The sequence below is a fragment of the Planococcus sp. TJ-307 genome, from assembly GCF_058268435.1.
Map to the genome: position 1 here is coordinate 1 of NZ_JBZDOJ010000004.1, position 56573 is coordinate 56573.

Genomic DNA, 56573 nt, shown 5'->3' on the forward strand with positions numbered 1-56573 from the left:
ACCAAATAGTCCAGTGATGATGGCAAAGAGGCCACACCCGTTCCCATCCCGAACACGGCAGTTAAGCTCTTTTGCGCCGATGGTAGTTGGGGGTCTCCCCCTGTGAGAGTAGGACGTCGCTGGGCTATTCTATGTTTATTTTTTTGTCCCTAATGATTCTTTTACCTTGCTTCCATAGCTCAGCAGGTAGAGTGCTTCCATGGTAAGGAAGAGGTCACCGGTTCGAATCCGGTTGGAAGCTTTTGTTTTCTTTTAGGAGTTCTAAGCAGAAAGTTAAACATATTTTAAAATCAAGGCCCCTTGGTCAAGCGGTTAAGACACCGCCCTTTCACGGCGGTAACACGGGTTCGAATCCCGTAGGGGTCACCAATTTATGGAGGATTAGCTCAGCTGGGAGAGCATCTGCCTTACAAGCAGAGGGTCGGCGGTTCGATCCCGTCATCCTCCACCATTTTTTCAATAAATTCATACGGTGGGGTAGCGAAGTGGCTAAACGCGGCGGACTGTAAATCCGCTCCTTCGGGTTCGGCAGTTCGAATCTGCCCCCCACCACCAGTTTTTATTATGTTTGGGGTATAGCCAAGCGGTAAGGCAACGGGTTTTGATCCCGTCATGCCCTGGTTCGAATCCAGGTACCCCAGCCATTTTTTATTATGAGCCATTAGCTCAGCTGGTAGAGCATCTGACTTTTAATCAGAGGGTCGAAGGTTCGAATCCTTCATGGCTCATTTTCAACTTCCTTGCGCCTGTTCAGCGCGGGGCCTTAGCTCAGCTGGGAGAGCGCGTCGCTGGCAGTGACGAGGTCAGGGGTTCGAGCCCCCTAGGCTCCATTGTTCCATGTGTATTTGTACTATCCATGTGTAAAAAAGCCGTATCCATTAACTTGGATACGGCTTTTTTTTAGGTTCCGATGTATTCGGACTGCGGGCGGAACATGACGTTATTCTCCTGTTGCTCTAAAGCATGCGCCGTCCATCCGACAATGCGGGCGATGCTGAATGTCGGCGTAAACAGCGCGGTCGGCATGGCGATCGACCGCATGATGGCAGCTGCATAGAATTCCACATTTGTGTAAAGTGCGCGTCCAGGTTTGTGTGCGTTCAGCTGCTCAATGATACGGGTTTCGGCAACGGTCGCTAAATCCAGCCATGGGTCTTTTCCCTGAAGCTCCAGGCATTTTTTGCGGAGGATAATGGACCGTGGATCTTCTGTCCGGTAAACCCGGTGGCCAAAGCCCATAATCTTTTCTCCGTGGTCCAGTTTTTCTGCAATGACCGAATTGATGCGGTCTTCAGTTTGTATACTGTCCAGCAACTCAATGACACCGGATGGTGCGCCGCCGTGAAGCGGGCCTTTCATGGTGCCCAGAGCCGATGCAACTGCCGCCACAAGGTCAGACTCGGTGGAGATGGTGACGCGTGCTGCAAAGGTCGAAGCGTTCATGCCATGTTCCATGGTCAATTTCAAATAGGTTTCGAGAGCTTGGGTCTGAGCATTGGTCGGCTCTTGTCCGTTAATCATCCATAGATAATTGGCAGTGTGTCCAAAATCAGCTCTTGGATCGATTGGTTCCTGCCCGTTTTGAATCCGGTAAAAAAGAGCGGCCATTACCGGCAGTGCAGCTGTCAGTGCAGTAGCTTGTTCTACGGGAGACAGGGTTTGGAACTTGGCATCTGGATATGCCGATACTAACGTTCGCATCGCATCCATTAAAGAGCTTTCTTTTGGCAGCAGCTTAGCGATCTCCGCAATATGGGGCGGCAGTTGGCGGAACCGGATCAGTTGCTGCTGCAGGTATTCTAGTTGCGCAGCATCGGGCCATTGCCCATGCCAAAGAAAATAAGCAGTTTCTTCGAAAGACTTGCCGTGAATGACCTCTTGCACTAACTGTCCCCGGTAGCGCAGTTCTCCCCTGTCGCCATCTACCGAAGCAATGGCTGTTTGAACCGCTACGACCCCTTTTAATCCTTGCTGAAACATAAAAACGCCTCCTTTTCTTCCAGTTTACTCTTCCCATTTGATAAAAAAAATTAAAGATATATAATTGAAACAATTAAAAATAGTAATTGAGATGGGGGATGTCATGGAAGTCCAGTGGCTAAGAACCTTCGTAGACGCTGCAGAAACCTTAAATTTTAGAATGACTTCCGAACGCCTGCTGATGTCACAGCCAAGCGTAACCGTTCATATTCGGTTGCTGGAAGAAAGTCTGGGCCTTTCTTTGTTTAAACGCAGCCATAACCGGGTGTCGCTGACGGAAGAAGGACGGCATTTTAAAGAGCAGGCTGTACACGTGCTGGAACAGCTCGATAACAGTGTCGAAGAGCTTCATTCGTTCGCACAAGGCTACCGGAAAAAATGGATATTGGCAATTTCTCCGTTGATGGCGGAAACCATTTTGCCTTATGTGCTGAAATCGTTTATAGATGAGCATCCAGAAGTGGAGTTGGTGATCCGTGTGGAAGAATCGGAGCATATCGAGGCATTGGTTGAATCCGAGCAGGTGTCAGCTGGAATTTCGGCCTTGCCTCCAATTGGACGGGGGATCGATCAACAGATTGTCTACGATGATCCGCTGCTGTTCATCTTGCCGAGGGATGCCTATGACGATGAAACCGGCCCGGTTATTTCAATAGAGCAGGCATTGCGGAACTCCGTCCTCTTTACCCATCATCATCCCGTTTTCTGGGAGGAGCTATTGGGCAAGCTGCGGCTCTGTGTGCCGGGTATCCGGACCATGAAAGTGACGCAAGCACATATTGCCAAACGGTTTATCCAAGAGGGTTTAGGGGCATCATTTTTACCGAAGTCGATGGTTCGCCGGGAGCTGGTGGAAGGCAAACTAATGGAGGCACATTTTGACTTATTTTCTTTGCCGGCAGTTTCTACTTATTTTTTGGCGAAAACGATGGGCAGTCTCGAAGAAGATTTTTTGCGGCGCATTCGGTCTGTATACTTTACTTGAAAAGGGGAGATTGGGATGAATATTGAATCAGATGGCATTCGTTTGCGTTTATTGAAGAGAGAGGATTTTGAATCGTTGTGGACCTTGTACACTCCGGAAATCTTCGAGCATATGCTCAATAAAGTCGAGTCTTTTGAAGACATGGTCACGTGGCTGGAAGCGGGGTTGAATCAGTCGAATGTGCTTATCTTTGTAGTGGAAGACCCAGAAACAGCTGAAATTTTGGGTACCACCCGTATATATGCAATTGATGAGGCCAATAAAAGCTGTGAGATCGGCGCCACTTTCTATGCGCAGTCGGCTCAGCGGACGCATGTCAATACGGCAGTCAAGCATGCGCTGCTCAGTTATTGCTTTGAAGAGCGCAACCTGATTCGGGTGCAGTTTAAAACAGATGCCGATAATATCCTCTCGCAGAAGGCGATTGAACGCATTGGTGCAGTTAAAGAAGGCACATTGCGCAATGAACGCATCCGCTCGACCGGTCAGCCGAGAGATGCTGTCGTCTATTCGATTATTGACCAAGACTGGCCAAAAGTGAAGAAAGAGCTCACGAAAAAAATGAATAAATATACTTGATTTTGTACGGTTGAGCCAAAGAGACCTTAGCGGTTACAATGAATCTATCTTGCTAAGGGGGTATAAAATAATGAATAAATTAAACATATCTATTATTGGGGTTCCAATGGACCACGGACAAAATCGCCGCGGCGTCGACATGGGGCCAAGTGCTATCCGCTATGCTGGCGTTGTAGACCGCATTGAAGAATTGGGCCACACGGTTTCGGACGAAGGCGATATTCAAATCGGCCAGGCAGACGGCAGCGTTGATACGTCGACAAACTTGCGCAATTTGAAAGCGATTACGGAAGCGACCGAAGCGCTTGGCGATAAAGTATTTGAAGTGGCAGAAGCCGGTAATTTCCCACTAGTTTTAGGCGGAGACCACAGCATTGCCATCGGTACGCTTTCTGGGATTTCTGAACGCCACGAAAACTTGGGTGTCATCTGGTATGATGCACACGCAGATATGAACACGAGCGATACGTCGCCATCCGGCAACATCCACGGCATGCCGCTTGCTGCAAGCTTTGGGTTGGGCCATGAAAAATTAACGAACATCCGCGGCTATTCGCCAAAAGTGAAACCTGAAAACATCGTCATCATCGGTGCGCGTTCAGTAGATCCAGGCGAACGCCAGCTGATCAAAGAACTAGGCATCCGTGTTTACAGCATGCACGAAATCGACAAATTGGGAATGAACGCTGTGATCAACGATTCGATTCGTTATTTAAAAGAAGAGCGCAAGACGGATGCAGTCCATCTGTCATTGGATCTTGATGGCATCGACCCAATGTACACACCAGGCGTCGGGACTCCGGTTCCAGGCGGCATCAGCTACCGCGAAAGTCATTTAGCGATGGAAATGCTGTTTGATGCAGGCATCATCACTTCTGCAGAGTTTGTGGAAGTCAACCCGATTTTGGACGAAAAGAACCGCACAGCTGATGTAGCTGTTGCGTTGATCGGTTCCTTATTCGGCGAAAAATTATTGTAAGCAGAGACAGGCGAAAGCCTGTTTTTTTTGTGCCGTTTAATAGGAAACTTTTCCCTTTGGAAAACGTCACAAAATTTAGTTGGATTTATTTGGGTATTGTCTGATACGATAGAATAAGAAAAATAATTGAAACCTTTTAAGTTAGTGCACGTATATAAAGTACAGCCGCATAGGCGGAGGGAAATGAGATCATGGATGCGTTAGTCAATAAACGAATAGCTAAGGTACTAAAAGGCGATCAGAACGCATTCGCCGAAATCGTGGAGCTTTACCAACACCAGCTGTATCAGATCTGCTACCGGATGCTTGGCAACAAGCAGGAAGCGGAAGATATCGCTCAGGAAGCTTTTATGCGCGCTTATGTAAACATCCACACGTTTGACCAGAAGCGAAAATTTTCGACATGGCTGTACCGCATCGCCACCAATCTGTGCATCGACCGGATCCGTAAGAAAAAGCCGGATTATCACTTGGATGCCGAAGTGCGCGGGACGGAAGGCTTGAACATGTATTCGAAAATTGCCAATGATGATGAGCTTCCGGAAGAAGAGTTGATGCGGATGGAAGTTCAGGAACGGGTACAGTACGAAATCAGCCGCTTGCCAGATAAGTACCGTGCCGCTATTGTATTAAAGTATATTGAAGAATTGCCGCTGGCGGAAATTAGTGAAATTCTGGATTTGCCGTTGGGTACGGTAAAGACGCGTATACACCGAGGGCGCGAAGCTCTTCGCAAGCAATTGAGCAATTTGTAGGAGGCGAGCACGATGAATGCGTGTCCGGAAAACGTGATCCATCTCATGGACGATTATCTCGATGGGGATATCAGTCCAAGCGATGAAAAACAGTTAAAAGAACACCTGGAGAACTGCAGCGATTGCAGAAAGCAGTATCAAGCATTAAGCAAAACCATTGCATTTGTCCAAAGTGCATCACATATACAGGCACCTGCTGATTTTGTCCAAAAGACGATGGCAGGGCTGCCGAAAGAAAGACAGCGGGCAGGCGTTCAGCGTTGGTTCAGAAGACATCCAATGCTCGCAGCTGCAGCGTTATTCTGCATATTGATGAGCGCGGCCTTGTTCACAAATTTCAATGACGATCAGCAATTTTCGTTTACCAAGCAGCCTAATCTAGTAGTAGAGGGCCAGACAGTGGTGGTGCCTGAAGGCCAGACAATTGTCGGCGACTTGACGGTACGCAATGGCGATTTGCGTGTGGAAGGCGAACTGCAAGGAAATGTAACCATTGTTAACGGCCAGTATATGGCATCAAGCGGCGTCATTACCGGTGAAATTGAGGAAATTGACAAAGCATTTGAATGGTTATGGTATACCATAAAAAATGGCTTTAAAGACGCAGCTGCTATTTTTGAAACAAATGGAAGCCAAACAACCGAGTAAACCTGTCCTTTCCTAAAGGATGGGTTTTTTCTATGAAGGCAAGCCCAATTTACTTATGCTATACTTAATGTATATGCAGATGTAGAAAAGCGAGGGTTGCAGATGCCTTTTTTGGAGAATTTAACAGACCAAACACCACTCGAACTTCTAGGAAATATTATTGATATTTTATTAGTTTGGTTCGTTATCTATAAATTGATTACCGTCATCAAAGGAACGAAGGCCGTTCAATTGCTGAAAGGAATCTTTGTTATCATTATTGCACGCCTCGTCACGCAGGTACTGAACTTGGAAACACTCGGCTGGATTATGCAGCAAGTGCTGGAATGGGGTTTTCTGGCCATCATCATTATCTTCCAGCCTGAATTGCGCCGTGCACTTGAACAGCTCGGCCGCGGCAAGCTGTTTTCCAGCAGTACGCTGAATGAAGAGTCTGAGCGCAACCGATTGATTGAAGCGATGTCCAAATCCGTCAGCTATATGGCAAAGCGGCGGATTGGTGCATTGGTGTCGATTGAACGTGAAACCGGTTTGAGCGAGTACATTGAAACCGGCATTCCGATGAATTCAGATATTACGTCCGAACTGATGATCAATTTGTTTATTCCGAACACACCGTTGCATGACGGAGCAGTCATTGTGCAAAAAAACCGGATTGCCGCAGCAGCTTGCTACTTGCCGCTGTCCGAAAGTCCGTTTATTTCAAAAGAGCTGGGAACGCGCCACCGTGCCGCTCTTGGCATCAGCGAAGTGACCGACGCGATCACCATTGTCGTGTCGGAAGAAACGGGCGCCATCAGCTTGACAGCAAATGGCGATTTGCACCGCAATTTGTCACTTGAAGACTTTGAAGTGAAACTGCGCCGAATTTGGTTCGGCGCAGCACAGCAGGAAGTCGCTTCTTCATGGTGGAACTGGAGGGGGAAAAAGAATGGATAAGATGATGGACAATCGCTGGTTTTTACGAATTACGGCGCTGCTGTTAGCCTTCCTTTTATTCTTCTCCGTACAGGCAGAAGACAGTCCTACGGGGACGGCGGATGCCGGCCGGACATCAGAAGTGATTGAAGATGTGGAACTCGAGGTATATCATGACAATAGTTTAATGGTCAGCGGTGTACCAGACACAGCGGACTTGCATTTAAATGGTCCAGTCAGCAGTGTGCAGACTGCACGCCAATTAGAAGACTTTACCTTGTTTTTGGATTTGCGAAATTTGCCTGTGGGTGAGCATCAAGTGCCCATTCAAACTGAAAATCTATCTGAACAATTGAACATTCGGACCGATCCCGCATTCGTGAATGTCGTGATTGAAGAACGGGTGTCGCAGGAATTCCGCATCGATCCGGAAGTCAACGAGCGGATGCTTGCTGACGGGTTCATACTTGAAAGTGTGGCTGCCGATCCGGAAACGGTGACGGTAACCGGGCCGAAAAGTATGATTGATGCCATCAGCTTTGTTAAAGCAACTGTATCCGGGGAACAGGGAGTCAAGGAATCCTTTACGACCGCTGCCCGCGTCCGTGTCTTAGCAGAAGATTTGACCAAGCTGGAAGATGCGGAAATTGAACCACAGGAAGTAGAAGTGGATGTAGAAGTCGTGGAATACAGCAGGATGGTACCGGTAAGGCTGGAACCAACCGGCGAAGCCCGTGTAGGCATTACCATCACTGACTGGAGCACGGCCACAGAAGAAATTCGCGTTTTTGGACCGGAAACGGTCGTGGATGAGCTGACCGAGTATGTGGTAGAAGTGGATGCGGCAAGTGTTACTGCCGAAGACACCACAATTGAAGTTGAGCTGGAAGTTCCTTCGGGTGCTTCTGCAGTATCACCAGGGCAAGTTACCGTGGAAGCGGAAACGATTGTCGATGAATCGGCGCAGTCTCCTGAAGACCTTGGCAATTAATGAACAACCAACGATTTACAATAGTATGGAAAAATAACTAAGCGAAAGCTTAACTAAACCAATCAGAAGCAAATGATTGAAGGAGCGAAAAGTAGAATGGGAAAATATTTTGGGACAGATGGAGTACGGGGAGTAGCCAATACAGAGCTGACACCTGAACTGGCTTTTAAATTAGGACGCATTGGCGGATATATTTTAACGAAGAGTGCAAAAGATAAACCGAAAGTGCTGATTGGCCGCGATACACGCATTTCAGGTGAAATGCTGGAAGGCGCTTTGGCAGCCGGTTTGCTGTCTGTGGGCGCAGAAGTAATGCGCCTTGGTGTCATCAGTACGCCAGGCGTCTCTTATTTGACGCGTGTAATGAGCGCTGAAGCAGGCGTTATGATTTCCGCTTCACACAACCCTGTGGAAGACAACGGCATCAAATTTTTCGGCTCAGACGGCTTTAAGTTGTCCGATGCGCAAGAAGCTGAAATTGAAGCTTTGCTCGACAGCAGTGAAGATCTACTGCCGCGCCCAACTGGCGGCGATCTTGGAAGCATTACGGATTACTTTGAAGGCGGCCAGAAGTACTTGCAGTACTTGAAGCAGTCTGTTGATGAAGAATTTGACGGCATCCTTGTGGCGCTTGACTGTGCACACGGTGCGACGTCTACTTTGGCAACGCATGTATTTGCGGATCTGGATGCAGACATCACGTCAATGGGTGCTTCACCGAACGGCTTGAACATCAATGCCGGAGTCGGTTCAACTCATCCGGAGAAATTGGCGGAGCTGGTTGTCGCAAAATCTGCAGATATTGGGTTGGCTTTCGACGGCGACGGCGATCGCTTGATAGCAGTGGATGAAAAAGGCCAAATCGTAGATGGCGACCAAATTATGTACATTTGTGCCAAGCACCTGCATTCGGAAGGCCGCTTGAAGAAAGACACAGTAGTTTCTACGGTTATGAGCAATATGGGCTTTTACAAAGCTTTGGAAAGCCATGGCATGAAGAGCAACAAGACTGCTGTCGGTGACCGGTATGTTGTGGAAGAAATGAAGAAAAACGGCTATAATTTGGGCGGCGAACAGTCGGGCCATATTATTTTCCTTGATTACAACACGACGGGTGATGGCTTGCTAACGGGCTTGCAGTTAGTCAACATCATGAAAATTACTGGCAAGAAGTTGTCTGAACTGGCATCTGAAATGACGATCTTCCCGCAAAAGCTTGTGAATATTCGTGTGACAGATAAACATGCAGTGACAGACAATGCCAAAGTGGCAGCAGTTATTGCGGATGTTGAGACAGAGATGAACGGCAACGGCCGTGTCCTTGTACGTCCATCCGGCACGGAACCATTGGTGCGTGTCATGGTCGAAGCAGCTTCAGCAGAAGACTGTGAAAACTTTGTAGAACGCATCGCGGAAGTTGTCCGCAGCGAAATGGGCTTAAACTAATCAAATACAGTGATCTCAAGGCCGTAAGCACCGTTGCTTGCGGTCTTTTTTATTCGCGAAAAAATAGTATGTCTGTACCAAAGAAAGTTGTAGAATGGGAAGTAAATAGAAAAGAAATCGCTTTAGGTGGGGCTTGCAGCAGAATATCCATAGATAGAGAGAGTTTGTTTCAACTAATTAGATCCATCACGTTTGAGTTTTTCTACTGTGAGAAATTTTGGAGTGATAAAGAAGAGAAAAGAACCAGTTCATGGAAAGAGGTGATAATATATACCTAAATAACTATCTGCTTTAATTGACGGGATTGTGCGGAAGCTGTATGATAGTAGAGTCGGTTTATGACCGCAGCAAAAGGGGGATAGTAGGGAGTGCGAGGAAAACAATTATAGCGCCTGTACTGAAGAAATCGGACGGACCAGTCATCTTCAGTAGACGAGGAGAAGGAGTATCGAGATTTCGGCGGATACCTTCCGGCCGCGAAGCCCGGTCGTTATGTCCATTCTTAAAACAATCGAGCGATCGATTGGACAACAAGATGGATGGGCTCAAGTAGAAGTGTTTGGAGAAGTATGCAAACACTCATTTTGACTTTCAGAAAAACGGAGGAATTAGACTATGTGTGGAATTGTTGGATATATCGGAGAAAACGACTCGAAAGAAATTTTATTGAAAGGCTTGGAGCGCTTGGAGTACCGCGGTTACGATTCAGCAGGAATTGCTGTACGCAACGGCACGGGCGTTACGGTTTTTAAAGAAAAAGGACGCATTGCAGATTTGCGCGGCGTTGTTGAAGAAGAAGTTACAGGATCTACCGGTATCGGCCATACACGTTGGGCGACTCACGGCAAACCAAACCGCGTGAACGCGCACCCGCACCAAAACACATCTGACCGCTTCACGATCGTTCACAACGGCGTGATTGAAAACTACCACCATATCCAGCGCGATTACTTGGCTGGCGTGGCAATGGAGTCGGATACAGATACGGAAATCATCGTGCAGTTGATCGGCAAGTTTGTTGAAGAAGGCCAAACAACACAGGATGCTTTCAGCAAAGCTCTTACCTTACTGAAGGGTTCATATGCAATCGCATTATTGGACGCAGAAGAAGAGGAGACCATCTTTGTCGCAAAAAACAAAAGCCCATTGCTTGTAGGGCTTGGCGACGACTTTAATGTAGTGGCATCTGATGCCATGGCGATGCTTCAATTGACAGATCAGTTTGTTGAATTGATGGATAAAGAAATTGTCATCGTTCGCAAAGACAGCGTGGAAATTTTAACATTGGATGGCCAGACCGTAAGCCGCCTGCCATTCACTGCAGAAATTGACATGAGCGACATTGAAAAAGGCACATACCCTCACTATATGTTAAAAGAAATTGACGAGCAGCCAGCAGTTGTCCGCAAAATCGTTCAGGCATATCAGGACGGAAATGATAAATTGACCATCCAACCAGAAATTTTGGACGCGATGCAAGCTGCTGACCGCATCCACATCATTGCGGCAGGAACAAGCTACCATGCAGGATTGATCGGCAAAGAATACATCGAGAAATTAGCAGGAATTCCGGTTGAAGTGCATGTATCGAGTGAATTTGGCTACAACATGCCATTGCTTTCGGAAAACCCATTGTTCATCTTTATCTCCCAATCCGGAGAAACAGCAGACAGCCGCCAAGTATTGGTGAAAATCAAAGAGATGGGCCATGCTTCGTTGACCATTACAAACGTAGCCGGATCTACCTTGTCACGCGAGTCTGACCATACCCTATTGTTGTATGCAGGTCCTGAAATTGCCGTGGCATCGACAAAAGCCTACACAGCGCAATTGGCTGTCTTGTCGATCTTGGGTGCAGTTACAGCGGAAGCACGCGGCATCGACATCGGCTTTGACTTGGTTCAGGAACTTGGAATCGTGGCAAACGCCATTCAGGCTCAAGTGGATTCAAAAGAAGAAATGGAGCAGATCGCTGCAGACTATTTGTCTACTACACGCAATTGCTTCTTTATCGGCCGCGTCATGGATTATTTCGTTGGACTTGAAGGTTCATTGAAATTGAAAGAGATTTCATACATCCAGGCAGAAGGCTTTGCTGGAGGCGAATTAAAGCACGGAACGATCGCATTGATCGAAGAAGGCACACCGGTTATCGCCCTTGCGACGCAAGAAGCGGTTAACTTGAACATCCGCGGCAACGTGAAAGAAGTAGCAGCACGTGGCGCACACACATGCATCATTTCAATGGAAGGCTTGCAGGAAGAAGGCGACAGCCTGGTCCTTCCGAAAGTCAACGAATTGCTGACGCCGCTTGTATCGGTTATCCCGATGCAGTTGATCAGCTATTACGCAGCGCTTCACCGCGATTGTGACGTTGACAAGCCGCGTAACCTTGCGAAATCAGTAACAGTGGAATAACCCGTAAACCATTTCCGGGTGAAACAGCAAAAACCCCTTTGGATCTTTAGAATCCAAAGGGGTTTTTGCGTTCTTCTGCACTCAATGCGTCTCTAAACTCTCAGTGAGGGTAGGAGAGGAAGAGAGGTTTTGATGGCGGGTTTTTGTCTTTGGTAATCGAGGTACTTGTCATTAAATGCTTTCGGCTGCATGGGTTTGTCGTAAAAGTACCCTTGGTGAATGGCGCAGCCGTTGATGGTCAAAAACAAAGCTTCGGAAGCTTCTTCGACGCCTTCGGCTACAAGGTCACAGCCTACACTGTTTACAAACTGAATAAGTGACTTGAGAACGGCTTCCGATTTAGGATCCTGGCCAATTTTTTCGATAAACGATTTGTCCAATTTGATTTTATTGATGGGAAAGTCCAGCAAATAAGCAAGTGAGGAAAATCCGGTCCCAAAGTCATCAAGCGCAATCGAAATCCCTTTTTCTTGGCATGCCAACAAATTTTTCATAGTTTTTTCTGAATAGCGAAGTTCCACGCTTTCGGTAATTTCAATTTCAATTAATGCCGGAGCAATGCCGTAGTTATCAAGCATGCAGAACAGTTTATCAAAAAAAGTCGTGCTGTCGAGCAAGGAAGGGGTGATATTAATGGCTGTGCGAAGCGAACTGCCGTATCGCTGTTCCCTTTGCGTCATATAAGAAAAAACTTCATCCAGCAAATGTTCCGTCAGCCGTTTAATCGTGTTGGTTTCTTCCGCAATGCCAATAAACTCAACGGGGGAAATGAACCCCAATTCCGGATGGTGCCAGCGTGACAAGACTTCCACACCACGGACTCTGCTGGTTGCCGCATCAATTTGCGGCTGAAGAGCAAAATGAAAGCCAAGAGATTTCAAGTCTTCAGAAAGGCTTTTTTCAATCAGGATGCGCCTTGCCAACTCATCTCTCATGGCAGAATCAAAAATACAGAAAGAAGAACCTTTTTTCTCTTTTGCTTTGCGCATGGTGATTTCGCCAAACGTCATCAAATCTTCAAACTCTGTCGAATCAGTAGGACAAGAAATGACGCCGATGCTTACAGTGACATCTACATAACTTGATGCATTCAATGAGAAAGGGCGATCGAACAAGCTGCTCACCTGTTTGGCAAAAGCTATTGCACTATCGTTTTTTGGATGCCTGCGGACAATCACCAGTTCGTCTCCTTCAAGCCGGCCGATTAAATCTTGTGGAGCAATCAGTTGTGTGAGACTTGCCACAATGCTTTTGAATACTTCATCGCCCATTTTATGCGTATAAAGCGCATTGATGTATTTAAAATTATCCAAGTTGAGGTAAAGGATGGAGAAAGGTGCTTTTTGCTGCATGAGCACCTCGATTTCATCGGCGATTTTTTTGCGATTGGGCAATCCGGTTAAGTAATCGGTATGGGCAAACTTGTCCCATTCTTCTTCAACGGTCAGCGGCTTGCTAATCCTTTGGCAATAAACAGCCAATCCATCATTTTCAATCGGATAAACCCGCACCGTAAACCAGGATGCCACAGATGTGTAGTACTCCTTAAATTGAACAGGAGAGCGTTCCCGCATCGCGCGAACAATGCTTTTGTAATACGTCGTGCCGACAGCTTCTGGAAACGCAGTCCATAGATTCTGTCCGATCAATTCTCCTTTTCGGCATTGAAGAATTTTCTCGGATTGCTTGTTTAAAAAGTGGAAGTTCATTTGGTGGTCGATCAAGTAAAACGCATCGGTCATATTTTCGAAAACGTGCTCGGTGTGCAAGGTGTTAACCGATTGGAGACTCACTGGCTGCTGATATAAAATAACCCCTTTTGAACCGTTTTCCAGTGAAAAAGGACGGTATTTGGTAGACAGCCATTCGGTTTTATCAGCTACATAAAAAGGAGACAAGTGGAAATGCCACTGAGCTTTTTCTTGTAAAATGTCTTGGATATTTTCAAATTCAACAAACTTCTCTGCTTTTTTCAAATAGCCTAAATAATTCATGCCGATTTTCCAGTAGGGACTTGGCAATTGATGTTGGATGCAATAGTTCACCCAGCGGTCATTTGCCTGCAAAACGAGTCCATCCGCATCTAAAAGGACAACGAAATCATCTCTTTCTTCCAGTAGCTCCTGCACTTGCTGTTTAAGCAATTCCATCCTTGGATCCCTCCCAATAAAATAGCTGTATCTTTTTTAGAAACTAGACATACTGAACCGATTGTTAAGCTGGAAACATGGAGCAAAACAGAGAACAAGGGGGTGAATCCGTATGCAGTAGTGGATTGAACCCGAGCTCACCATAAACAGGTATATTCTTTGTTGGATGAAACTTCTATATCCACGGTTTGCAGCAAATAACAAATATGGTGGAAAGCCTGAAGATTTTTTAGGCGTATGGCTTTGTTTTCGTGTTCGTCCATGTACACGATATAATCTTTTTTGCGGGTGAAGGACCTGGCCGCTGTATAAAATGGAATGTTTTTGCCTCTTTCTGCTTTTCCATCCACCCAGTTAAATTTGGACATTTGAAAAATGTCTGCCACAATATAGCCGCCTTCCCAAGAACACATAAGGACAAGATCGTACTTGGTATAAGTGTTTAAGGTCTCTTCTCGAGTCAACAGCATTTTTTCGAGTGTGCTGCTGAGGAAGACTTTGATGTCATCCAGTTCTGAATCTGCTAAGCCTTCTTTCTTTTTGAACGAGAACATAAGAAAACTCCTTTCTTTCGTGAAATAATAAAAGCTGTCGTAAAGGGAGTGGAAATTCCTCTGCTTTTCTTCAGCCAATGATTTCTCACTTGTTCGAAAAGAGTGAGGGCATCTCAATGTTATTGAACGTTCGACTAGGCTGAAGTTGATGGAGATCTTGATAATAAGAGAGAAGCAGAGAAATATATAATCACGACGGTGATGCGAAATACAAAAAGGTGATTCTATTGATCGAGCAAAAAAAATATTATGTGGTTCAATTGACTTATTATCGAATTATTACTTAAAATTATATATTTTACTTGTATAAGAATACATGGACATATGTAACCATTTAAAAAATTAAATACTAATTATTTTCCAAATAAATAGGTATATAAGTCATCTAACTCTATTTAAAAAAAAGAAAAATAAAAAATGCTTTTATGAAATAAAGTTTTTTCTGCCACATTCTTTGCTCTGGTGAGATTCTGAGAAAAATATCTGTAATATTTTGAAATTATGAGTTTTTAAAAAGAAGTTCAGTGATTTTTCTTTACTGGCGTAAGGAAAACAGCAAAAAATAAAAACTGACAGGAAGAGAATTTCGATAGATTCCAAATTAACTTTCAACAATTTTAAAGGGCTAGTGTTTGGATTTTTATCAAAACCCTGCCAAATGGTATAATTAATTCAACATATAGCAAAGGTGTGAAATGGATGTCTGCGTTAAAAGATTTTTCCCAATACATAAGCAAGCATGCGGAACTCTTATCGGCAGAAGTGGTAGAATCGGTTGTGCGTGAGATGAATTTGAATATTTCTGAGTTGGAAAAACAGCAAGCGAATCTGATGTACATAGAGCTTCTCGGGTTTTACGGGCACTCCCTCTTGGAAGGAGACCGCATTCAAGTACCGGAGTCCTTACTGGAATGGAGCAAAAAGAATGCGGAAATGCAGGTAGCTTCAGGCGGTAAGATTTCTGAAATTGTTATCCGTTATCCAATCACACGACAAGTTTTTTCTGAAATTTTCACGCGGCTCAGCTTGCAGTTTGGGTTGTCTGTAGTGGAAACTTCAAAATCCATCAAAGGCATCAATGCCATTTTGGATGTGAGTTTGAATGAAACTTTTTATGCTTTTGAACGTTTTTCGGAAAAATACCAGGCGGAAAAACAAGTAGAACTGCTGAACTTGTCAGCACCTATTGTGCCGATACTCGAAGATGTTGTGGTGCTGCCATTGGTCGGTGTGATCGACAGCTACCGGGTTGCGCACATTTTAAACAACGTGATTCCGAGAATCGCTGAGCAGAATGTCAATCATGTCGTCATTGATTTTTCAGGCGTCCTGACCATCGATGCCCACGTTGCACAATCGATCCAGCAGATTGGGGCAACACTTCAATTAATGGGCATCCATATCGTTATTGCCGGATTGCGGCCAGATTTGGTCCAAACCATTGTCCACAGCGGAATTGATATGCTCGATGCCGATGTTTATGCAACCGTTAAACAGGCACTGGAATGCGTTAAGTAACTCGCTTGGAAATTCACAAAAAAACCGCAGTCTCTCTTTTTCGAGAAATTGCGGTTTTTTGTGTTTGAATAAGAAGAATGTCAAATAGAGTAAAAAGAAATAAAGAGATCTGGGTAATATTGCATAATTGTGCATTCCAAGCTATGATCGATGAGAAACAATATAACTAGCATAAAAATAAGTCATTTTTGGTTATTATAAGCTATCGGAGGAAATCCATGACACAAATACAGGATTTGGAACTGAAAGTGCAGGAGCTCGTGACTCTGCTGGAAGCCTCCAATCAATTAAATTCAAATATAGAAATGGGCGAAGTTCTCGAAAATATTCTGCTGCAAATGGTGCAGGTAGTGGGAGCTGAAGCGGGAACTTTGTGGGTGCTGAACAAAGAGCGGCAAAACATCAAGGCCGTAGCGGCGTATGGCGAGTCTGCTTATAGCATCCTGAATATCGAGTTGGCAATGAATGAAGGCATTGTCGGCAAAGTCATTGAAACAGGGGAGGCCCAGCTGATCGAAGACGTAGCGGCTAATCCGGATTGGGCGAATCGGGTTGATTCTTCGAGCGGATTCGTGACCAAGTCGATGATCACCGTTCCCTTGTCGGTCAAAGGCAAAGTGCTTGGTGCGCTTCAGTTATTGAATAAAAAAGAGATTGCTTTTTTCTCTGAACAGGACATCAGCTTGGCGGTGGCACTGGCCAGCCAATCTGCGCTGGCGCTCCACAATAGCCAAATGTATGACGAGCTGCAACGCATGTTGTTGAGTATGATCCGCACCTTAGCGAAAGTATTAGACGCACGCGATCCTTATACGGCCGGCCATTCCGAACGGGTCGCCCAATATTCGCTGTGGATTGCCCAAAAGCTGGGCTTAGATGCAACTGCCTGTGAAGAACTGTACAAAGCGGCCTTGTTGCACGATATTGGAAAAATCGGCATTCCGGACGCGATTCTTCGAAAGCCTGGCGGATTGACAGATGACGAGTTTGCCTCGATCAAACTGCATACGGTCATCGGTGCAGACATTTTGTCCAATATGGAGCCAAAAGATGCCATGGTGCCAGCGGTTGAAACCGCATTGTCCCATCATGAGCGGTTCGACGGCACCGGCTATCCGCATGGGTTGGCCGGTACAGACATCCCGTTATTTGCCCGAATTGTTGGTGTGGCCGATGCGTTTGATGCCATGACCACTGCCCGTTCTTACAGCAAAGGGCTGTCGTTCCGCTTGGGTGCAGAAGAACTGATCCGCTGCCGAGAAGTCCTATTCGACGGCCAAGTAGTGGACGCATTTGCGGAAATACTGGCAGGATGCGATTACCGATTAGAGGAATATGAAGCGTTACAAGGAAGAGGCTACAGGCTATGAATCAGTTTGACATCTTATTAATTGGCCACCTGATCGGCGATTTTTTGCTGCAGACAGGTTGGATGGCCAAATACAAAGCGACCAAATGGCTGCCATTATTAACACATGTGTCGGTATATACCGCTGTCATTGCCGTGCTCGGTATTTTCTCAGGAGGATTGTCGTTTACTGCGCTGGCCATCGTTTTCTTCGGCCATATTATTTTAGACCGCAAAACCTTCGTTATGTTTTGGGTTCAGCGGGTACAAACTGCTAAAGGACCGGAAAAGGTTTGGTTGTCCATTGTAGCAGATCAAATTTTTCATATCATACTGCTTGCCATTGCCATTGCGATTTCCTAGGAGTGAACAACATGAAACCAAAAACGTACGTGCTTGAAAAAGAATATGCACTCGATCGTAAAACCGCATGGCAGCTGCTGGCGGACAATAACCGCATGAATTTGTATATCGGCCTGTTCCCAGTCAACTTCAGCCCGGCCAAACAAGACGGATCGGAAGTGTTTTACCGGGAAGCCCATGCTAAAGTGCTGGGGCTTGTCCCCATTTCGTGGCAGGAGTTCCCGTTCCAATGGCAGGAAAACGACAGTTACACGGTCGAACGCCGCTATCTTTCCGGGCCGATGAAACACTACAGCCTAAAAGTCGAGCTGTTCGACAATGGCAAAAATGGAACGCGTGTCAAGCTGACCGCGGATTTTGTGCCGGTCAATCCAGTGGGGTACGCCGCTATTTGGGCAACCGGCCTGCCGGCTGTCAAAAAAATCATGCGGTATTTGGATGATTATTTAGCGTCAGGCGCAACCGCTGTTTTCGAAGCACCGCAAAAACCAGTATCCGCCAAAATCAATCTGCCGGAACTGGATCGCCTGTCGGCTTTGCTTGCCAAGTCGCCTGTTAAAAATGAGTATGTCGAATTGCTGCACCGGTATTTAGCCGAAAAAGGCGACCACGACGTCGCCCAAATCGAACCGGTCCAAGTGGCGAAACTATGGAATGCCGATTTGGACGATACTCTTCGTGTGTTGCTGTACGCCACAAAAGCCGGCTTGCTGAACCTCAGCTGGAACGTCATTTGTCCGAACTGCCGCGTTTCAAAAGTGGAGCATAACTCTTTGTCAGAGCTGGAGCAGGAATTTCATTGCGACTTGTGCGGCGTGAACTACGATGCCAATTTTGATCAGTATGTCGAGTTGAACTTTTCCATCCATCCAAGCGTGCGCCAAGCCTACGCTGAAGTGTATTGCATCGGCGGCCCTATGATTACCCCGCATGTCAAAGCACAGCAAGTGATCGAAAGGGGCAAAACCACAAGCTTTGCAATTCCAAAGGGTGAAGATGCCTTGCGTTTGCGCGTGCTTCAGGCAAATCACCAAGTTGCGCTAGATCAAGAAGCAGAAGCTACACAGCTCCAGTATTCGGATTTGGGCTGGTCACAGCATGCAGTATCAGGGAATGGTGATGTGGTCATTACCAACTCCAGTTCGGCAGACATTGTCGTCGCGTTGGAACTTTCCGACTGGAACAAGCAGGCCGTAACAGCTGCCAAAGTCACCGCGATGCAGGAGTTCAGGGATTTGTTTTCTTCCGAAGTGCTGTCGCCGGGCCAGAAAATTGGCATCGATCACGTGACAATCCTGTTTACCGATTTAAAAGGCTCAACTTTACTGTACGAAACAATCGGCGACTCGGGTGCTTATGGACAAGTCCGCAGCCATTTCGATTTTTTGACTGGGCACATCAAGAAAAATTCTGGCAGCGTCGTGAAAACCATTGGCGACGCCGTAATGGCAGTCTTTCATAAACCGGAGGATGGCTTAAGAGCTGCGTTAACTATCCAGAAAAACTTGGCGCAATTCAATGCGACTGCCAATGAAGACCTGGTGCTGCGCATCGGTTTGTACAGCGGACCGGCCATTGCCGTCAACTCCAATGACCGCCTTGATTACTTTGGACGAACCGTTAACATCGCAGCCCGCATTCAGGGGCAGGGCGAAGGGGGCGACGTGATCATCAGTCGGGAGGTCTTGGCGCAGCCCCTGTCAGCTGGGTTGCTGACAGACGTCGAGCTGGAAGAGTTTTCAGCCCTCTTGAAGGGAATCGACGGCGCAGCTGAATTGGTACGCATTCGTTTAAAAGAAGATGTAATAATTGTTGAGCAAGTCGGATAAAGAGTTTCCAATAGATGGAGCAAATGAAATATTCATTGTTAATAAATGCCTGTTGAGATATCTTTATCTTAAGAGGCATTTTTTTGTTAAGGAAAGGGAGTTGGGCATGAAAATTCAAACAGAGCAATTCGGTGAAGTGGAACTGGGGCAAGAACGTGTCATTACGTTTGATAAAGGAATTCCGGGGTTTGAGGAATATAAGGAATACGTATTGATACCGGCGGACGCACAAGGAGAATCGCCATTCTTTTTCCTGCAGTCGGTAGAAGCGGTGGAAGTCAGTTTCTTCCTGGTCGATCCGTTTACGTTTTTCCAGGATTACGACATCCAGCTGGAAGAGCAAATGGTCGAGCGGCTGCAGCTGGAAGATCCGGCAGATGCCATTGTGCTGACGACGGTGACGGCCAAAGGCGACATTAGCGGAGCAACGACAAACTTAAAAGCGCCACTGGTCATTAACAATAAAAAACAAACCGGTATGCAGATCGTGCTGAACAACAAAGACTACCAGATTAAGCAAGCTTTATTCCAGAGCGACGCTGCAAGGCAGGTGTAAAAATGTTAGTACTGGGACGTAAAAAGGGCGAAACCATCATTGTCAACGACGACATTGAAATCACAGTTACTTCGATAGAAGGCGATATGGTGCGGATCGGCATCAACGCACCGAAGCAAGTGACCATCCATCGGAAAGAAGTGTACCTGGAGATTCAAGAAGAGAATAGGCAAGCAACTTCAAATGTCATCAACTTAAATGACTTTGTGAGCATGCGGAAGAAATAGAGCGAAAGCCTGCAGATTTTGCAGGCTTTTTACATGGGTTCAAAATAAAAAAGAAAAACTTTCAAAAAACACTAAACATTTGTTAAACCCCTCCGATATAACTTATGTAAGGCAGTTCAAAAGGATTTGGGCGCTTACAAAAAACAAAAAAACATTACACGGAGGTAATACACAATGATTATCAATCACAACATCACAGCTTTAAACACTCACCGCCAAATGAGCAGCGCAACGAACGCTCAGGCAAACAGCATGGAGAAGTTGTCTTCAGGTATGCGCATCAACAGCGCGAAAGATGATGCAGCTGGACTTTCAATTTCTGAAAAAATGCGTGGACAGATTCGTGGGTTGGAGCAAGCTTCTAAAAACTCCCAAGATGCGATCTCGTTAATGCAGACAGCAGAAGGCGCATTAAATGAAACACATGACATCCTTCAACGTATGCGTGAGTTAAGCGTTCAGTCTGCAAATGATACTAACACAGCAGATGATCGTGCTGAAATTCAGAAAGAAATCAGCCAATTAACAGAAGAGGTTGATAGAATAGCGAATACAACGGAATTCAACTCTAAAAAGTTACTTACTGGAGAAATTGGTACCAAAACTAATGATTCTCAAAACATTACAGGTCTTTCAATGTCTTCTTCTACACAAGCTGGAACACTAACTTTTGGCAGCAATGCTACTCTAGCAACTAAGGCATCAGATTCACTAACAATTGCTGCCGGTGTAAATACTGTAGATACTGCTGGTTCTCTTACTATCGAATCGAATGGGAAAACTTACAATATTGGTACAACTGCGGGACAAACATTTGAGGACTTGGCTAAACAAATTACAAGCACTGTAGATGGGTTAACTGCTACATGGGATGCTACAGCTAGTGAATTTAAGTTTGAATCGAATGCGGCAAATGCAGATCAAGTCTTTTCTGTTTCTGAAGCAACTGCTAGTAGCTTAGATGGTGCAACTGATTTTACAGCTGCTACTGCAACTAATGCTATTGTTGATGCTACTGGTACTAATGCAGCTGGTCTTACAGCTGCTGGAGCAACATTCTCTTACCAAGGAAACCAAGTTACAGTAACTGGTGGAACAAGTAACTTTGAAGGCTTAACATTCAATTTAAAAGCTGATGAAGGTAGTACAACTGCTGCGACAGTTAATGGAAGCACTATTGACGTTAGTGATCAATTAACTATGCAGATTGGATCGAATGCAGGACAAGAAATTAGCATTAACATTAATGCTATGGATGCAGGTAACTTAGGAATTGCAGGTCTTGATGTAACAACTCAAGGAGGAGCTTCTTCTGCAATCACTAATATTGATACGGCTATTAAATCCGTTTCTTCAGAACGTTCTAAACTAGGTGCAATTCAAAATCGTTTAGATCACACAATCAACAACTTGAACACATCAGCTGAAAACCTAACGTCTGCAGAATCACGCATCCGCGACGTTGATTATACCGAAGCCGCGTAAGCGAGTTGAGGTACAGTCGTCCTGGCCGGTAACAGCCAGAGATTACGATCGGGTGAATTGCTGGAAACCCCTGATAGCTTTTATTGCCACAACGCAGCTGGAAACGGCAACCGTGACGGCTCGAAAAAATGAAAGATTGGGCAATCAGCAGCCAAGCTCCTGTCTCGAAAGAGTGGAGAAGGTTCAACGACTAGGATAGACCATCTAAGGCAAAAGCTATGGTGATGAAATCCGTAGGTGACACAGTGGCCATCACCACTGATCGATCCGAAGTGCCCGACCCCTACTAACACTAGAGGGTGAAGATATAGTCTAGTCATTTATGAAAGTAAATGTTTCGCACGATGGCGAAAGAAATGATGGAACAAACTAAGAATTCAATTCTTAGTCAAGCTGCACAAGCAATGTTGGCTCAATCCAATCAAATGACTCAATCAGTTTTACAACTGTTGAGATAATTGATTCTAGGGCGTCTAACCGGGTAACGGGTTAGAGTATAACTGGGTGAATTGCTGGAACTTCCTAAAGCCCCATCAACCACAACGTAACTGGAAACGGTAAGCGTGACGGTCTGAAAACGATGAGGATGAACCAATGGATAATCAGCAGCCAAGCTCCTGTCTCGAAAGAGTGGGGAAGGTTCAACGACTAGGATAAACCGTCTAAGGCACAAGCTATGACGATGAAATCCGTAGGGCGGCAAGCGCCGTTCGAAGTGCCCAGCCCCTCAAAATAGAGGGTGAAGATATAGTCTATTCTATGATCGAAAGACATAGCGGCAAAGCAAGCCAACCAACAGCCACAAGCTGTTCTTCAATTACTGCGTTAATCTTAATGATCAAAAGGAGCCTGATTTTAGGCTCCTTTTTTTATAAGGAGGCAATCTAATGGATATCGCCGCACTATCAATGGCATTAAGCCAGATGAATGTCCGAACTGAAGCTAATGTATCGATTATGAAAAAGACAATAGACCAAGCCGAAACAAATGGCCAAGATGTCGTGAAGATGCTGGAGCTGTCTGTTCAGCCTCATATTGGTGGGTCTGTTGATTTAAAAGGATAAGATTTTCATGAATGATAGCCATGGAATATTCCATGGCTTTTGCTTATATGAAATGATGAAGAGGTGATATGGTGGATAAAGAGCAGAATGAAAGAAAAGAATTTCTTCAAGAACAGCTCCAATGGACTAAGGAACAAATTAATATCTTAGATCAAATGGATGGGAAGCTGCAGGAGATGAAAAGGATTGCTGAGTATACCGCGGGAAATGGTTTATCGGTGCACGAAAGAGAGCATTTGAATAGGCTCTTAGAAATATTGAAACAGGAATATAGTTTACTCGGAAATCGAAGGAAAATCTCATTGCACTGAGAACTGTAGGAGTCTGATTTTAATCTAATGGCATAAGGTTTTTGTTATTCTTTCTTAGCTCCGCCCATTTATAAACGATGGACCAGTAAGTTCGGTTCAAGTGAGCTGCAATTTCTTTATCGGTTTTGCCTTCCTTCTTCATTTCGCACAATAACTTACATTCTTCATCCGTATAATTTCTTTTTCGGTCTGATGAACTCACAATTACTTCATACTCTGGATGAGACTCTTGGTACCGTTTAATTTCATTTAACAAACGGTGACCCCAATCAGTTTTGTGATACATGGAAGGGCAATCTCTGGATGCGCCACCAACTACTTTCAAGAAGTTCATTGTTTCGCTGACTTTTGTAGTTTTTAAAATATAGCCAAAACCATCAGATCTCTTGCTGGTATTGAATTCCACTCCAAAATAAGTATTGATGTGCAGCTTTAATTTACACAAATCTTCTAGGGAAAGAGACTGCAGGTAAAGGTAAATATGAGGTGTTAAATAGATGGTTTTCTTCAAATCGTTTCGGCTAACAGAAATCGATAACGAACCATCATCCAAATATAAGGTCGTTAAAAACAATGGAGATTTACATAGTTTTAGCATTTCTAAAGAGACTATTTTATCCCCATTCAAGTTGTAGAAATGCTCAAACATTTGAGTTAAAAGAGGCAGGGAAGGAGAAAGGAGCATAGAACGTGATTTATTAAAATAAAAGTTAGAAGGCAGCAGGTTCGATTTCCAAATGCGGTAATCCAATTGTTGAATACTGAAGTGTTCTCTGTAGCTATTGTTTTTGCGCCGAGAACCAGCGTACCTTTTAGTAATTTCTCCATCACCCAGAATGCTTGCGATCAGAACGTTTTGTTCAATTGAGGTCAAAGAAAATAAGTCCATGCTCTCACTCCTTTTAAGAACATTTGTTCTTATTTAATATACTCCAAATTAGTCACTAATGTCTATTCTCTAATAGAATTTTCTGATTCTAATAAAAAATAAACGTCCTTTCCACAATTATCCTATTCTTTTTTTCTTCGTTATCTTGTACACTAAACATAATTAACTCCGATAAAGGATGTGAAACCGATTGACCAGTCCGATTTCTTCTAATTTCCTTTTGTATAACACGATCGCCACAATGGCCAAGTCGATGCCTGCTTTAGGCCAAACCGACAGTGCCAGCAGTTCCATTGGCAGTTCGACAAGCCCCAGCACGTTTTTTGCGATGCTGATGAATGCCATGATGGAAAGCATGGAGGAACAAACGAATACCGGAGCGGCTCCCCAAAACGGTGTTCAAGCAGCGTTGCCGTCTTTGACTACGCCGCTGACGGCACCTTTGGCTAATTCCTATAACCCGGCTATTACGATCTCGCCGCTCAACACAAAAGAAGTTCCCACTGCAGCAACCGACACCAGTGACTTGAAATTCCGACCGACGCAGTTTATTAAATTGGACAACACCTTAGAGGGCAAACTTGAAGGCACAGCGGCTCACTTCATCAATGCTGGGAAAAAATATGACTTGGATCCAAACTTATTGTCAGCCATCGCCATCCATGAAACCGGCAACGGCTCATCGCGCGCAGTGAATGACAAAAACAACGTCGCTGGCATGATGGGCAAGAATGGTTTACGAAGCTATGCTTCTGTAGAAGACAGCATTTTCGACATGGCCCGCAACTTGCGTCAAAACTATTTAAATGAAGGCAAAGACACCATCGCGAAAATCGGAGCAAAATACGCGCCGGTTGGAGCCGCCAATGATCCAACCGGGTTAAACAACCACTGGACACAAGGCGTCAGCAATCATTATTCCAAACTCACATAAAATAAGGCAGGGTTTTCACAAACCCGCCTTATTTTTTTTGATCTTTTGCTAAAAAAATCCCTGTTTCTGCCGATAACTAATAATAGAGAGCTTTTTAACGAATTTAGAAGACTAAGGGAGTGCCCATCATGGAAATAACCAATCATTCAGTTCCATATTTTCCAAAAACCAGTGAACCCAATCCGGTAGCCCCGAAAGAAGCAACAGTTCCTGAAGAGAACAAATTCCAGGAACCCGCTAAACCCATAACAAAAGAAATGCTTAAGGACAAAGTTGAGGTAATGAACGAGTTTCTTGAGCCTACTTCAACAAACATTAAGTTTCAGCTTCACGAGCAGCTGGAAGTTTATTACGTACAGATCATCGACTCGAAAACAGATGAAGTTCTGCGCGAGTTTCCCAATAAGAAGTTTTTGGATATGTACGCATCGATGGCCGAACTTGCGGGCCTGATTGTGGATGAGAAACGATAAGAATGGAGTGAACTATTATGCGTGTTGGCGGATTAGCATCAGGTATGGATACAGAATCAATCGTTAAAGATATGATGAAAATCCAAAAAATGCCTTTGGATAAATTAATGCAGCAAAAAACATTTACAGAATGGCAACAGGAATCAGTTCGCGATGCCAACCTGTCCATGTCGAACCTACGGACGAGCGCCAGCAATTTGCGGCTGCAGTCGTCGTTCAACTCGTACAGCGCAACGTCGCCAGATCCGACAAGCTTCTCAGTAGCGACGACACCGAATGCAATGAGCGGGTCGTATAAAGTGGAAGTAACAAGCGTCGCGAGCTCAGCGAAGTTGAACTCAGCGCTCGGAGTTACAAATTCGGCAGGCGCTGCTGCAAGGTCGACGGACCAAATTGGCGTTGCCGGGAAAATTAATGTGGGCAGCGTAAGCATTAACATAGCGGCCACCGATACGTTTGCAGATGTAGCCAAAAATATTCAAGATGCAACAGCGGCATCAGTTCCGGCTTTGCGAGCAAGCTTTGACAATACGACCTCCCGCTTCTTCATCGCATCCAAAGGATTGGGAACAGAACAAGCTTTTACGATGAATTTTACAGCCGCAGACGGCACAACTGCAAACGCAGCACTGGCTGACAAAATTATGAACAATGGCTCGACTTCAGCTGTAGCTGCTGGAGCAACAGACGGCGCCATCAAGTTTGATGGTATTGAAATTAAAGACCTGAAAACCAATCAGACAACGGTCAACGGGTTAACGGTCAACCTTTTGCAGGTGGGTACAGAAGAAATCGTCAACGTCCAATCCAATCCTGAGAAACCAGTGGCGATGATCAAAGACTTTGTTGAAAAGTACAACGAAACACTGGAAACCATCCAAAAGCAATTGATCGAAAAACGCTACCCGGATTTCCAGCCCTTGTCTGACGAACAGAAAAAAGATCTGACAGAAAACGAAATCGAATTATGGGAAGAAAAAGCCCGGAGCGGATTGCTTCGCAATGATCCGGTTTTGAAATCTGCTATGCAAGACTTGCGCAGAGCCTTTATGGACAGCGTGTCCGGCCTTGCGGAAGGCAACATCAGCCATTTGTCACAGATAGGCATTAATACCGGCTCGTATACAGAAGGCGGAAAATTATTTATCGATGAAGCAAAACTAAGTGAAGCGCTGACCAATAAACCGGACGAAGTCATGGCACTGTTCACAACTCGTGACGCTGCAGGGAACGGTGTTGGAGCAAGAGTCTATGACACATTAAACACAGTCGTCAAAAACCTCAGCGATAAAGCAGGTAGCACGTCAAGCTCTGTCGACAACAGCACGCTTTCTAAAAAAATAAAACAAATGGACGATGAAATCAGCCGCTGGCAGGATCGCCTGACACGCATCGAAGACCGCTACTGGAAGCAGTTCACAGCCATGGAGAAAGCATTAAGTCAGATGAACTCACAAAGCACCTGGATGCAGCAGAACATGTTTGGTGGCTCATGATGACTAGCACAAAAACAATTATGCATGCCTTTCTGGAACAGACACAGGAACTTTACAAAAAAGCCAATCATATCAATTCTCGGATGGAAGCAAACGAAGAAGGCAGCGTCGAAGCATTAGAGACAATCTTTTACCGCCGCCAGCAATCCATTAAACAATTAGAAACGTTCATGAAGCAAAAAAACTTCCAGTGGACCGCCGAGGAGCAATCGATCATTGAGCAAGTAAAGGAGATCGATCATCAGCTTAACCTTTTGCTCAACAATCTGCACCAATCCTTCTTCACCCAAATCAATCGTATTGCCCAGACAAAAGAAATCTCAAAAAAGTACAGCGGTGCTTATCAAACGGTATCTACCGAAGGATCTTTTATCGACAAACGGAACTAAAAGCTAGGGGGAAAAGAACACATGGCAACAATTAATCCTTACCAAACTTACCAGCAAAACTCAGCACTGACGGCATCACCCCAAGAACTGACCCTGATGCTGTACAACGGCAGCTTAAAATTCATGAAACTGGCAAAACGCGCAATGGCAGATAAAAAATTCGAAGAAAAAAACACCAACATCATCAAAGCCCAAAACATCGTCCAGGAACTCCGTATCACATTAGACCTGAAAATCGAAATGTCGACCGGACTGGCTCAAATGTATGAATACATGTACACGCGCCTTCTGGAAGCCAACACAAAAAATGACTTAGCCGCACTCGAAGAAGTCGAAACCCTTATGACAGACATGCGCAACATTTGGAAAGAAGCCATGGCACTCGCGAAAAGTAAATAAGTGAATCACTCAGGATTTTAAAATACTTTCTTTAAGAGTTTTATCGTAAGCAAATTTAGAATGGAAGTTCTGTTTAATTCTTTAACTTGTCTTTATTTAATCTTCGCTACTAAGATATGGAGCAAAACAACGGAGACTCCCGCGAAAGCAGTGCAACGACATATAAGAAATCCACTCGGGCGTTCAGCCCGAGTTAGTTCGGCGCAAGCCCTTGGCAGCTGGCACCGCGACGTCCTGTCGCGCCAGCTGCATGACCCGCATCCTGCGGGCCCGAAAGCGGAGTTGTTTTGCGGAATATCATTTGAAAGTCTAATGCAAAAACAATTACACATGTAAACGAAAAGAGGTATGAACGTGGATAAGACATCATGGATAGGAGTCATATTGGGATTTGTTGTGCTGATTGGCGGTATGATCCTCAAAGGATCAAGCCCGGTCGCATTGTATAATCCAGCAGCGCTGGTCATCATCTTTGCCGGAACCATCGCCTGTATCCTCGTTGCATTTCCGATGGAAGAAGTAAAAAAAATTCCCAGCTTGTTCAAAGTAATATTCAGAGAAGAAAAATCAGTCTCCATTAAAGAAATCATTCCACAATTCACGGAATGGTCCAGACTTGCCCGAAAAGAAGGCCTCTTGGCATTGGAAGAAAAAGCAGAAGAAGTGGAAGATCCATTTTTGCAGCGCGGCTTGAAAATGGTGGTCGATGGCCAGTCGCACGAACACATTCGCGATTTGATGGAAGAAGAAATTGCCGCAATGGAAGAACGCCACGAACTGGGCGCGAAAATTTTTGCGCAAGCTGGAACATATGCCCCAACGCTTGGTGTGCTTGGAGCCGTTATCGGACTGGTGGCCGCACTGGGTCACTTAGATGACGTAGCGCTGCTTGGTAAATCCATCTCTGCTGCGTTTATCGCGACCTTGTTCGGTATTTTCTCAGGGTATGTCCTATGGCATCCATTTGCCAACAAACTCAAGCGAAAATCAGAAGCAGAAGCGAAAACCAAAATGATTATGCTGGAAGGCTTGCTGGCTGTACAAGAAGGCCTGCCGGTCCGTACAGTAGAAGAAAAACTGTTGACGTATTTGCCGGCGAAAGACCGTGTGCTAGTATCTGAAGAAGGAAGCGGTGTTCAAGTTGAAGCGTAAAAAAAAGCATGAAGACCATGTCGATGAAGCCTGGCTGTTGCCCTATGCTGATATTTTGACACTGCTTTTGGCTTTGTTTATCGTGCTGTTTGCTTCCAGCCAAGTGGATGTTGCAAAATTCAATGCCATCGCCGAATCATTTAACGTCGAACTGCAAGGCGGCACCGGCATATTGGATCAACAAGCACCGGTTGAAAGTTTCGATCCATCGCCATCAGCAGAGTTAAGTGAAGATCCGCCTTCTGGTGAAAGCCCGGAAGAAATTCTGGCTGCTAAAGACCAGCAGGAATTGCAAGACTTTCAAACAAAGATCGATGCGTATATTGAAGAAAAAGGGTTGTCGCCGCGTCTGCAAACCGAAATGACGGTAAAAGGCCTGATGATTACCATTAAAGAAGGCGTGTTGTTTGAATCGGGGAGCGCCGATATCATCGACGGATCACAAGAAATTGCAGCTGAAATTTCAAACTTGCTGGTTTCCGATCCGCCACGGATGATTTTCATTGAAGGCCATACGGATAATGTTCCAACTGGTACAAGTGAATTTCCGACAAACTGGGAATTGAGTGCTGCACGTGCCATCAATTTTATGAGACTGCTTCTTGAAAATGATAATTTAGAACCGGAAAAATTTAGCGCGACTGGTTACAGCGAATACCAGCCGATTGCAACTAACGATACACCTGAAGGACGTGCAGAAAACCGTCGTGTGGAAGTGTTGATATCACCTTTCGAAAAAGAAACTGAAGAATAAGAGGTGTCCCATGGGAAAATGGAAGAAAATCATTGGTGTTGTCATTGTGGCCGCAATTATTGGCGGGGGAGCCGCATTTTACGTTGGGCAAAAAGATGCCAAAGCGGAAGAAGACCAGTCGTTAAGTGCAGAAGAACTGGCAGAAATGAGCATTGATACGGATGTGATTACGACAAATCTAGCGTCTCCTGGAAATTTCGGAATTGTGCAGTTTAACATTCTGCTAAGTGATGTTGAAACAAAAGAAGAAGCCGAAAAGCGAACGGCTGAAGTACGAGCTGCGGTGATTTCGACAGTTGCTAGTTTTACAAAAGATGAACTAGCTGGAGAAGGCGGCATTAAAATGCTCGAAGAAGAGCTAGCAGCACGCCTAGCCGAAGTTTTTGAAAAAGGAACGGTCGACCGAATACTGGTAACTGAATTTAAAATGCAATAAAAAAGTATAGATAAAGTTCTTCGCCATGGAAGCGAAAAAGTTGGAATTTCGCTAAACATTTCGGTAAAATTGCCGATATAAATCTATAGAGAAGATCGGGTGAGTGACTATGGGAACCAATCAACTAGATAATTGCCGGATTTGCGGTACACTATTCCTCAAAGACTATACGGACTACTGTTTGAACTGCTACAAAAAAATCGAGCAGGAATTCAAGTTGGTGAACGATTTTTTAAGAATCGAAGCCAATCGCTTTGCAGATTTGCAAGAGATTAGCCAAGCCACAACGGTCTCCACCAAACAAATTTCCGATTTTATTCGCGACGGACGTATTTACGCGGATGACTTCCCAAATTTGGGTTACCCGTGCAAGCATTGTAGTAAATTGATCAAAAGGCAGATCCTCTGCGACGATTGTTACAAAGAGTTCTCGCATGAGATCAATGTGACATTGAAGACTGAGGAGTTTTTAGAAGCAACCGGAAGAAAACGAGAACGGCCAAAGATCAATGCGCAGTATTGGAAAGTACGGAAATAGACCACAACTAAACTAGAGGGCGGTGAAGGAATGAATATTGACAAAACAAATGGTTCTTCCTTTATTCAAGCTTATCAAAAATTGCAGGTGGCTCCGGCCGCCAAAACGAAATCGCTGCAAAAAGAAGACGAATTGCAGATTTCTAACCAAGCGAAAGCCATGTTCGAGAAAAATACCAATGTTGACATTGAAAGACAGGAAAAAATCCAGCTTCTGAAAGCCCAGGTCGAAGCGGGCGAATATGAAGTCAACAGCGACAAGGTAGCCGAACAGGTATATCAATTCTGGTTTGATAAGTAAAGAGAACACATGATGGGGAGGGTATCGGATGCTGAATTTAGTAGTAAACACGCTGGACGAATTGATCAGCATACAAAAGCAGCTTATCCGCTACGCCGAACGCAAGCAGACGGTACTGATCGAACGAAAAGTCGATGAACTGACGGAACTTGTAAAAGAGGAAGCAAAGCTGGTCAAACAGCTGAGCCAATTGGAAGAAGAGCGGCAGCTGCTGGTGGCCGACGTACTGGAAGAGCATCCCGGACTGACATTTAGCCAGTTTGCGGAACAAATTTCAGATGAACATGTAAAACAAGAGCTTCACTTACAATTGAAAACGTTACAAATGCTTTTAATTGAGCTGCAGGCGAAAAACAAAGTCAATGAAAAAATCCTGGAAGACTCGATGAGCTTTGTTCAACATATGATTACCCAAGTAACAAAAACGAAACAACAACATTTTAATTACCAATCACCAACAGTGCAGCAAAAACCACAATCAAACAATCAGGGCTTTTTCGATACAAGAGCTTAACGGTTGTCGGAAAGCAGGGAAAACTCATGGTTTCATCATTTCACGGATTAGAATTAGGAAAACGCGGATTATCCGTTGGCCAGGCAAGCATTTCAACGACGGGACAGAACATCGCCAACGTTAACACCAAAGGCTACTCACGCCAGCAAGTGAATTCCAGTGCATCGCCTTCTTTGGATATTTGGACGGCTCAGGGAGCGAGTACAGGCCAGCTTGGCACGGGCGTCAACCTCGATTCCATCACTCGTGTAAGGGACCAATTTCTTGACCGGCAATTCCGGGACCATTCAGAAACACTTGGCCAGTGGCAAGCAAAGCAGACAACTTTGGACCGGTTGGAAACCGTCATCAACGAGCCAAGCAGCACCGGTTTGAACAACGCAATGGACCAACTGAAGAACGCATGGCAAGACTTGTCAAACGATCCAAGCAGTTCTTCTGCACAGGAGGTTGTAAAACAACGTGCCCAAGCCTTTATCGAAGTGGCCCAATCGATGAACAAATCGATGGATAACTTGAAAACCGAACTGACGCAACAGTCGGAAGCGACTGTTGCTGAAGCGAATGGCTATTTAAAACAAATCGCCGAGTTGAACAAAAGCATTGTCCGCCAAGGTGACCAATCAAACGATTTGCAAGACAAGCGCGATGTGTTGGTGGAAAAACTCTCAACGCTAATGTCAGTCAAAGTCGATGAAAAAGCGAATGGCAGTTACACGATCACTCTGGCTTCAAACGGTCAATCGTTGGTCGACAACGAGGAAGTTGGAAAGGGATTTACAGAAATCGAGCACAAGCCTATATCTGCTGAAAACGAAATCTACGGCGGCAAATTAGCCGGTTTAAGCGAGTCGATGGGCATTGCAATAAAGTATCAAGAAAAGTTAAACGATGTTGTTGAAGGCTTTGCAACAGCGAATGGTATGTTGACGAAGACGGAGGCAGCTGCAGCGTTAGAAGATGATGAATTGGAAGAAACTTTATTCATTCGCAGTGATGAAGCTAAATTTAATATTTCTCAGTTGGAAGTCAATTACGGTGCGGATCCTTTAAAGCAGCCAGTCACAACGGGCGATACAGCACAAAGTGATTTCAGAAAATTGGTCAGCGAGCTGGGCGCACAAAGTCAAGCAGCGACCAACTCCGTTGCCAATCATGGTGCAGCTCTTCAAGCAACTGAAAATCGTAGACAGTCAGTGACCGGTGTTTCCCTGGATGAGGAAATGGCCAACTTGATTAAATATCAACACTCATATAATGCGGCAGCGCGGTTAGTATCGATGACAGATCAAATGCTCGATACCATCATCAACCGCATGGCCGCCCGGTAAGTAAAGGGGGAAGCAAAATGAGAGTCACACAGCAAACAATCAACCAAAATGCCATTAACAACATGAGCCAAAATTTAAGCCGCTTTGAAAAAATCAACAACCAGGTGTCGACTGGGAAATTGCTTCACCGGCCATCGGATGACCCAAACGGTGTCAGCAAAGCGATGAACTTGAAAAGTGCACTTGCTGCCAATACCCAATTCGAGCGAAACACCAATGAAGCCAACCTGTGGATGAATGAAACTGATCAGCACATTACTTCCATGGTAGACGTTACACAACGCGTTCGCGAATTGGCGGTTCAAGGAAATAACGGCAGTTTGTCTGAACACGACCGTACGTCAATTGCTGCCGAAGTCGAAGAGTTGACTGAGCAGATGCGCCAACTGGCGAATGCCAAAGTCAACGGCAAGTCCTTGTTCAACGGCAGCGATCTGGCGCCGAGAACGTTCAACATTGGAGAAGGCATCAGCATTCAATCAAGTGTTTTGCCGGATGACTTGTTTGGGACTGAAGCAGATGAAGCCAATCTATTCGAAACTCTGAAAGACATCTCCACAAATTTAAAATCTGGAACTGCGATTGATTTGGAAAAAATCGATACTGGAATGGAGCGGTTGTTGACCGTAGGAGCTCAAAACGGCGCACGCCAAAATCGCGTGGAAGCAGTTGAAAATCGCTTGCTTGATACCAACCTTCAACTCAAGTCGATGTTGTCAAAAGTCGAAGACATCGATTACGCAGAAGCCATCATCAAACTGAACAGCGAAGAAAGCGTCTACCAGGCAAGCCTCGCTGCGTCATCAAAAATAATCCAGCCGAGTTTGATGGACTTTTTGAGATAAGAAGCAAGTTCTAAATGTAATATTGCGCAAACCAGCTTGGTGAGTGGTGAGCAAAAAAACTCTATTTATTTTGACGATGCCTAGAAGAAAGAGTGAAAGGCGGCGACTCCTGCGGGAATGCATGAGCCGGAGCCACTGGACTGAGCAAAGCGAGGGAAGCGGCAGAGGCCATGCCCGCGGAAAGCGTCCGCCTGAAGCGATTTCTTCTACATAAAAAAATTACACAACAGCAAAAAAAGCAGGCGCCCAATGGGACGCCTGCTTTTTTGTATTATCCTTTAATCGTATTAACCAAGCCCATCATGTCATCTGCATAAGAAATAGCTCTTCCTTGTGATTGGAACAATCGTTGCGTCGCAATCAATTCGGTCATCTCATCTGCCAATTCAACATTGGAAGATTCAAGGGCACCTTGCTTAATAGCGATTGTTCCATCATTTTGCTGAGCCAAATTGACAAACTGCAAATTGCCGTTGGCGAGTTGTTCAGCTTCAGTGCCAGTCAGGCGGAAACGGTTGCCGCCTATTTTTTCAAGCGATTCCGGCCGATCTATTTGGGCAATGCCCATTTGGATGTCAGCCGGTTGTTTGTTGGGGTCTCTAAAGGAGACTTCCAACGTGCCATTACCATTTAGTTGAAGCGTGTCGTAATCATTGTCGAAAACAATCGGCTGATTATCGGCTCCCAAAACGGCATCTCCGCTCGCGGTAACCAAACTTACTTGATTTGAGTTCGGTACTGGCTGGACTTGGAAAGATCCATCTTTTGTATAAAATGCATTTCCTTCCGATTCAACGCGGAAGTAAGCCGATTCGCCTTGAATCATAAAATCAAGCGGACGATCCGTTTGGGTCATAGAGCCTTGTTCATTGCGGGTTGCCGTTTGGGACAAAATTGCTCCGGCACCCAGTCGCAAACCGTAAGGCGTAATTCGTCCCACTTCATTTTGCGGTCCGACTTGTTTTTCCATGGATAAGACAAGTGCATCTGAAAAACTGGCTTCTTGTCGTTTGTAGCCATTGGTGTTCACGTTGGCAATGTTATTGCCGATCAAATCGATTTTTTTTTGCAGCTCACCCATGGTGTTGCTGGCGGTGTTCATTTGAATGTTCAACGTTACAATTCCTCCTAGACGCGCCCGATTTCATTCACTGCTTTTTCCATGCTGCGATCATAAGCTTGAATAACTTTTTGGTTTGACTCAAAGCCGCGGTAAGATGTCATCATGTCTGTCATGGTCTTCGTCAAATCCACATTCGATTGTTCGATAAACCCTTGTTTGACAAAACTTTCCGTTCCATTCAAAAGAGCAGCATTATCGATAAATTGAGGAAGGGCATCAGGTTCGCCTTCCCAGCGCAAAAGATTCTGACCTTGTTTAACAAATTGTTGTGGATTTTCCGTATAGCCGATCCACAAGCGATCTCCTTGCGTACCATCTGCTAAAGTGATTTGGCCATTGTCTGCCACGGTGAAATCAGTAGAACCTACTTGAATCGGTTGCTGGTTTTGGCCTAGGACGGGAAACCCATCGCTGGTTGTCAGTAAACCTTCAGTGTTAACAGAAAAAGTTCCGTTTTTTGTGTAGCGAACTTCATCGTTCTCTGTAGCTACTGCAAAAACCATCGAACCTTGTTGTTGGGTTTCTGGATTTGTTGGGAGTAATTCATCCATCAGCACCATATCGGTTAAATTGCCTGTTTCTTTTAACGGTCCCTGTAAAAATGAGGGAATACCCTCTTGGGCATATACACCCGTGGTTAAAGTCCCGATATTTTGTGGTACTATTGTACCTTTTTTTCCGTTCTCGATGGCTGTAATTAATTGATCTGGAAAAGCGCGCAAGACGGTTTGATCTCCTTTAAAACCTGGAGTATTGGCGTTTGATAGGTTATTTGTCAATATTTGTTGATTCCTATTATTGGCCATCATCCCTGATGTAGCGGTATATAATCCACGAAACATGGGCTTTTTCTCCTTCTTAGTAGCTTAATGGTAGTTATCGCGTAGTATATCACTAAATATGAGAAATAAATAGAGGCGAATATATTAATATGGAAAATATATCATTTAATTTTTTACAAAAGAAAAATATACAAAAATGTAGAAACGTGATACTATCACTTTGATATTAATTTTTGAAAATAGTACGAAATAACGAGTTTAATAAATAAATACTAGAAAATCATTATGAAAAAGGCAAATTTACTCGAAAGGTAAATACGCAAAGCCACGGGCCTAAATACACAGTGTACACGGCAGCCGGGTCACCAAAATGGTAGATTTGATTCGAATCCACCTATATTAGAGGTGGATTTTTATTACTTATCTAACTGTAAAAAAAAGGAGTTTTTTGATGAGTATATTCCCTAAATCGCTTGAGTCCATGGAACAAGCGCTCTCAGCTTCGACACTAAGACAACGCGTGCATTCAGCAAATATTGCCAATGTGGACACGGCCAACTACAAAAGCAAAAAAGTCGATTTTCAAGCGGCAATGGATACCGCAATAAATAATCAAAGCCTCTCCAGCTACAAAACCAATGATCGGCACCTCTCATTCAGCAATGAATCTTCACTAGGCAAAACTGAAATTCTTACCAACAGCTCCACAAAATACAACAACAATGGCAACAATGTCGATATGGATGTTGAAATGGCGGAGTTAGCAAAAAATCAATTATGGTACAACGCAGTTACCGAACGGGTCAACGGCAAGCTCAACAGTCTCAGTTCAGTTATTAATGGAGGGAGATAAAAAAGATGAGTTTATTCAGTGGCTTTAATATTAGTGCTTCAGGTTTAACCGCCAACCGTATGCGGATGGACGTCGTGTCCGCCAATATTGCAAACGCCAATACAAATCGGGCAGAGCTTGTAGATGGAGAATGGCTTCCTTATCGCCGAAAAACAGTGGAATTGTCGCAAAGCGGTGGTTCGCCTTTTGCCAATCAACTGCAGTCGGTTATTAATAGAGACAACACGGCAGTATCTGGTGTTGAGGTGTCGGAAATTCGAGAAGATGATACACCGTTTAACTTGTCTTACGACCCGGAACATCCGGATGCAGGAGAAGATGGCTATGTTCGAACATCCAATGTGGATCCGCTGAAAGAAATGGTGGACCTGATGTCCGCAACCCGTTCTTATGAAGCGAATGTTACCGCATTGAATGCTTCAAAAAGCATGTATATGAAAGCTTTGGAGATCGGGAAGTAATCATTTCAGTTTTCAGTATGCCGCTTAAGCCAGAGCAGAAAAGAAAAACACAAAATATATAGTTCTATAAGGAGGTCCCCATGGAGAAAATCGGCCAGATTCAAACACCTTTTATCCAAAATCAATTGTTCGATAAAGTTCAGCCTGAAAATAAAGTTGAAGGGTTTGGACAAATATTTAAAGACGCGTTAAAAGAAGTAAGCAAAGCACAAAATGAATCAGACAAACTGACCAACCAATTGGTGACAGGAGAAGTACAGGATGTACACGAAGTCATGATTGCTTCGCAAAAGGCCAGTTTGTCGTTGCAAATGACAATGCAGGTCCGCAATAAGGTTGTTGAAGCGTATCAAGAAGTAATGAGAATGCAGGTATGATACGTAAATGAAAGAGAAAGTCTCCGTATATAAAACCAAGTTAACCGAGTCATGGACCAGTTTTTCTCCTGTCACGAAATGGGCTGTGATCGGTTCTTTTTTTCTTACCTTAATTATTTTGGTTGTTTTTGTTTTTCTCAATAACCGCTCTGAGTTTTCGGTGCTGTATTCGAATTTGGAACCAGCCGAAGCAGGCGAGATTAAGACGGCGATAGAAGCACAGGCCATTCCGGTGGAAGTATCGGCCGATGGCAAAACAATCAGCGTACCTGAAGAGCAACTGGCAAACTTAAAAGTCAGCCTGGCTGCAGAAGGCATACCGGAGAACGGCAATGTCAATTACGGCATATTCAGCGAAAACATGGGTCTCGGAATGACCGATCGCCATTTTGATGTGGTCGAACGGGACGCTATGCAAAACGAATTGGCGTATTTAATAGAACAAATTGATGGTGTGACAGAAGCGAATGTCATGATTACGCTGCCGAAAGAAAATGTGTGGATTACGGACGAAGAACAAACATCTACAGCGTCTATTGTGGTTCAAGGCGATCCCACATTTCAGTTGGACCAAAAGCAAGTAAATGGTTTGTATCACTTGATCAGCAAATCGGTTCCAAGTTTGCCAGCTGAACAAATTGTCATTATGGACCAGAACGGCCAAGTGTTTGAAGCGCAGGATGCTGAACAGGCAGATACCAATCTGTCGGTATACCAGCAGCATCGTGAAATTCAAAAAGGCATCGAACAAGACATTCAGCGTGAGCTGCAGCAAATGCTCGGCTTATTGCTTGGGCAAGACAAAGTGGTTGTTTCTGTTATGACGAATATCGATTTCACAAAAGAAAAACGGGAAGAGCAATTGGTTGAACCCGTTGATATTGAAAACAACGAAGGTTTGGATATTAGTGTAGAACGCATCGTCGAAACGTATTCAAGTGAAGGCGTGGTTGTTGAAGATGCGGCTGGCACTGGTGAAACAGAAGTTGCCAACTATCCAGGTTTGGACGGTGCTGGAAACAGCGAGTCGGAGAGAACGGAAGAACGGATCAACAGTGAAGTTAACCGGATCAACCGTCAAATTGAAATGAGCCCTTACGTGATTGACGACATTACGATCAATGTGGGAGTAGAGCCGCCAATTCCGGAAAATCCGGCAAGCTTAACACAGGAAAATGTAACGGACATCAGCAATCTCTTGAAGAATGCAGTTAGTACGTCATTAAGCATGAATGAATTTGCTGCAACTGAAGTGGAGCTGGAAGACCGGATTTCTGTATTCGCAACCGAATTCCAAGGACGTCCGGAACTTGAGGAAGAACAAGAAGCAGAAACCTTCCTGGCGGGTATACCAAACAACTTGCTTCTTGTCATTGCAGCGGCCGTTGTATTGGTATTGATCATCGTCATTGCATTGCTATTGCTTCGCAGAAGGAAGAAAGAAGAAGTGCTTGAAGAAGAATATGACTTTGTAGCATTCGAACAGGCATTGGCCAAGTCTAATAACATCGAAATAGAAGAAGACGAATCCGATTTATCCGAGTTTAGTTCCAGAGAAAATCCTAAACGAAGAACGATTGAAAAGCTTGCCAAAGGAAGACCTGATGACTTTGCTAAATTGTTGCGGACATGGATGGCAGATGACTAGGAGAGTAGCCAATGGTTAGACATATGAACGAATTAACAGGCATTCAGAAAGTGGCCATTTTATTGGTGGGACTGGGGCCAAATATCTCTGTAGAAATTATTAAGCAGCTGACTGAGCCGGAAATCGACCAATTGACGATGGAAATTTCGAATGTCCGTCAATTAAAGAACAGCCAGACAGAAGAAGTGATTGACGAATTTTATGAAATGGTTTTGGCAAAGGATTATATGAATGAAGGCGGTTTGGGTTATGCCCGCAATATTCTTGAGCAGGCGTTGGGGAAAGACAAGGCAATGGACACCATTAATCGCCTATCCAACCGGCTTCAAGTAAAGCCGTTCAGCTTTGCGCGAAAAGCAGATCCCATTCAAATTTTAAATATTTTGCAGCATGAACAGGCGCAAACCATTGCGTTGGTGTTGTCCTACTTGGACGCCAAGCAATCATCGCAGATTCTGTCGCAGCTGCCGAACGAGAAACAGGCAGAAGTGGCCAGACGAATTGCCTTGATGGAAAGCACATCACCGGATGTCATTCATCAAGTAGAACAGATTTTGGAACGGAAATTGACCGCTACAGGAACACAGGACTACACAGCTACCGGTGGAGTCGAAGCGATTGTCCGTGTCTTGAGCAACGTCGATCGGGGTACAGAAAAATCAATTTTGTCTGAACTTGAAGGTGACAGCCCGGATTTGGTTGCGGAAATCAAGAAGCGCATGTTCGTCTTCGAAGATATCGTCAATCTGGACACCCGTTCAATTCAGCGCATTGTGCGTGAAGTAAGCGATGCTGATTTAACCTTTGCCTTGAAAGTAGCAAGTGACGAAGTGAAAGACAGCATCTACCGCAATATGTCGTCGCGTAGAGCAGATGTAATCCGTGAAGAAATTGAAGTCATGGGGCCAGTGAAGCTGAAAGATGTCGAAAATGCACAAACCAACATTGTCGGATTGATCCGCAGCCTGGAAGAAAAAGGGGAAATCGCCGTATCCCGCGGGGGTGAAGGGGATGAAGTGATTGTCTAACATCATTCGTCTTTCACAAACTCCATCCAGCGAGACAAAAATTATCCAAACCCGAAAGATTGAAATGAAACGAACCGTTTTCAGTGAACAGGAATTGGATCCAAGGCAGCAGCGCCAGCAATTGCTGCAGGAAATCGCTGAATTGGAAACTCGTCAGGAGCAATTGCAAAATCAGATAGTGACCGATCAGCAAACTGCGCAGCAGGAAATCAGCGAATGGTGGCATGAAAAGCAGCGTGAAGCGCTTGAACATGCTGAAGCATTGGCGCAAGAAGCACAGCAGCAAGGATTTCAAGCCGGATTTTCGGAAGGCCTTCAACAAGCGGAACAGGACAGCGTTGAAAAACGGATGGAAATGACCCGCTTGCTGGAAACAGCTTATGAAGAAAAAACGAACATTATCCAGCAGGCCGAACCTTTCTTGTTGTCCTTAAGTGTCAAAGTTGCTGAAAAAATTATTCATAATGAACTTAGCCAAGACACGAAGCAGCTGCTGCACATTATCCAGCATGCATTAAAGCAGGTAGAGGAATCGGAAGATGTGACGATGCAAGTTTCCGCTGAAGACTACCCGATGATTATTCCATTTTTAGAAGAGCTAAAGACCTATATTAAAGCCGATTCCGAACTGAAACTGGTTCCAGTGGCAAATCTGTCGCCTGGCGGTTGCCGGATTCACACGGTGAGCGGATCTTACGACGCCACAGTCGACAATCAACTGGATGAAATCAAAAGCCAATTGCTCGCTTATTGTGAGGAGAAAACCAACGATGAACTTGTGGGAAGATGAATATTTGGAGTTGCTGAATGACATTGAACCCATCCAAAAGCATGGGAAAGTGATCCAGGTTATTGGGTTGACGATCGAATCACGTGGGCCAAACGCAAAAATCGGCGAACTTTGCCTCTTGTATCCGAACCGCAATGAACCGCCGATTGAAGCGGAAGTGGTCGGCTTTAGAGAAAATCGAATTATGCTGATGCCGCTGCAGGACTTGTCGCAAGTTGGTCCAGGATGCTTGGTAGTCGCCACAGGAGGCCCGCTTCAAATCAAAGTTGGTCCCTCCATTTTGGGGAAAATCCTGGATGGAACGGGAATGCCGCTGGATGAGAGTTTATTGCCGCGTGGATTGAAAAAGTATTCCACGAACAATGCACCACCCAATCCGCTAAAGCGTCCACGCATTGATAAACCGCTCGAAGTCGGGGTCCGCGCAATTGACGGATTGTTGACCGTTGGGCAAGGCCAGCGTGTTGGCGTATTTGCCGGAAGCGGTGTCGGGAAAAGTACATTGATGGGCATGATTGCCCGCAATACCGAAGCCGATATCAATGTCATCGCCTTAGTTGGCGAACGAGGGCGCGAGGTGCGTGATTTTATTGAGCGTGACCTCGGTCCTGAAGGATTGAAAAAATCTGTGGTAGTGGCAGCAACTTCGGACCAGACACCGATGCAGCGCATTAAAGCAGCACTGACAGCGACCGCAATTGCCGAATATTTTCGAGATCAAGGAAAAAATGTCATGTTGATGATGGACTCGGTTACCCGTTTTGCCATGGCACAGCGGGAAGTCGGACTGGCGGTAGGTGAACCGCCGACCAGTAAAGGCTACACACCAAGCGTCTTTGCCTTGTTGCCAAAGTTGCTGGAGCGCTCCGGTACTTCAAGCAAAGGTTCCATTACGGCTTTCTACACCGTTCTGGTGGATGGCGACGACATGAATGAACCAATTGCCGATGCGGTGCGCGGGATTTTGGATGGCCACATCGTGCTGGACCGCAAAATTGCCCAAAAAGGCCAGTTTCCAGCGATCAACGTCATGGCCAGCGTCAGCCGGGTCATGCATGAAGTCGTGTCGGAAGAACATCAGCTGGCAGCACGGGAATTCAAACGCTTGTTGGCAGCTTATGAAACTTCGGAAGATCTGATTAACATCGGTGCTTACAAGAGCGGCGCCAATAAAGAGATTGATGATGCGATTCGATCGCATCCACTGATCAAAGAGTACTTGCAGCAAGATATTTACGAAAAAGCCAAGCTAGAAGAAAGCATAGAGCGGCTATCAGCACAATTTGGGGGCGATTAAACTGACACAATTCAACTTTCGGTTTCAAAAAATATTGGATTTAAAAGAAAATGAAAAGGGCTTTGCGCAGATCCAAATGGCTGAAGCCATTAAACAGCACGAAGTGGGACACCGGCGCAACAAAGCCATTCAAAGCCAAATCAGCGATATCGAACAATTGAAAAACACCAAGCAGCAAAGCGGCGTTAATATTTCAGAATTGAGAATGCTGGAGGGATATATCCATCAGCTCCAGGATCAATCGCTGTCTTCTAAGAGAGAGTTGGAGTATTTGCAGAAAAATGTTTCAACGTCTCAAGGCTTGCTGCAAAAAAAAGCGCAGGAAGAAAAAACTTGGGAAAACTTAAAACAGCAGAAGTTAAATCATTTCAAAGAAGAAAGCAAAGCAGCGGAGCAGAGCTTTTTTGACGAAATGGCAAGTACCCGATTTTATCGCATGGCTAAAGCGAACAGCTTAGCGGAAGGAAGTTAAGCCAATGGAAGCTTTAAAACTATCATTTCCACAAAGCATCTCGCCGGCAGCCAAAAAAACCGCTGCACCGGCTCAACAAGATCAGGACGTGTTTGCTTCTTTGCTAACTTCATTGAGTACCGAAGCAGAGCTGCCAAGTGAAGAACAGCTTCCGGCAGACCAAGTGATGGAAAGCTTGGAATCGTTGCTAACGCTCCTGCAAGAAATCCCGGTCGAAGAGCAGACAGTTGAACAGCAAGAGCTTCAATACGCAATTCTCCAATTGCAGGAGCTGCAAGCTGCAAATGCACAAGTTTCCGTAACATCCGGCCAGACGACTGCCAGTCCAACAGACGCTGCAGATGCTTCTGCCAAACTGCTTGAGTTGCTCGAAAACATCCAGCAAAAGCTGCAAGTTCTCTCGAGCGTAGCATCTGCACAGTCCACAGGAAGTTCGGCGGCTAAAGAAGCAGCAACACAAGCAAACAACCTCAACCTTGCCGATATGCCCGAAATTTCCAAACAGCTCGACAAGCTGATTGGCGTTCTTGAAAAAGAAGTTTTAACAGCTCAACAAGCAAAGCTAATCAGCCAGGAAATGCCGGTTGAAGGAGTCAAATCGGTAAATGATATTCCAAGGTTTTTAAATGAAATCCTAAAACCAGTCAAAGAACTTCCAAAAGTCCCTGTTGAAACACAAGAAACGCCTCAACAAACAGAAGAAGTTGCACCTCAGCCATCCGTAAAGCTTCAAAGTGCTGAAGAACTTCAGTCACAAAAAGTAACAACTGACAGCAAACCAGCTCAAGAAACAACTGTCCAGCCAGCCACCAGTATGACGGCTGAAGCGGCAAAGGCTGCCGGCAACCAAGTGCGGACAGAAGCCAACCCACCTCCTGCACCAGTAGTCCGGCTATCCAATCTGCTTGAAGACTTGGGCGGCATGTTGAAAAACTCGATGCGCATGGCAGAGACGGCAGAAGGCATGAAAATGCGCGTCAATATTTTCCCGGAACATCTCGGCCATTTGGAAATTCTTCTGACATCAGTGAATGGCAAGCTGGCCGCTCAAATTATGGCGAGCACACCGATGGCAAAAGAAGCACTTGAACTTCAGCTCAATCAACTCAGAGCTTCGTTAGTACAGCAAGGCGTAGCCGTTGAAAAGATCGAAGTGCTGCAGCAAAGTTCGCAGCAGCCTTTCAGTCAGCAACATTCCCCTACCGAACAACGATTTTCCCAGCAATCCAGAAATGGCGCCGGCAAACAAGAAAAAAATGGCTATTTCCTGCCTGAAGAAGAAAAGGCCGCTGACAGGCAGCCTTCGGTTGGCCAGTTGATGAAAGTCGATTACACAGTATAAAAGAGAGGGTGTTTTGATGAACATCTCAACAGCGACAACCGCAGCAGCGGCTGCACCAGCACCAGCTGCCAAGGAAGCAACAAATGCACTTGGACAAGATGCTTTCTTGAAAATTTTGGTCACTCAAATGAAGCACCAAGATCCAATGGAGCCATTAAAAGATACCGAATTTATTGGCCAGATGGCTCAGTTTACGAGCTTGGAGCAATTGACCAACTTAAACAAGACCATGACGCAATTCGTCAGCAATCAAGGCAGCTCTTCACTAGCAGATTACGCACACTTAATCGGCACTTCAGTTAAATGGGAGTCAGAAACAGGCTCAGGCGAAGGAATTGTCAAAGCTTTGTCCAGCAAGAACGGCGAATTGCTTGCAGAACTTGAAGGATCGGATGTAAAAGTGCCAATTGAGTCCATTAAACGGATTGAAAAACAAACAGCTACCACAAATCAACAAGAAATCGTCTGATCCATTCTGGATAGCAGAAGATTCTTGAAAGGGGAAAATTAAATGTTGCGTTCAATGTACTCAGGAATTTCAGGTATGAAAGGGTTTCAAACGAAGCTCGATGTCATCGGGAATAATATTTCCAACGTCAATACAATCGGCTACAAAAAAAGCACAATCAATTTTCAAGATTTGTTAAGTCAAAACATGTCGAATAGTGGTGCCAATCCAATGCAGATCGGCTTGGGATCGTCGATGGCTGCTGTAAATGTCAACCACAATGCTGGCTCAACAATGTCTACAGGAGTTGGTACAGACCTATCGATAATGGGTGATGGATTTTTCGTTGTGCAAGACCCGGAAGCTCCAGGAGTCGAAGGGCAGTATTTAACGCGTGCAGGTAATTTTACGGTAACAGCTGAAGGCAACTTGGTAACAGCACAAGGTTATAACGTGTTAGACAGTACTGGACAACCAATCGAAATTGATGCGGATCTTTATGATTCGTTTAGTATTAATCGTTTGGGTGAAGTAATCGGCAAAGAAGCAGATGGCACTGAAACAACTCTTTCATCTGTAGGCGTATCGTCACCTGAAAATCCAGCAGGCCTTCGTAAATTTGGTGGTTCATTGTACCAGATGACAGAAATGGCCAGCGCGAACGGTATTAATATTCAAACAGCAACAGTAAAAAACACAGAAATCGGATCTGGACAACTTGAAATGTCCAACGTTGACTTAACGGAAGAGTTTACTGAAATGATCATCGCACAGCGTGGATTCCAGGCAAACTCACGAACGATTACAACTTCTGATGAAATTCTGCAGGAAGTTGTGAACCTGAAACGTTAATAGAGGGGGCTTAGGCTGAGTGGGGCATAGGCTTCACTCAGAAATCCATATGATTCAATTGACCCGGTTAAACCGATCACCGATCGTCTTAAACGCCATATATATTGAACGGTTGGAATCGACACCGGACACTGTGGTGACGTTAACAACTGGCAAAAAAGTCCATGTACTGGAAACGATAGAGGAAGTTATGGACAAAGTGACCGTGTATTATCGGAAACTGAACATTTTACCTCGTTTGCATGAGCCGAACCTGGACGAATGAGGGGGCAACCAAGTTGACAGATGTGTTATCAGAAGAAAATATCGAAACCATCCTTTCGGCAATGGGCCAGCAAGCGCCTAAAGCTATTGAAAAGAAAAAGGGTGTCCAAACTTATGATTTTAAGAAAGCCTTGCGTTTTTCGCAAGACCAAATACGTACACTGACTCGGATTCATGAAAACTTTGCTCGCTTGCTGACTTCTTATTTTTCCGCGCAGCTTCGAACGTTTGTGCAGATTCAAGTAACATCCGTTGAACAAGTTTCCTACCAGGAATTTATTCAAAACGTTGAGAAAAAATCGATTTTGGGAATTTTTGAAGCCCACCCGTTGCAGGGCAGCATGGTTATCGACTTTTCCCCGGAGGTTGCCTATGTCATGTTCGACCGTCTCCTCGGCGGACAAGGCAATATTTTGGATAAAGACAACGATTTGACTGAAATCGAAATCAGTGTCATTGAGCGTGTATTTGCAAAGTCACTGGATTGCTTTCAAGAAGCTTGGGCATCCGTATTGAAGCTATATCCGGAACTTAAAGAAATTGAAGTAAATCCGCAATTTTTGACCATGTCACCGCCTAACGAAACGGTCATTCTCGTTAAGCTGCACACAAAGGTCGGCATGGTGGAAGGCATTATCAACATTTGCCTGCCCCACGTCGTACTGGAGCAGATTTTGCCGAAGCTGTCAGCGAAGCATTGGCTGGCCAATCAAAAAAAATCCATTGAAACACATGAACTGGAAGCATTGGAAGAAAAACTGCAAGGCACTAAGATGGAAATTAAAGCAGTGCTTGGCAAGTCGATGATCCAGCTTGGGGATTTTTTAAACCTGAAAAATGGAGACGTCATTCGCATGAATGAGTCGTATGAAGCGCCTGTTATGCTCCAGGTAGATGACAAGCTGAAGTTTTATGCACAGCCCGGCATTTCAAAAGGCCGAATGGCTGTACAAGTAACAGAAGTAGCAGCACAAGGAGCGGGTAACGATGACAACTAATCAACCATCTCCGGAAGAACGCGCAGGGTTACTGAATCTCAACAAGACAGGGGGGAAGGCGATGCCTGAAAGTTCATTATCCCAAATGGAAACAGAGGCAGTCACGGAACTGTTGAACGCTTCATTAGGCGGATCTGCAGCTGTGTTGACTGCACAACTTTCAGAACAGGTTTTCGTAACGGCTCCAACTGTCACGATCATAGACAGAGAGAGCGTGTTCGCCTCTACAACTGCACCTTTTTACGTAGCATTGAGTGAATACGCAGGAGCAGCTACTGGAATACAAGTTTTGGGCGTATCCAAAAAAGAAATCGACGCAGCGCTATCGGCCGTATTGGACGAGGCAGCAGAAGAAAAGGAATTTCAAGCTGTTCAGGATATGATCGGCAAAATGTTCGATTCCGTGGCGCAATGCATGTCAGCACTTTTGGAGCTGGATGTTTCCCACTCGTTGTCCGGTATGGACATTGTTGAAAAGGACAGCGTTTTTCCATTAGGCAACTTTACAAAAGAACAATGGTTTGCAGCAGCAGAGTTTCAGCTGAACGTTGGCGGTAAGCAAAAAGTCCATTTTCAGCTGTGCATTCCTGTACCGCTGGCAAAACAACTGGCGGGTATCCTAACCGAGTCGGTGGACGAAGAAGAAATAGAGGAGATACGCGAAATGCCAAAGCACTCAGATAACCAGCCAACAGAATCTACAGCATCAACACCAACCGTACAAAATGTTCAGTTTTCCAGTTTTGACAATACGGAAACAACTCAGTCAGAACCAAATAACTTGAACATGCTTTTGGATATCCCGCTTCAAGTAACCGTTGAGCTTGGACGTACAAAGCGCATGGTCAAAGATATTTTGGAAATTTCACAGGGGTCCATCATCGAACTGGATAAATTAGCTGGAGAACCTGTTGATATCCTAATCAACAACAAGCTAATCGCAGTCGGAGAAGTCGTCGTCATTGACGAAAACTTTGGTGTCCGCGTAACAGACGTACTAAGCACAGCAGAGCGTATCTCGAAACTGCGTTAATGCCGGATAGAAGGAGTTTGTCGAGATTGAACAAATCTATTTTTGTATACATCACAATGCTTATGACTGTCTTATTATTTGTCTCACTGTCGTCTCCTGCAGCTGCTCAGGCCAACCCAAACGTGGTGGAATGGCTGAATAACGACGAGCCTGCAGAAGAAACGCCGGCAGACCCTGTAGAGGCGGCGCCGGTGGAAGAAAAAAGCCTGGCTGGTATTCTTGTTCAGTTGGTGCTTTATACGCTGTTGGTTGTGGCGATGATTTACGGCCTGATTAAGTTTTTAGCGGCACGCCAAAAAAATCTCATGCCAAATCAGGCAGTTAAACTGATGGGCGGCACACCGCTTGGCAATAATAAATCGCTTCAACTGGTGAAAGTTGGCGGCCAAATGTACTTGATTGGTGTCGGGGATGAAGTGAGCTTGATCAAAGAGTTTTCAGATGAAGCGGAAATCTCCAGCATCGAAAAGGATTTTGAAAACCAGCAGCCCGCACTTTCCAAAAACCTGGTTGACTTTACGAAAAAGAAAATCGGCAACTTTTCGAAAAACCCGCAAAGAAAGGGTTTTGACCAGCTGTTCAATCAAAGCCTGAACAAGCAAAAAGCCAAACAGCAAGCGCTCCAAAATGAGCTTGGGGAAGAACAGAAAGACAAGGAAGGACGTCCGCTATGATTCCGGAAATTTTATCAACTATTAATATTCCGGGCATTGATTTTGGCGGAGAATCGCCTGAGGATGTCTCGACAACCCTTCAGCTGTTCTTCCTGTTGACGGTGTTATCGCTGGCCCCCGGGATTCTCATTATGATGACCAGCTTTACACGAATCATCATCGTGCTGTCATTTGTCCGGACCGGACTCGGTACGCAATCCATGCCGCCAAACCAAGTATTGGTTGGTTTAGCGCTGTTTCTGACATTCTTCATCATGTCGCCGATTGCCATGGAAATGAATGAAACTGCCTTGCAGCCGTATTTAGACGGCGAGATGGAACAGCAGGAAGCGTTAGATACCGCCATTCTCCCGTTAAAGGAATTTATGGCGCAAAACACACGGGAAAAAGATTTGGCTTTGTTCTTTAAATACGCAGAGCTGGAAAAACCCGACACCATTGAAGAAATTCCGTTGACTTCACTGATTCCGGCATTTGCCATCAGTGAGTTGAAAACTGCGTTCCAAATCGGGTTTGTCATCTTTATTCCTTTTCTGATCATCGATATGGTGGTCGCCAGTACGTTGATGGCAATGGGGATGATGATGCTGCCGCCGGTCATGATTTCACTGCCGTTTAAAATTTTGCTGTTTGTTCTGGTGGATGGCTGGTACTTAATAATCGAATCGCTGCTTGTCAGCTTTTGACGAAGGGAAGAAAACGATGACTCCAGATATGGTGATCAAACTAGCCGAACAATCGATTTTTACCATTATCCTCATCTCGGCACCCATGCTGCTGATAGCGTTGGCGGTTGGATTATTGGTCAGCGTCTTCCAGGCGATGACGCAAATCCAGGAACAGACGCTGGCGTTCATACCCAAAATACTGGCGGTCTTCATTTCGCTCGTGGTCTTCGGGCCGTGGATGCTGACATTGCTGCTGGATTATACTAGAGACCTGTTTCAGCAGCTGCCAAGAATCATCGGGTAAGCGGGCATGGAAATGATTTTTGACATACTGCCTTATTTTTTGCTGATGCTTATCCGGCTGAGCAGCTTTTTCTTAATCGCTCCCATTTTTTCCATGCGGGGCGTACCGGCGCAATTTAAAATTGGCATTGCTGCTTTTCTGGCATTTGTTGCTGTTTCAACATTGCCGATGGGCGAAACAATCCCAATAGACTCTTCTTATATTTTATTGGTTCTCAAAGAACTTGGCACTGGATTGGCGCTTGGATTCACAGCGGCGTTGCTGTTATACGCCGTTCAGATTGCTGGAGCGTTCATCGATTTTCAGATGGGATTTTCCATGGCCAATGTGCTGGATCCACAAACAGGTGCGCAAGTGCCAATCATTGGCCATTTTAAGTACATGATGGCGCTCTTGTTCCTGTTGACAGCTAACGGCCACCATTTAATGCTAGACGGCGTCATGCATAGCCTGCGCGTGTTTCCGGTAGAGCGTTTGGCAATCACGGTGAAAGCAGAAGACATCGCTCAATTTATGACTGGTTTGTTCACAGATATGTTCTTAATTGCCCTCCAGATTGCGCTGCCAATCGTCGGTGCCTTGTTTCTGGTGGATATCGCACTTGGCATCTTGGCAAAAACGGTGCCGCAGCTGAATATTTTTGCAGTCGGCTTGCCAATAAAGATTTTAGTCGGCTTTATCATGCTGTTTCTGACTATGCCGGTGTTCTTCTTCGTCCTTCAAATTCTCTTTGAGAAAATTTTGGTGAGCATGGCTCAGTTGATCAGTTTATTAGGAGGAACGTAAGTGGTAAAAAGGTATCGCTTGGACCTGCAGTTTTTTGCCGGTGAGAAAACTGAAAAAGCGACACCTCAAAAACGCCAGGAATCCAAGCGGAAGGGGCAAGTAGCAAAAAGTCCTGAAGTTGCCGCAGCAATGATTTTGTTAGGTGGAATTATGCTGCTGAATTCCTTGGGTGGCTGGATGCTGGACCAGATCTTGGCCATCTACCGCATACATTTTACGCAGTATATTTCCTGGGAAATAACGCCGGCGACTATTCGGACCTTATTTGAGCAAATGGCTATGAATGCATTCTTGCTGATGCTGCCAATTATGCTGATTGGTGTGGTTTTTGGCTTTTTCGGAAACTTTATCCAAGTCGGAGCGATTTTTTCAACTGACCCAATCATGGCAAAGCTCGAACGAATGGATCCCATTAAAGGGGCAAAACGGATCTTTTCGGCTCGTGCCCTGGTCGAACTAGGAAAATCCTTGCTGAAAATTGCCATTATCGGAGGCGCTGCATTTGGTGTCCTGTGGCTCGGCAAGGAAGAACTGTTTTCGCTGTCTCAACAAAGCATTAGGTATTCCTTATCTTTTATTGGCTCGCTAGTGTTCCAGATGGGTCTGGTTGCAGGAATTATTCTGCTGAGTTTATCCATTCTCGATTATATTTACCAGAAATACGAATTTGAAAAAGGGATACGGATGTCCAAGCAGGACATTAAAGATGAATACAAAAAAGCGGAAGGCGATCCGCTCATCAAGTCAAAAATAAAAGACAAGCAGCGGCAAATGAGCATGAATCGCATGATTCAAGATTTGCCGGGCGCGGATGTGCTGATCACCAATCCGACGCATTATGCAATCGCCATCAAGTACGATGCCGAAACGATGGCGGCCCCGGTCATCATCGCGATGGGCAAAGATCATCTGGCTTTAAAAATCAAAGAAAAAGCAAAAGAACTTGGAATTGTGACGATGGAAAATAAGCCTCTCGCGCGTGCATTGTATGCCCAAGTTGAAATAGGGGATACCGTGCCGGAAGAATTGTTTCTGGCCGTGGCAGAGGTATTAGCATATATTTACCGATTAAAAGGAAAAATCCGATGAACAAAAAAGAGGAGGGAACCGCGTGAAATTAAGAGATTATGCCATTATGGTAGCCGTCATCATGATTGTTGTAATGATGGTTATCCCTCTTCCGCCGCTCTTATTAGATATTTTAATTATGATTAATATTAGTATTGCTTTAACAATCCTGTTAGTGGCAATGAATACAAGAGAACCACTTGAATTTTCTATATTCCCCACACTGATTTTGTTGACTACCTTGTTTCGCTTAGGCTTGAACGTGTCAACAACGCGCTCTATTTTAACCGAACAGACTGCTGGACAAGTTATTGAGACTTTCGGTTCATTTGTTGTTGGAGGCAGTGCCATTATCGGTATTTTGGTCTTCCTCATTCTTGTTATCATTCAGTTCCTGGTTATAACAAAAGGTTCTGAGCGAGTAGCGGAAGTCGCTGCACGATTTACACTCGATTCGATGCCCGGAAAACAAATGAGCATCGACGCTGATTTAGGCTCTGGAATGATTTCTGATCAAGAAGCTAAGAACCGACGTGAAAAAGTCAGCTCGGAAGCCGATTTCTATGGAGCGATGGATGGTGCCAGCAAGTTCGTTAAAGGAGACGCGATTGCCGGCATCATCATTACCATCATCAACATTATCGGCGGTTTGCTGATCGGCGTGATGGTCCACGGACTGCCATTTGGAGAAGCCGCGCAGCTGTTCACTTTGCTATCAATCGGTGATGGTTTGGTTTCGCAGATTCCAGCCTTGTTGATCTCGACTGCAATGGGTATCGTTGTAACGCGTGCAGTATCGGACGGCAACTTAGGTTCGGATATTACGAGGCAGCTTTTCGCTTATCCGAAAATGCTGTATATTGTCGCCGCCACCCTTGTAATGTTTGCGGTGTTTACGCCAATCAGCCCGATGCTGGTTGTGCCGATTGCCGGAGTGATTGCTTACGGTGCGTTCCAAATGCAAAAGACCTTGAAATCCGAGGAAAAGCAGGAAGTGGAAATAGGCAAGGACGAGAAAGAAATCGAAGGAATGAAGAGCCCGGAAAGCGTCATCGACTTGCTTCACGTCGATGCCATCGAGTTTGAATTTGGCTACGGACTGATTCCGATTGCCGACAAAAATCAGGGCGGCGATCTTTTGGACCGCGTCATTATGATTCGCCGGCAATGTGCAATGGAGCTTGGCATTGTGGTTCCGGTTATCCGGATTCGCGACAATATCCAGCTGCAGCCAAGTGAATACGTTATTAAAATCAAAGGCAATCGTGTAGCGTCCGGAGAAATCATGCTCGACCATTACTTGGCCATGAGCCCGGGAATTGATGACGAAGCAGTAGAAGGCATTGAAACGGTTGAACCTGCTTTTGGCATGCCAGCGCTGTGGGTCAATGAAGAAATGAAAGAAGAAGCCGAAATGGCCGGTTATGCCATTGTGGATCCGCCGTCTGTTGTTTCGACTCACTTGACGGAAGTGATCAAGCGCCATGCCCATGAATTGATTGGCAGACAGGAAGTCAAATCACTGATTGAAAACGTGAGGGAAACCTCACCGGCCGTTGTGGAAGAATTGGTTCCGCAGCTGATGACTATTGGAGAAGTCCAAAAAGTGTTAATGAAGCTGTTGAAAGAAAAAGTATCGATCCGCAACTTGCTGGTCATTTTGGAAACCTTGGCCGACTATGCTTCGCAAACAAAGGATACCGACCTGTTGACAGAATATGTCCGCCAATCTTTATCGCGGCAAATCACGCTGCAATACACGACACAAAGAGAGCCGCTTCAAGTCATTACAGCTGGGGCGAGCCTCGAGAAAAAATTTGCCGACTCTGTGCACCGGACAGAGCAAGGCAATTACTTGTCCATCGACCCGGAATCTTCCCAAACCATTTTCCAGAAGATTACGGAACAGGCTGCACAGCTTCAGCAAACCGGTGTACAGCCGATCCTGCTGACGTCTCCTGCCATTCGTATTTACATGAGGCAGTTTGTCGAGCGCTTTGCGCCTGACCTGCCGGTGCTATCGTACAACGAGCTGGAACCTGAAATTGAAATTCAAAGTGTTGGAGTGGTTAACATCTCATGAGGCTAAAAACGTATATAGTAGCTACGATGACGGAAGCAATTCCGTTGATCAAGCGGGATTTAGGCGCAGACGCCATGATTTTGAATACGAAAAAAGTAAAAACAGGCGGTTTTTTAGGGTTTTTCCAGCAGGAAAAATTGGAAGTTACTGCAGCAATTGATCCAATAGCAAAGCAAGAAAGTGAACAAGCACGCGTGCCGGCAGAATTTCCAAAAGAACAGCCAGCTAAGCAGCCAGCTGTTCAAAGGGAAACCGCAACCGAATTGATCAGCGAATTGAAAAACATCAAACAATTCATGATGCAGCAAATGACAGAAGACCGGCTGCCCGCCGCATTTCAGTTATTGAAAAAGCATCTGACTGCACAGGAAGTAGCAGAAGACATTCAAACCGAATTGATCGCAAAGATCATTTCGAACTTGGACGACAAGGCTGACCCTGCGTTAGAAACAGTATGGTCAGCCGCGCGTGAAGAAATTCTTGCCTTGATTGATCAACAGCAGCCGGCGCTCACCGTTCAAGATCCTGAAATTATTTGTTTTATTGGCCCGACAGGTGTTGGAAAGACCACAACAATCGCCAAAATTGCAGCGGATTACATGCTGACAAGAGACAAAAAAGTGGGCTTGATCACTGCCGATACTTACCGGATTGCTGCAGTGGAGCAGTTGAAGACATACGGCAGCATTTTGAATTTGCCAGTGAAAGTAGTGGATTCAGCAGCAGAGCTGAAAAATGCAATTGAGGACTTTGCAGCATGCGACATTATTTTAATGGATACCGCTGGCCGCAATTATCAGCAACAGCAGTATATTGAAGAGCTTGAACGATTATTGCCGGATAACAGCAAAGTCCAAATAAACTTGGTGCTCAGCCTGACTGCCAAATACGAAGACATGAAAAAAATCATTGATAATTTTCAATCGATTGCTATGGATGAATTGTTGTTGACCAAAAAAGACGAAACGAGTTCTTCCGGCGCCATTTTGAACTTGATCTCTCATTACGATATCCCCATCCGCTACATCGCCAATGGCCAAAACGTTCCAGACGATATTTTAACAGTCACTTCTGAGTTGGTTGCAGATTTTATAATGGGGGAAGAAAATCATGCTTGACCAGGCGAATGAATTAAGAGAAAAAATGATGGCAAAGCACTTTAAGAAAAATGATCGAAAACCCACGAGAAAAACGCGTGTTCTTGCCATTACAAGCGGCAAAGGCGGAGTGGGGAAATCCAATTTTGCGTTGAATTTTGCGCTAAGCCTGGTAGAACAAAACAAAAAAGTGCTCATATTTGATGTCGATCTCGGCTTTGCAAACATCGATGTGCTGCTTGGCCGCACACCACGTGAAACGATTGCAACAATGATCGAAAAAGATCTGGCTGCACAGGATATTATTGAAGAAGGCCCCAATGGCTTGCTGTTTATTTCAGGGGGCAACGGATTTAATGATTTGTTTCGTATGGACGACCTTAAACTGGAGAAGTTTTTTAGAGAACTGAGCACGCTGCAAGGACAAGTGGACTACATCATTCTGGATACAGGAGCAGGATTGTCTTACGAAAACCTGCGTTTTATTCTGGCAGCTGATGACGTCATCCTGGTGACAACACCCGAACCGACATCCATCACCGATGCTTACTCTGTCGTTAAGATGGTTCATGGAAAAGATCCCAATGTCCACATGAAGCTGGTAATCAATCAATCGACCAGTGCACGTGAAGGACAGCAGACAGCCGATAACTTTAAGCACGTAACGGAACAGTTTTTGAGCAAAGAAATCGGCACCTTAGGTTCCATTCCAAGTGATCCGCGCATTCCAGAAGCAGTGAAAAGACAAAAGCCGCTTCTGCTTGCATACCCGGATAGTCCGTCAGCGACCGCCATCCGCAAAGTGGCACGCGAATTTCTGCAGTTGCCCGTTCCTTATAAACTGGGCCTGAAAGGGTTCATTATGAAAATCCTGTTTAAATAAGAGCGGCTTGCCGCTTGGAAATGGTGGTGAAAATCATGCTGAATCCTAAATTATCCAAAGAAGAACTTACTTGCTGGAGCGATTGGCAACAACACAAAGACCCGGAAGCTGGCGAATACTTGGTTGAACAGTATCTTCCTTTGGTCGATTACGTGATTCAACGATTCATGATCAGTTTGCCTAAAACTGTGGAAAAAGATGACGTCCGCAGCTATGCTTACGAAGGACTGCTGGATGCCTTAAGCAAATTCAATATAGAGCGGGATTTAAAGTTTGAAACATACGCATCTTGGCGCATCAAAGGTGCCATTATTGACGGTTTGCGAAACAGTGACTGGCTTCCGCGGTCCGTCAGAGACAAAGTAAAGAAAATTGAAAAAGCCTATCTCCTGCTGGAGCAGCAAAATAATGCTTCCGTCTCGGATGAACAAGTCAGTTCTTATCTCGGCATTACTAAAGCGGAGCTCAATAAAGCTGTTTCGGAAGCTGCTTTATCCACCATGATTTCAATGGATGATGAAAACTTTGAAGAACGCGGTGCGTTGGGGAAATACTACGCCAATTCGCCCGAACGCCACATGTCTGAGCAAATGACCAAAGAATCGTTGGTGAGAGCGATTGACCGGTTGCCGGAAAAAGAAAAATTGACGGTTTCCTTATGTTATTTTGAAGACATGAAATTAACCGAAATCGCTGAAATTTTGAGTGTCAGTGTATCAAGAGTTTCGCAGCTGCATTCAAAAGCAATGCTGCGCTTGCACGCTTCGATTTTATCCGTACACGATAATTACTAACAGTGAAATAAGGAACAGAAGGCCAAGGTGATGATCATGGAGTGGCTATTGATTGCAACAATAATCTTGTTGCTGCTGATGAATGTAAAACTGCTGCTGTCTCTTAAAAAGCAACAGCAGCCCGAGGAAGACCCGGCTGGAATTCACGAAAGCATGGAAGCATTTGTGATCCAACTTGAAAAAGAAAATGAGGAACTTTACGATAAATTAATTGCGTATATAAAAGAAAGCGAACAAAAGCTGATGAAGCGCGTAGACCATTTAGAGAACAAAATGCCTACAGTACTTGAAGAAGCAGAAATTGCTGAAAAGGATCCAGTGGAAACAGAAAAAGTAATTCAGCTTTCCAAACAAGGATTTTCTTCAAAACAAATCGCTAAAGTGCTCCAAATGGATTATGGAAAAGTAGAGCTAATTGTAAACATGAAAAACAAACGGCAAAGCAATTACAACTAAGAGGAGGTCCTTTATTTGCGCATTGAAAGCCAAAGCAATATTTCGAATGAGCGGCTTTCGAAACAAGTTACGGAAACAAAGACCGGTGAACTTTTTTCGAATGCCATGAAAAAATCTCATTCCAAGCTGCACAATGATTCTTTGAGCCAGCTGATGGGGCGGGTCGATGCGCAAGGACAGAAACTGGCCAATCAGCGGACACTTGAAAATGTCTTGAACTATAAAAACGCCGTCAAGCAGTTTGTCAGCGAATCTATCCGTTACGGCCTTCAATTATCCGACGAGCAAAGCCAGCACCCAGCCGGCGGCATGAAGTCCCAACAAATCGTTAAAATAATAGATAAAAAATTGATTGAAATTCAAGACCAACTATTGAATAATGAAGAAGAGGGAATTGGTACTTTGGATCTAGTCGGAGAAATCAAAGGACTGCTTGTC

Annotated in this window: 62 protein-coding genes, 7 tRNA genes, 1 rRNA gene, 1 pseudogene and 1 riboswitch (1 of these 72 running past the window's edge); of the genes and pseudogenes, 65 read left to right on the forward strand and 6 right to left on the reverse strand. The window is 45.0% G+C overall.

The window, feature by feature from the left end; all coding sequences use genetic code 11:
• Nucleotides 1-9 precede the first annotated feature (9 nt).
• The 8 genes from rrf to AC4EHK_RS13795 all read left to right on the forward strand — a co-directional run bounded on the left by rrf (nucleotide 10) and on the right by AC4EHK_RS13795 (nucleotide 830).
• A 5S ribosomal RNA gene (gene rrf / locus AC4EHK_RS13760) occupies nucleotides 10-125 on the forward strand.
• 43 nt (nucleotides 126-168) lie between these two features.
• Nucleotides 169-241, forward strand: a tRNA-Thr gene (locus tag AC4EHK_RS13765).
• 53 nt (nucleotides 242-294) lie between these two features.
• Nucleotides 295-369, forward strand: a tRNA-Glu gene (locus AC4EHK_RS13770).
• Nucleotides 370-375: 6 nt separating this feature from the next.
• Nucleotides 376-451: transfer RNA gene (locus AC4EHK_RS13775), tRNA-Val, on the forward strand.
• Between the two features lie 20 nt (nucleotides 452-471).
• Nucleotides 472-555: transfer RNA gene (locus tag AC4EHK_RS13780), tRNA-Tyr, on the forward strand.
• A 14-nt stretch (nucleotides 556-569) separates the two neighbouring features.
• Nucleotides 570-644, forward strand: a tRNA-Gln gene (locus AC4EHK_RS13785).
• A gap of 11 nt (nucleotides 645-655) precedes the next feature.
• Nucleotides 656-728 (forward strand) — tRNA-Lys (locus AC4EHK_RS13790).
• A gap of 29 nt (nucleotides 729-757) precedes the next feature.
• Nucleotides 758-830: transfer RNA gene (locus AC4EHK_RS13795), tRNA-Ala, on the forward strand.
• Between the two features lie 70 nt (nucleotides 831-900).
• On the opposite strand, the gene AC4EHK_RS13800 is transcribed toward AC4EHK_RS13795, so the two are convergent.
• On the reverse strand, nucleotides 901-1980 hold the full coding sequence (locus tag AC4EHK_RS13800) for a citrate synthase/methylcitrate synthase (protein WP_490979367.1): 1080 nt from the start codon (nucleotides 1978-1980) through the stop codon (nucleotides 901-903).
• Between the two features lie 103 nt (nucleotides 1981-2083).
• On the opposite strand from AC4EHK_RS13800, the gene AC4EHK_RS13805 reads away from it, so the two are divergent.
• The 9 genes from AC4EHK_RS13805 to glmS all read left to right on the forward strand — a co-directional run bounded on the left by AC4EHK_RS13805 (nucleotide 2084) and on the right by glmS (nucleotide 11699).
• A complete protein-coding gene (locus tag AC4EHK_RS13805; protein ID WP_490979368.1) occupies nucleotides 2084-2965 on the forward strand; it encodes a LysR family transcriptional regulator in 882 nt (293 codons plus the stop codon).
• Nucleotides 2966-2980: 15 nt separating this feature from the next.
• Nucleotides 2981-3544 (forward strand): GNAT family N-acetyltransferase, encoded by a 564-nt coding sequence (locus AC4EHK_RS13810; protein ID WP_490979369.1) that lies wholly within the window; start codon nucleotides 2981-2983, stop codon nucleotides 3542-3544.
• Between the two features lie 70 nt (nucleotides 3545-3614).
• On the forward strand, nucleotides 3615-4523 hold the full coding sequence (gene rocF / locus AC4EHK_RS13815) for an arginase (protein ID WP_490979370.1): 909 nt from the start codon (nucleotides 3615-3617) through the stop codon (nucleotides 4521-4523).
• 191 nt (nucleotides 4524-4714) lie between these two features.
• Nucleotides 4715-5278, forward strand: coding sequence for an RNA polymerase sigma factor SigW (sigW, locus tag AC4EHK_RS13820; RefSeq protein WP_215101094.1), 564 nt, complete (start codon nucleotides 4715-4717; stop codon nucleotides 5276-5278).
• 12 nt (nucleotides 5279-5290) lie between these two features.
• Nucleotides 5291-5926, forward strand: coding sequence for a zf-HC2 domain-containing protein (locus AC4EHK_RS13825; RefSeq protein ID WP_490979371.1), 636 nt, complete (start codon nucleotides 5291-5293; stop codon nucleotides 5924-5926).
• A gap of 102 nt (nucleotides 5927-6028) precedes the next feature.
• Complete coding sequence (gene cdaA / locus AC4EHK_RS13830) at nucleotides 6029-6865, forward strand: diadenylate cyclase CdaA (protein ID WP_490979372.1); 837 nt, start codon at nucleotides 6029-6031, stop codon at nucleotides 6863-6865.
• Nucleotides 6858-7835 (forward strand): CdaR family protein, encoded by a 978-nt coding sequence (locus AC4EHK_RS13835; protein WP_490979373.1) that lies wholly within the window; start codon nucleotides 6858-6860, stop codon nucleotides 7833-7835. The genes cdaA and AC4EHK_RS13835 overlap by 8 nt, the downstream gene beginning before the upstream one ends.
• 96 nt (nucleotides 7836-7931) lie before the next feature.
• The gene (gene glmM, locus AC4EHK_RS13840) at nucleotides 7932-9281 is read left to right on the forward strand and encodes a phosphoglucosamine mutase (protein WP_490979374.1); all 1350 of its coding nucleotides are present in this window, start codon (nucleotides 7932-7934) and stop codon (nucleotides 9279-9281) included.
• Between the two features lie 615 nt (nucleotides 9282-9896).
• Complete coding sequence (gene glmS / locus AC4EHK_RS13845; RefSeq protein ID WP_490979375.1) at nucleotides 9897-11699, forward strand: glutamine--fructose-6-phosphate transaminase (isomerizing); 1803 nt, start codon at nucleotides 9897-9899, stop codon at nucleotides 11697-11699.
• Nucleotides 11700-11791: 92 nt separating this feature from the next.
• Here glmS and AC4EHK_RS13850 read toward each other — a convergent pair whose 3' ends face one another.
• Nucleotides 11792-13849 carry a sensor domain-containing protein gene (locus AC4EHK_RS13850; RefSeq protein ID WP_490979376.1) on the reverse strand — a complete coding sequence of 686 codons (2058 nt, stop codon included), beginning with the start codon at nucleotides 13847-13849 and terminating at the stop codon, nucleotides 11792-11794.
• A 137-nt stretch (nucleotides 13850-13986) separates the two neighbouring features.
• Complete coding sequence (locus AC4EHK_RS13855) at nucleotides 13987-14403, reverse strand: hypothetical protein (protein WP_490979377.1); 417 nt, start codon at nucleotides 14401-14403, stop codon at nucleotides 13987-13989.
• Between the two features lie 699 nt (nucleotides 14404-15102).
• Between AC4EHK_RS13855 and AC4EHK_RS13860 the strand changes: the two genes are divergently transcribed.
• The 10 genes and pseudogenes from AC4EHK_RS13860 (at nucleotide 15103) to AC4EHK_RS13905 (ending at nucleotide 23104) form a co-directional block, all read left to right on the forward strand.
• Nucleotides 15103-15921 carry an STAS domain-containing protein gene (locus AC4EHK_RS13860; protein ID WP_490979378.1) on the forward strand — a complete coding sequence of 273 codons (819 nt, stop codon included), beginning with the start codon at nucleotides 15103-15105 and terminating at the stop codon, nucleotides 15919-15921.
• A 218-nt stretch (nucleotides 15922-16139) separates the two neighbouring features.
• Nucleotides 16140-17291 (forward strand): HD domain-containing phosphohydrolase, encoded by a 1152-nt coding sequence (locus AC4EHK_RS13865; protein WP_490979379.1) that lies wholly within the window; start codon nucleotides 16140-16142, stop codon nucleotides 17289-17291.
• Nucleotides 17288-17632, forward strand: coding sequence for a DUF3307 domain-containing protein (locus tag AC4EHK_RS13870; RefSeq protein WP_490979380.1), 345 nt, complete (start codon nucleotides 17288-17290; stop codon nucleotides 17630-17632). Before AC4EHK_RS13865 ends, AC4EHK_RS13870 begins: the two co-directional genes overlap by 4 nt.
• Before the next feature lie 11 nt (nucleotides 17633-17643).
• Nucleotides 17644-19461: an adenylate/guanylate cyclase domain-containing protein gene (locus tag AC4EHK_RS13875; RefSeq protein WP_490979381.1), complete on the forward strand. Its 1818-nt coding sequence runs from the start codon at nucleotides 17644-17646 to the stop codon at nucleotides 19459-19461.
• A 106-nt stretch (nucleotides 19462-19567) separates the two neighbouring features.
• Entirely contained in the window at nucleotides 19568-20017 is a 450-nt protein-coding gene (gene fliW, locus AC4EHK_RS13880; protein ID WP_490979382.1) for a flagellar assembly protein FliW, read from the forward strand.
• Nucleotides 20018-20019: 2 nt separating this feature from the next.
• Nucleotides 20020-20244, forward strand: a complete 225-nt coding sequence (csrA, locus tag AC4EHK_RS13885) for a carbon storage regulator CsrA (RefSeq protein ID WP_490979383.1) — start codon at nucleotides 20020-20022, stop codon at nucleotides 20242-20244.
• A gap of 174 nt (nucleotides 20245-20418) precedes the next feature.
• On the forward strand, nucleotides 20419-21729 hold the full coding sequence (locus tag AC4EHK_RS13890) for a flagellin N-terminal helical domain-containing protein (RefSeq protein ID WP_490979384.1): 1311 nt from the start codon (nucleotides 20419-20421) through the stop codon (nucleotides 21727-21729).
• Nucleotides 21730-22073: 344 nt separating this feature from the next.
• Nucleotides 22074-22187, forward strand: a pseudogene (locus tag AC4EHK_RS13895) (flagellin); the annotation flags it as partial.
• A gap of 429 nt (nucleotides 22188-22616) precedes the next feature.
• The gene (locus tag AC4EHK_RS13900; RefSeq protein ID WP_490979385.1) at nucleotides 22617-22793 is read left to right on the forward strand and encodes a YjfB family protein; all 177 of its coding nucleotides are present in this window, start codon (nucleotides 22617-22619) and stop codon (nucleotides 22791-22793) included.
• A gap of 71 nt (nucleotides 22794-22864) precedes the next feature.
• Nucleotides 22865-23104: a hypothetical protein gene (locus tag AC4EHK_RS13905; RefSeq protein ID WP_490979386.1), complete on the forward strand. Its 240-nt coding sequence runs from the start codon at nucleotides 22865-22867 to the stop codon at nucleotides 23102-23104.
• 19 nt (nucleotides 23105-23123) lie between these two features.
• Here AC4EHK_RS13905 and AC4EHK_RS13910 read toward each other — a convergent pair whose 3' ends face one another.
• The gene (locus tag AC4EHK_RS13910) at nucleotides 23124-23993 is read right to left on the reverse strand and encodes a DNA endonuclease (protein ID WP_490979387.1); all 870 of its coding nucleotides are present in this window, start codon (nucleotides 23991-23993) and stop codon (nucleotides 23124-23126) included.
• Nucleotides 23994-24183: 190 nt separating this feature from the next.
• Here AC4EHK_RS13910 and AC4EHK_RS13915 point away from each other — a divergent pair, with 190 nt between their 5' ends.
• From AC4EHK_RS13915 to flgL, 13 genes are all read left to right on the forward strand, one after another.
• Complete coding sequence (locus AC4EHK_RS13915) at nucleotides 24184-24927, forward strand: glucosaminidase domain-containing protein (protein ID WP_490979388.1); 744 nt, start codon at nucleotides 24184-24186, stop codon at nucleotides 24925-24927.
• 128 nt (nucleotides 24928-25055) lie between these two features.
• Entirely contained in the window at nucleotides 25056-25400 is a 345-nt protein-coding gene (gene flaG / locus AC4EHK_RS13920) for a flagellar protein FlaG (RefSeq protein WP_490979389.1), read from the forward strand.
• A 17-nt stretch (nucleotides 25401-25417) separates the two neighbouring features.
• On the forward strand, nucleotides 25418-26896 hold the full coding sequence (gene fliD, locus AC4EHK_RS13925) for a flagellar filament capping protein FliD (RefSeq protein WP_490979390.1): 1479 nt from the start codon (nucleotides 25418-25420) through the stop codon (nucleotides 26894-26896).
• Entirely contained in the window at nucleotides 26896-27285 is a 390-nt protein-coding gene (locus AC4EHK_RS13930; RefSeq protein WP_490979391.1) for a flagellar protein FliT, read from the forward strand. The genes fliD and AC4EHK_RS13930 overlap by 1 nt, the downstream gene beginning before the upstream one ends.
• A gap of 21 nt (nucleotides 27286-27306) precedes the next feature.
• A complete protein-coding gene (gene fliS / locus AC4EHK_RS13935) occupies nucleotides 27307-27684 on the forward strand; it encodes a flagellar export chaperone FliS (protein WP_490979392.1) in 378 nt (125 codons plus the stop codon).
• Nucleotides 27685-28038: 354 nt separating this feature from the next.
• On the forward strand, nucleotides 28039-28836 hold the full coding sequence (gene motA / locus AC4EHK_RS13940) for a flagellar motor stator protein MotA (protein WP_490979393.1): 798 nt from the start codon (nucleotides 28039-28041) through the stop codon (nucleotides 28834-28836).
• Entirely contained in the window at nucleotides 28826-29590 is a 765-nt protein-coding gene (gene motB / locus AC4EHK_RS13945; protein ID WP_490979394.1) for a flagellar motor protein MotB, read from the forward strand. The genes motA and motB overlap by 11 nt, the downstream gene beginning before the upstream one ends.
• Nucleotides 29591-29600: 10 nt before the next feature.
• Nucleotides 29601-30026 carry a flagellar basal body-associated FliL family protein gene (locus AC4EHK_RS13950; RefSeq protein ID WP_490979395.1) on the forward strand — a complete coding sequence of 142 codons (426 nt, stop codon included), beginning with the start codon at nucleotides 29601-29603 and terminating at the stop codon, nucleotides 30024-30026.
• Between the two features lie 109 nt (nucleotides 30027-30135).
• Nucleotides 30136-30564: a flagellar protein gene (locus tag AC4EHK_RS13955; RefSeq protein WP_490979396.1), complete on the forward strand. Its 429-nt coding sequence runs from the start codon at nucleotides 30136-30138 to the stop codon at nucleotides 30562-30564.
• A gap of 30 nt (nucleotides 30565-30594) precedes the next feature.
• A complete protein-coding gene (gene flgM, locus AC4EHK_RS13960; protein ID WP_490979397.1) occupies nucleotides 30595-30864 on the forward strand; it encodes a flagellar biosynthesis anti-sigma factor FlgM in 270 nt (89 codons plus the stop codon).
• 28 nt (nucleotides 30865-30892) lie between these two features.
• Nucleotides 30893-31378 carry a flagellar protein FlgN gene (locus AC4EHK_RS13965; RefSeq protein ID WP_490979398.1) on the forward strand — a complete coding sequence of 162 codons (486 nt, stop codon included), beginning with the start codon at nucleotides 30893-30895 and terminating at the stop codon, nucleotides 31376-31378.
• A gap of 26 nt (nucleotides 31379-31404) precedes the next feature.
• Nucleotides 31405-32709: a flagellar hook-associated protein FlgK gene (flgK, locus tag AC4EHK_RS13970; protein ID WP_490979399.1), complete on the forward strand. Its 1305-nt coding sequence runs from the start codon at nucleotides 31405-31407 to the stop codon at nucleotides 32707-32709.
• 17 nt (nucleotides 32710-32726) lie between these two features.
• Complete coding sequence (gene flgL / locus AC4EHK_RS13975) at nucleotides 32727-33554, forward strand: flagellar hook-associated protein FlgL (protein WP_490979400.1); 828 nt, start codon at nucleotides 32727-32729, stop codon at nucleotides 33552-33554.
• 271 nt (nucleotides 33555-33825) lie between these two features.
• Here flgL and AC4EHK_RS13980 read toward each other — a convergent pair whose 3' ends face one another.
• A complete protein-coding gene (locus AC4EHK_RS13980) occupies nucleotides 33826-34668 on the reverse strand; it encodes a flagellar hook-basal body protein (RefSeq protein ID WP_490979401.1) in 843 nt (280 codons plus the stop codon).
• Nucleotides 34669-34682: 14 nt separating this feature from the next.
• Nucleotides 34683-35519: a flagellar hook-basal body protein gene (locus AC4EHK_RS13985; protein ID WP_490979402.1), complete on the reverse strand. Its 837-nt coding sequence runs from the start codon at nucleotides 35517-35519 to the stop codon at nucleotides 34683-34685.
• Nucleotides 35520-35742: 223 nt separating this feature from the next.
• Nucleotides 35743-35829, forward strand: a riboswitch (cyclic di-GMP riboswitch).
• An 81-nt stretch (nucleotides 35830-35910) separates the two neighbouring features.
• Between AC4EHK_RS13985 and flgB the strand changes: the two genes are divergently transcribed.
• From flgB to AC4EHK_RS14110, 25 genes are all read left to right on the forward strand, one after another.
• Complete coding sequence (gene flgB / locus AC4EHK_RS13990; RefSeq protein ID WP_490979403.1) at nucleotides 35911-36312, forward strand: flagellar basal body rod protein FlgB; 402 nt, start codon at nucleotides 35911-35913, stop codon at nucleotides 36310-36312.
• Between the two features lie 5 nt (nucleotides 36313-36317).
• Nucleotides 36318-36773, forward strand: a complete 456-nt coding sequence (gene flgC, locus AC4EHK_RS13995; RefSeq protein WP_490979404.1) for a flagellar basal body rod protein FlgC — start codon at nucleotides 36318-36320, stop codon at nucleotides 36771-36773.
• Nucleotides 36774-36853: 80 nt separating this feature from the next.
• Entirely contained in the window at nucleotides 36854-37150 is a 297-nt protein-coding gene (gene fliE, locus AC4EHK_RS14000) for a flagellar hook-basal body complex protein FliE (RefSeq protein ID WP_490979405.1), read from the forward strand.
• Nucleotides 37151-37157: 7 nt separating this feature from the next.
• Nucleotides 37158-38798, forward strand: a complete 1641-nt coding sequence (gene fliF, locus AC4EHK_RS14005; protein ID WP_490979406.1) for a flagellar basal-body MS-ring/collar protein FliF — start codon at nucleotides 37158-37160, stop codon at nucleotides 38796-38798.
• A gap of 11 nt (nucleotides 38799-38809) precedes the next feature.
• On the forward strand, nucleotides 38810-39826 hold the full coding sequence (fliG, locus tag AC4EHK_RS14010) for a flagellar motor switch protein FliG (RefSeq protein ID WP_490979407.1): 1017 nt from the start codon (nucleotides 38810-38812) through the stop codon (nucleotides 39824-39826).
• A complete protein-coding gene (locus AC4EHK_RS14015; protein ID WP_490979408.1) occupies nucleotides 39819-40616 on the forward strand; it encodes a FliH/SctL family protein in 798 nt (265 codons plus the stop codon). The genes fliG and AC4EHK_RS14015 overlap by 8 nt, the downstream gene beginning before the upstream one ends.
• Nucleotides 40597-41913 (forward strand): flagellar protein export ATPase FliI, encoded by a 1317-nt coding sequence (gene fliI / locus AC4EHK_RS14020; RefSeq protein WP_490979409.1) that lies wholly within the window; start codon nucleotides 40597-40599, stop codon nucleotides 41911-41913. Before AC4EHK_RS14015 ends, fliI begins: the two co-directional genes overlap by 20 nt.
• Nucleotides 41900-42385 carry a flagellar export protein FliJ gene (gene fliJ / locus AC4EHK_RS14025; protein ID WP_490979410.1) on the forward strand — a complete coding sequence of 162 codons (486 nt, stop codon included), beginning with the start codon at nucleotides 41900-41902 and terminating at the stop codon, nucleotides 42383-42385. Before fliI ends, fliJ begins: the two co-directional genes overlap by 14 nt.
• 4 nt (nucleotides 42386-42389) lie before the next feature.
• Nucleotides 42390-43727 carry a flagellar hook-length control protein FliK gene (locus AC4EHK_RS14030; protein ID WP_490979411.1) on the forward strand — a complete coding sequence of 446 codons (1338 nt, stop codon included), beginning with the start codon at nucleotides 42390-42392 and terminating at the stop codon, nucleotides 43725-43727.
• Between the two features lie 16 nt (nucleotides 43728-43743).
• Nucleotides 43744-44196 (forward strand): flagellar hook assembly protein FlgD, encoded by a 453-nt coding sequence (gene flgD / locus AC4EHK_RS14035; RefSeq protein ID WP_490979412.1) that lies wholly within the window; start codon nucleotides 43744-43746, stop codon nucleotides 44194-44196.
• 42 nt (nucleotides 44197-44238) lie between these two features.
• The gene (locus AC4EHK_RS14040) at nucleotides 44239-45027 is read left to right on the forward strand and encodes a flagellar hook-basal body complex protein (protein WP_490979413.1); all 789 of its coding nucleotides are present in this window, start codon (nucleotides 44239-44241) and stop codon (nucleotides 45025-45027) included.
• Nucleotides 45028-45046: 19 nt separating this feature from the next.
• On the forward strand, nucleotides 45047-45292 hold the full coding sequence (locus tag AC4EHK_RS14045) for a flagellar FlbD family protein (protein ID WP_490979414.1): 246 nt from the start codon (nucleotides 45047-45049) through the stop codon (nucleotides 45290-45292).
• A 13-nt stretch (nucleotides 45293-45305) separates the two neighbouring features.
• Nucleotides 45306-46289, forward strand: coding sequence for a flagellar motor switch protein FliM (gene fliM, locus AC4EHK_RS14050; protein WP_490979415.1), 984 nt, complete (start codon nucleotides 45306-45308; stop codon nucleotides 46287-46289).
• Nucleotides 46279-47322: a flagellar motor switch protein FliN gene (fliN, locus tag AC4EHK_RS14055; RefSeq protein ID WP_490979416.1), complete on the forward strand. Its 1044-nt coding sequence runs from the start codon at nucleotides 46279-46281 to the stop codon at nucleotides 47320-47322. Before fliM ends, fliN begins: the two co-directional genes overlap by 11 nt.
• Before the next feature lie 26 nt (nucleotides 47323-47348).
• On the forward strand, nucleotides 47349-47996 hold the full coding sequence (locus AC4EHK_RS14060; RefSeq protein WP_490979417.1) for a flagellar biosynthetic protein FliO: 648 nt from the start codon (nucleotides 47349-47351) through the stop codon (nucleotides 47994-47996).
• Nucleotides 47993-48682: a flagellar type III secretion system pore protein FliP gene (gene fliP / locus AC4EHK_RS14065; protein ID WP_490979418.1), complete on the forward strand. Its 690-nt coding sequence runs from the start codon at nucleotides 47993-47995 to the stop codon at nucleotides 48680-48682. The genes AC4EHK_RS14060 and fliP overlap by 4 nt, the downstream gene beginning before the upstream one ends.
• A gap of 16 nt (nucleotides 48683-48698) precedes the next feature.
• On the forward strand, nucleotides 48699-48968 hold the full coding sequence (fliQ, locus tag AC4EHK_RS14070) for a flagellar biosynthesis protein FliQ (protein ID WP_142827577.1): 270 nt from the start codon (nucleotides 48699-48701) through the stop codon (nucleotides 48966-48968).
• 6 nt (nucleotides 48969-48974) lie between these two features.
• Nucleotides 48975-49754 carry a flagellar biosynthetic protein FliR gene (gene fliR / locus AC4EHK_RS14075; protein ID WP_490979419.1) on the forward strand — a complete coding sequence of 260 codons (780 nt, stop codon included), beginning with the start codon at nucleotides 48975-48977 and terminating at the stop codon, nucleotides 49752-49754.
• Nucleotides 49755-50843, forward strand: a complete 1089-nt coding sequence (gene flhB, locus AC4EHK_RS14080) for a flagellar biosynthesis protein FlhB (RefSeq protein ID WP_490979420.1) — start codon at nucleotides 49755-49757, stop codon at nucleotides 50841-50843.
• Nucleotides 50844-50865: 22 nt separating this feature from the next.
• Nucleotides 50866-52905 carry a flagellar biosynthesis protein FlhA gene (gene flhA / locus AC4EHK_RS14085; protein WP_490979421.1) on the forward strand — a complete coding sequence of 680 codons (2040 nt, stop codon included), beginning with the start codon at nucleotides 50866-50868 and terminating at the stop codon, nucleotides 52903-52905.
• The gene (gene flhF / locus AC4EHK_RS14090; protein ID WP_490979422.1) at nucleotides 52902-54023 is read left to right on the forward strand and encodes a flagellar biosynthesis GTPase FlhF; all 1122 of its coding nucleotides are present in this window, start codon (nucleotides 52902-52904) and stop codon (nucleotides 54021-54023) included. Before flhA ends, flhF begins: the two co-directional genes overlap by 4 nt.
• Nucleotides 54016-54885, forward strand: a complete 870-nt coding sequence (locus AC4EHK_RS14095; protein WP_490979423.1) for a MinD/ParA family protein — start codon at nucleotides 54016-54018, stop codon at nucleotides 54883-54885. The genes flhF and AC4EHK_RS14095 overlap by 8 nt, the downstream gene beginning before the upstream one ends.
• 35 nt (nucleotides 54886-54920) lie before the next feature.
• Complete coding sequence (locus tag AC4EHK_RS14100) at nucleotides 54921-55679, forward strand: FliA/WhiG family RNA polymerase sigma factor (protein ID WP_490979424.1); 759 nt, start codon at nucleotides 54921-54923, stop codon at nucleotides 55677-55679.
• A gap of 30 nt (nucleotides 55680-55709) precedes the next feature.
• Nucleotides 55710-56135 carry a DUF6115 domain-containing protein gene (locus tag AC4EHK_RS14105; protein ID WP_490979425.1) on the forward strand — a complete coding sequence of 142 codons (426 nt, stop codon included), beginning with the start codon at nucleotides 55710-55712 and terminating at the stop codon, nucleotides 56133-56135.
• Nucleotides 56136-56150: 15 nt separating this feature from the next.
• A protein-coding gene (locus AC4EHK_RS14110; protein WP_490979426.1) for a YaaR family protein crosses the window boundary here: on the forward strand, nucleotides 56151-56573 show its 5' portion. 15 nt of this gene lie beyond the right edge of the window; 423 of the gene's 438 nt are visible here — the first part of the coding sequence; the start codon lies at nucleotides 56151-56153; its stop codon lies beyond the right edge, outside the window.

Coding starts and splice junctions, on each gene's coding strand:
- AC4EHK_RS13800 (WP_490979367.1), bottom strand. CDS start 1,980: ATGTTTCAGCAAGGATTAAAAGGGGTCGTAGCGGTTCAAACAGCCATT.
- AC4EHK_RS13805 (WP_490979368.1), top strand. CDS start 2,084: ATGGAAGTCCAGTGGCTAAGAACCTTCGTAGACGCTGCAGAAACCTTA.
- AC4EHK_RS13810 (WP_490979369.1), top strand. CDS start 2,981: ATGAATATTGAATCAGATGGCATTCGTTTGCGTTTATTGAAGAGAGAG.
- rocF (WP_490979370.1), top strand. CDS start 3,615: ATGAATAAATTAAACATATCTATTATTGGGGTTCCAATGGACCACGGA.
- sigW (WP_215101094.1), top strand. CDS start 4,715: ATGGATGCGTTAGTCAATAAACGAATAGCTAAGGTACTAAAAGGCGAT.
- AC4EHK_RS13825 (WP_490979371.1), top strand. CDS start 5,291: ATGAATGCGTGTCCGGAAAACGTGATCCATCTCATGGACGATTATCTC.
- cdaA (WP_490979372.1), top strand. CDS start 6,029: ATGCCTTTTTTGGAGAATTTAACAGACCAAACACCACTCGAACTTCTA.
- AC4EHK_RS13835 (WP_490979373.1), top strand. CDS start 6,858: ATGGATAAGATGATGGACAATCGCTGGTTTTTACGAATTACGGCGCTG.
- glmM (WP_490979374.1), top strand. CDS start 7,932: ATGGGAAAATATTTTGGGACAGATGGAGTACGGGGAGTAGCCAATACA.
- glmS (WP_490979375.1), top strand. CDS start 9,897: ATGTGTGGAATTGTTGGATATATCGGAGAAAACGACTCGAAAGAAATT.
- AC4EHK_RS13850 (WP_490979376.1), bottom strand. CDS start 13,849: ATGGAATTGCTTAAACAGCAAGTGCAGGAGCTACTGGAAGAAAGAGAT.
- AC4EHK_RS13855 (WP_490979377.1), bottom strand. CDS start 14,403: ATGTTCTCGTTCAAAAAGAAAGAAGGCTTAGCAGATTCAGAACTGGAT.
- AC4EHK_RS13860 (WP_490979378.1), top strand. CDS start 15,103: ATGTCTGCGTTAAAAGATTTTTCCCAATACATAAGCAAGCATGCGGAA.
- AC4EHK_RS13865 (WP_490979379.1), top strand. CDS start 16,140: ATGACACAAATACAGGATTTGGAACTGAAAGTGCAGGAGCTCGTGACT.
- AC4EHK_RS13870 (WP_490979380.1), top strand. CDS start 17,288: ATGAATCAGTTTGACATCTTATTAATTGGCCACCTGATCGGCGATTTT.
- AC4EHK_RS13875 (WP_490979381.1), top strand. CDS start 17,644: ATGAAACCAAAAACGTACGTGCTTGAAAAAGAATATGCACTCGATCGT.
- fliW (WP_490979382.1), top strand. CDS start 19,568: ATGAAAATTCAAACAGAGCAATTCGGTGAAGTGGAACTGGGGCAAGAA.
- csrA (WP_490979383.1), top strand. CDS start 20,020: ATGTTAGTACTGGGACGTAAAAAGGGCGAAACCATCATTGTCAACGAC.
- AC4EHK_RS13890 (WP_490979384.1), top strand. CDS start 20,419: ATGATTATCAATCACAACATCACAGCTTTAAACACTCACCGCCAAATG.
- AC4EHK_RS13900 (WP_490979385.1), top strand. CDS start 22,617: ATGGATATCGCCGCACTATCAATGGCATTAAGCCAGATGAATGTCCGA.
- AC4EHK_RS13910 (WP_490979387.1), bottom strand. CDS start 23,993: ATGGACTTATTTTCTTTGACCTCAATTGAACAAAACGTTCTGATCGCA.
- flaG (WP_490979389.1), top strand. CDS start 25,056: ATGGAAATAACCAATCATTCAGTTCCATATTTTCCAAAAACCAGTGAA.
- fliD (WP_490979390.1), top strand. CDS start 25,418: ATGCGTGTTGGCGGATTAGCATCAGGTATGGATACAGAATCAATCGTT.
- AC4EHK_RS13930 (WP_490979391.1), top strand. CDS start 26,896: ATGACTAGCACAAAAACAATTATGCATGCCTTTCTGGAACAGACACAG.
- fliS (WP_490979392.1), top strand. CDS start 27,307: ATGGCAACAATTAATCCTTACCAAACTTACCAGCAAAACTCAGCACTG.
- AC4EHK_RS13950 (WP_490979395.1), top strand. CDS start 29,601: ATGGGAAAATGGAAGAAAATCATTGGTGTTGTCATTGTGGCCGCAATT.
- AC4EHK_RS13955 (WP_490979396.1), top strand. CDS start 30,136: ATGGGAACCAATCAACTAGATAATTGCCGGATTTGCGGTACACTATTC.
- flgM (WP_490979397.1), top strand. CDS start 30,595: ATGAATATTGACAAAACAAATGGTTCTTCCTTTATTCAAGCTTATCAA.
- AC4EHK_RS13965 (WP_490979398.1), top strand. CDS start 30,893: ATGCTGAATTTAGTAGTAAACACGCTGGACGAATTGATCAGCATACAA.
- flgK (WP_490979399.1), top strand. CDS start 31,405: ATGGTTTCATCATTTCACGGATTAGAATTAGGAAAACGCGGATTATCC.
- flgL (WP_490979400.1), top strand. CDS start 32,727: ATGAGAGTCACACAGCAAACAATCAACCAAAATGCCATTAACAACATG.
- AC4EHK_RS13985 (WP_490979402.1), bottom strand. CDS start 35,519: ATGTTTCGTGGATTATATACCGCTACATCAGGGATGATGGCCAATAAT.
- flgB (WP_490979403.1), top strand. CDS start 35,911: ATGAGTATATTCCCTAAATCGCTTGAGTCCATGGAACAAGCGCTCTCA.
- flgC (WP_490979404.1), top strand. CDS start 36,318: ATGAGTTTATTCAGTGGCTTTAATATTAGTGCTTCAGGTTTAACCGCC.
- fliE (WP_490979405.1), top strand. CDS start 36,854: ATGGAGAAAATCGGCCAGATTCAAACACCTTTTATCCAAAATCAATTG.
- fliF (WP_490979406.1), top strand. CDS start 37,158: ATGAAAGAGAAAGTCTCCGTATATAAAACCAAGTTAACCGAGTCATGG.
- fliG (WP_490979407.1), top strand. CDS start 38,810: ATGGTTAGACATATGAACGAATTAACAGGCATTCAGAAAGTGGCCATT.
- fliI (WP_490979409.1), top strand. CDS start 40,597: ATGAACTTGTGGGAAGATGAATATTTGGAGTTGCTGAATGACATTGAA.
- AC4EHK_RS14030 (WP_490979411.1), top strand. CDS start 42,390: ATGGAAGCTTTAAAACTATCATTTCCACAAAGCATCTCGCCGGCAGCC.
- flgD (WP_490979412.1), top strand. CDS start 43,744: ATGAACATCTCAACAGCGACAACCGCAGCAGCGGCTGCACCAGCACCA.
- AC4EHK_RS14040 (WP_490979413.1), top strand. CDS start 44,239: ATGTTGCGTTCAATGTACTCAGGAATTTCAGGTATGAAAGGGTTTCAA.
- fliN (WP_490979416.1), top strand. CDS start 46,279: ATGACAACTAATCAACCATCTCCGGAAGAACGCGCAGGGTTACTGAAT.
- fliP (WP_490979418.1), top strand. CDS start 47,993: ATGATTCCGGAAATTTTATCAACTATTAATATTCCGGGCATTGATTTT.
- fliQ (WP_142827577.1), top strand. CDS start 48,699: ATGACTCCAGATATGGTGATCAAACTAGCCGAACAATCGATTTTTACC.
- fliR (WP_490979419.1), top strand. CDS start 48,975: ATGGAAATGATTTTTGACATACTGCCTTATTTTTTGCTGATGCTTATC.
- flhF (WP_490979422.1), top strand. CDS start 52,902: ATGAGGCTAAAAACGTATATAGTAGCTACGATGACGGAAGCAATTCCG.
- AC4EHK_RS14095 (WP_490979423.1), top strand. CDS start 54,016: ATGCTTGACCAGGCGAATGAATTAAGAGAAAAAATGATGGCAAAGCAC.
- AC4EHK_RS14100 (WP_490979424.1), top strand. CDS start 54,921: ATGCTGAATCCTAAATTATCCAAAGAAGAACTTACTTGCTGGAGCGAT.
- AC4EHK_RS14105 (WP_490979425.1), top strand. CDS start 55,710: ATGATCATGGAGTGGCTATTGATTGCAACAATAATCTTGTTGCTGCTG.